Origin of the sequence: Streptomyces sp. NPDC047853 (assembly GCF_043204535.1) — a bacterium.
Classification (GTDB): domain Bacteria; phylum Actinomycetota; class Actinomycetes; order Streptomycetales; family Streptomycetaceae; genus Streptomyces.
In genome coordinates this window covers 1-54,042 of sequence record NZ_JBIDCI010000029.1, presented here as the reverse complement: position 1 = coordinate 54,042, position 54,042 = coordinate 1, and the positions used below count along the sequence as shown (strand labels likewise).

Below are 54,042 nucleotides of genomic sequence, written 5' to 3'. Positions count from 1 at the left end.
CCCAGAATGACCATCCGCGGGGTGTCTTGCGAGGCGTATCGGGCTAGGCCCGGCCGTACGTCCTCCTGGAAGATCTCGTCGATCTGCTCGTCTGACAGCCGCCGGGGCGGGCCCTTCTCAGCCGTGTCACTCATCATTGCCGCCTTCGCGCAGCGCTGCGAGCCGGGAAGGCATCTCTTGGATGATCTCTTCGATCCGTGTGCTGTCGCTGGCGGTCAGGGTGTCGCGTTCCGCCAACAGGGGGGCGCGCTCCTGGCGCAGAGCCTGAGCCGCCTGCGAAGTCGGCGCCGAGCCGATACGTCCGCTGTAGGCGGCGATCACTGCATTGAGGAGGGCATGCGCCCGCTCGTAGGCGTCCATCTCGGCTGCTGTCCACTGCGGCCGTGCACTGTTCTCCATCATCCGAAATCCTTTGAACGGCCTGCTCTCCTAGACTTCCAGGCGCAGACGTTGGTGATCGTTTCCTGATGCTTCTTCGTTCCAGGAGGAACCCTCCATGCCGCTTCCTTCCGCCGGATGGCACAAGAGCAGTTACAGCGGCGACTTCGAGGACGCTTGCGTGGAGGTCCGGGTGACGGCCGCCAGTGAGGCTTTGCTGATCCGGGACTCCAAGGACCGCTCCCTGCGTCCGGTGACCGTCTCTGCCGCTTCCTGGCGCACCTTCCTGGCCAGCCACTCCAACGCGTAGCCAGCGCCGGCCGCCGCGCAGGTTACGTTCCGCCCGTCCTGCCGTCGGCGGTCAGTCCTTCACTGCTGGTCGCCCCGGACGATCCACAGGTCGGGGCGTTGGGGAGCGAACTCACCGTCCTCAAGGGCTGCCTCGCGCCACCTGGCGATCAGTTGGACTTGCCATTCGCTGTCGTGCCGGAAGCCGGGCGGGGGCATGTCGGGAACGGTCGGCCAGAGGATCGTGGCGGCGAACCGGAGAGCGTGCATGGCGGCGGTGGCGTGGGCATCGACGGCGTTCCCTTCCAGGCGGCGCAGCGTGTCCAGACGGGTGGCCACGTCGAGCAGCTCGTTGTACGTCTTCTGGTACTCCTGTGCTCGAACGGCGCCGAGGTCATCCACGACCGGCTCCGGCAGAGGTGATGAGCCGTGGGACCAAGCGGTACAGGTCGGCCCATACGGCGCGGGCTTCGTATCCACAGAGCACAGCGGCCTCCTTGGTCAGGGGTTCTCGTGACGCCAGGCGCTGGGTACGAGGCCGGGCAGGCGATGGTTGATCTGGTGCTCGCCCTTGGTGCAGCCCTGAAATGGGCCCGTAGGTGCGCGCAGTTCTCGCAGGGCGGGGTCCAGGTGGTCGCGGTGCCACACGGAGGGGCCGGTATAGCCGCAGGTCGCGGGGTCCGTGAGTTCCTGCCAGGCCAGCCAACAGGCGTGCAGGCGGGCGACGGCGACGGGGTGCTCGAACCAGAGGTGGCACCAGCGGGCGTCGGCGCTGGGCTCGCCGAGGTAGCCGGGCACGAGAACGCCCTCGACCCACTCGATCAGGGCCCGCAGCTCGTCGTCGTACTGCGGCGAATCGAGCAACAAAATGAACGGCGGGTACTGCCACTCCTCCTCCGGGCCCTGCTCGGCGGCCTCCGCGCCGGCCAGCTCCTCCTCGTCGGCGAGGGCCCCGCCCGGTTCGCCGTCCCCGCCGCCGGTGAGCGTCTTGACCAGGGCCGTCAGGTAGGCGACCTGGGCCTTGAGGTCCTCGATGTCCTCGAACATGCCGACCGGCACGTCCAACTCCGGGACGTCGTCGGGGTCACCGGCCACTGCGTGCCGCCTTCCGCTCCTCGTACGCGGCGACCGCGCGCTTGGTGATGGCCTGCTCCTCCGCCCTCATCTGCGGGCCGATGTGCGCCATCAGCCGCTCCGCGTACCAGGGACGCAAGCTGATCTGCGCGACTGGCATGCCGGTGGCCAGCAGCAGGGCCGTGCCCTTCTTCATGGCGCGGATCTCGGCCGGGTCCAGCACCTGCTCGCGCTGCTCGGACCAGCTGCGGCTGTGGCCGTCCTTGGACTTGGAGTACGAGCCGCGCTCGACGTAGTGCGCGCCGGTCAGCGTGGACACGTCCTGGGCGAACTTGGCGTCGTCCAGGCCGACGCCGATGACCTTTTTAGTGGCCGCGCTCCACATGGAGTCCATGCCGACCTCGCCCCACGCCTTCACACCCTGCCGGTAGCTCTGGAGGATCACGAACGGGGTGATCCCGCGGGAGCCGAGGTGCGAGTACAGGTCGGGCAGGTCGGCGATCCGGCAGATGTTGGCGGCCTCGTCCAGGACGGCGCGCATCGGCTCAGGCAGGCGGCCGCCGTGGCGTTCGCCCGCCTCGGCGCCGGCGGTGAACACGGCGTCCGCCAGGGCGGCCACCACGGCGGAGGCGGGGCCGCCCTTCTTCGACAGCAGGTAGAGGGTGTCCTTACTGAGGGCGAATTCCTCGGGGTCGAACCGGGGGTGGTGCTTGTCCGGGGTGACCCACGCGAGCACCTTCTCGTCACGCAGTGCGCTGACGGCCGTGCGGGCGTTCTGATAGATCCCGCTCTGGGTCTCTTCGGCGATGTTGATGGAGCTGTCCACCTGCTCGGCGAGCACCGGCTCGTTGGCGTACAGGACGCGCAGCGGCGCTTTCTCCTTCGGGTCCGACAGCCATTTCATGACGTCCCGGACGCTGCCGCCCTCCCAGTACGCGGCCCGGAACAGGCCCACCAAGAGGTCGCCCGCCGCTTGGCTCCAGAAGGGATCGGCTTGCTCCGAGGTGATCTGGTTGACGAAGTGGGAGGCCAGACGTTCAGCGCCCTCCAGCGTCTCCGCCTGGGCGATCATGTCCCACCACATCTGGCGCTCGGCTTGGGCCACGCCCTGGGTGTCGAGAATCCAGGGGTGTCCGACCTTCGCCCGGCTCGCGAGGGTCGCCGCGTACACGTCGGCCTTGTTGCTGGTCATCAGCAGCGCGCCAGGCGCCTCTTCCGCCACTGGGATGGCCAGGGACGTGGACTTGCCTGCGCGGGGCGCCATGATGGCGACGTAGGTGTCCTCGTCGCTGCCCCGCAGCTCGATGCCCGATGGCATGTGGTCTCCGAGGAGCACGCCCCGGTCACGGGCCGGAAGCTGGGAGGGCTTGGCCTCCTTCAGTGAGGCCCGTAGGCGGGTCGCGGTGCGGGCCGCGTGCTTCGGCGTCAGCTCGCGCACCTGGTGCAGCGTCGCCAGGCTGGAGGGGTTCCTGAACCACCGGAAGGTCCAGCGCAGGCCCCACACGAGGAAGACGACGACGGCCAGGTCGGCCACGGTGGCGCCGACGATGGACGCGGTCTGCGAGTGCGGCCAGGCCGCGGACCAGTCGGTGACCATCTGGAAGGCGCCGACCAGGGAGGTGGGGAACGGGGCGGCGTCGTCGCCGGTCAGCACGGCGCCGGCGGCCGCGCCGGACCACGTCGACACCGACAGCGTCACGGCGCCTCCGAGGAGGATGCCCCCGGCGGCCCATGCGCGGTCGTTCTCCGTCATCATCAGCTTCCACCTCCCGTGGCGGTCATCCGGCGGCGGTTGTTGTCCGTGCGGTACAGACGCAGCTCTGTTGAGGTCAGCTCCAGCGCGGACGCGATCCCGGGCCGGGTGCCGATCTTGATGAGGTACTTGCCGCGGCCCGGGTGCCGGGCGCCCTCCTCCTCGACCGGGGCGGTGCCGTCGGCGTCGTCGTAGGTGGGGTCGATGTCGAGCCCGGTGCTGGTCGCCGAGGACCATGAGCCGATCATCATGCGCTCCTGCTCGGTGAGGGACCTCTTGCCGGTCACCCGCCGCAGCTCCTCCTCGGAGGAGGCGCCGATCACCCACGTGTCGCACCGGTCCATCAGGCCGCGCGCCTTGGCGCGGTCGGTCTCCGTCGGCAGGGCCTCGACGTCGAGCAGCGAGTGGGTGACGTAGATCGTCACGTCGTTCGTGGTCCGGTTCAGGCGGCTGATGGCGTCCATCGCGTCCACGAGTCCGGGGCCGGAACGCAGGGCCCGCCACATCTCGTCCATCGGCAGCACCAGGGAGCGGTCCATCAGCCCGATGCTGCGGGCGGAGTCGATCGCGGAGTAGGTGTAGGCCCAGGTGGCGATCATTCCGGCCGAAACGACGTCGTTGCCGCGCGCCCGCAGGGCGGAGATGTCCACCGAGACCGCGGGGGCGGAGATGTCCAGGGGCGTGGTCGTGGGCCCGTCGAAGAGGCCCTTGAGCGGGCCGCCGATGAGGTTGTCGAGTCCGGCGATGACGCTGCGGGTCAGGTCCTGGTAGCGCTCGCCGTCGGCGGCGAGTTTGGTCCGTAGCTCCTCGGGCGCCGCGCGCAGCACCTGCACGACGTCGGCGACGACCGGGTCGCTGCCCGACTCCTGTGCGGCGGAGGCGACCTGGACGGCCGTGTCCAGCGCGCTGCGCTCGATCTCGTTGGGGGCCCGGCCCAGTCCGTGCTTGGTGGACAGCAGGGCGACCAGCGTCTCCAGGCGCCGGCCGTTGAGGACGTCGAGCAGGGCCTCGCGCCGCTCCGCCGTCAGCGACTGCACGCGCCCCTTGAGCGGGCCGGAGTCCAGCGGGTTCAGGCGGCCGATGCCGTCGCCGATCCGGACCACGGATCCGCCGAGCTCGCGGATCATGTCGCTGTACTCGCCCTTGACGTCACCGGGCACCACGCTCATGAAGCCGTACGCCGAGTAGACCATGCACATGCGCTTGACCAGCGCGGACTTGCCCGCACCCGGCTGGGACATGACCCACACACCCGGGTTGGTCACCAACTTGCCCGTCCACCCGCTGGGGTCGATGCACACCAACTCACCGGTCAGCAGGTCCCGGCCGACCGGCACACCGCGCGGCGGCAGGCCGCTGCCGAGCAGCCACGGGTAGATGCCACCCGCCTGGCTGGTCGGACCGGTGTAGACGGTGCCGGAGTCCTCGACCGGGACACGGCCGCCGAAACGCCCGCCCCATCCCAGCCGCGGGGCGAAACGCCCCTTGAGCTTCCTCGCGGCCCGCCGCTCCTCACGGGTCGGACCCTGCTCAACCACCTTGACCACGCGCTTGGGGGTGGTCACCGGCACTGGCTTGGACTTGCGTGCCATCGTCAGTCCACCACCAGAGGGTTGTAGCCGATCGGCAGCCCGGCAGCGAACACGGCGGCCTGAGCGCCGTAGGCGCTGCGCATGCGGATACCTCGGGTGGCCTTGACCGCGCGGGCCAGTTCCTGGCGGGCGGCGGGCAGGTCGGCGGTGCTGCGGGCTGTGGCGGTCACCATGAGCGTCCAGTCGACCACTTGGGCGCCTCCGGCGACCTGGGCGGCGGCTTTCTCCGCCCGCTGGGCGTCCGCCCGCTGGCTGTACTTGGCGCGGCCTTTGACCTCGGCGGTCGCCTGCGCCCTTTGATGGGCGTGGGAGATCTCGCGCTCCAGCACCGCCTCGCCCTCCATCGGGTCGAGCACGCGGTAGGCGATGGTGATGCGCCGCTGGTAGCGGCCTGGGGCAAGCAGCGGCAGCAGCACGGAGTAGGGGATGGGGCGGCGCGGCATCTCGCGCAGCACCCAGCTGACGGACACCCCGCCGTCGTGCGCGTAGGTCTCCCAGTCGTCGTCGGCGGCCTGCGGCCCGCACTCCGACCACGACAGTTCCTCGAACTCCTTGTCGCGGGCGTTGAAGACTTCGGGGTCGTAGGCGCTGCGGACGATCCGGCGCAGGTCGACGTCGGTCGCCCTGCGCTCGATGTCCGTGCCGGTGCCGGACAGGTCCAGGGAGTCGACCACCCGAAGCGCCTCGGCGACCTGCTCGGCGAGGTCCGCCGGCGGGTTGGCGGAGGCGGCCGGGTCCACGGTGACGCTCATCCACGGCGCCACACTCGCGGTGGCGTGCGGGGTCGTGCGCACCAGCTCGTCGATGACCTGCTTCGCCAGCTGCGGCGCGTTCGGGTCCTTGCGGGCCTTCACGTCGTCCCCGAGCGCCTCCCCGGCGCCGGGCGTGATCTGGATGGTCACGCTCGCGCCCTTGACCTGCTCGTCGGTGCTCATCGCATCCAGTACGGACGACCAGGTGCGCAGGCTGCTCTGCACCGCGCCGGTGGGCGCCATGAGGCTGCCGCCCGGCGCGAGGAGCGTGGTGATGGTCATGTAGCCGGTCGCCCGGTCGTGAACGACGCCGACGGCCCGGCTGGTGGTGGGGTCGTGTGCCTTGATCAGGGTGCTGCTCGCGCCGACGCCTGGGAGGTCCAGGGCGTACGGATGCGGCAGCAGCAGCCGCCGGTAGGAGGTGGCGTCGACGCGTGCCGCCCGCTTCCAGGCGAACTTGGCCCAGTAGTACGACAGCGCGGACATGCCGTGGCGGCGGGCGGCGGCCAGTCCGAAGAAGGCGGCCGTCACCGGCAGGGTGACCAGCAGCGACAGCGGCATCTGCGTGGCGATCAGGCCGTCCGCCGTCAGCACCGCGGCCGCGATCATTGTCGCGCTCCGCGACAGCCCGCCGAAGCCGAAACTGCGGCGGGCCCTAAAGCCTTCGACCATCAGGGTCTTGGGCACTTCATGGGCTGTCACTGCTGCTCTCCCCCGCCCACTTGTCCACTCGCACCCTGGATGGCGTCGTTGACGCCGTCCAGGACCTGAATACCGACACCGACCGCGCCCGCACCGGCTGCGGCCGTGCCCGCCGTACCTGCGGCACCTGCTGCCGCCGTGCCAGTGCCCGCCGCGCTACTCGAGGCACCGGCCGCCGCCGCGTCGGCGCCTGCAACGCCCTCGGCTCCGGCCTGGCCGGGCACGCGGGCTCCGGCCTCGTTGCGGGCGGCCTGCGCCTGGGCGTCGCCGCCCGCCCCGCTGTCCTCCCCGGAGCTGCCGTCGCCACGCTGGCCCTGGCTGCCCATGCTCTGCTCAACGAATTGGGCGTGGGACACGGCGTCGGTCGGACCGCTGCCCGCGTCGCCACCGTTGTCGCCACCGCTGTCCGTGCTCTTACCGCCCAGGTAGCCCGCGGCCGCCGACAGCGCGCCACTGGCTCCGCCCGCGCCCATTCCGGCGCCGACCGCCGCCCCGAAGGGGGCGAAGATCTTGGTGAGCGGCCCCGGCGCCACTACCGCAAGAACGAGAGTTGCGAAGCCGCGCAGCCACTCGACGAGTGTCTTCGAATGCCCGAACTCCGCAAAACCGGTGCAGATGATGACGGCGACGATGGGCTTGTACGCGACGATGACCATGCCGGTGGTGAGCAGGGTCGGCGCCCACTTGCGGGTGGCTTCACCGCCGGTGCGGCCGCCGCCGGCCACGGGCAGCAGCAGGCAGATGATGGGGATGGCGGACTGCCGCAGGAAGATCATGACCATCTGGATGAACCCGATCAACAACAGCGCCGCGACCACGCACAGCACGGTGATGGGGTTGGTGATGGCGACGGGCAGCATCACGGCGACGATGCGCTCGTAGGCCTGCCCGTCGTCGGCGAACGTGGCGTTGACCAGGCCCGCGCTCAGCGCGTCCCCGAGGACGAGCAGCAGCGCGAACAGGCTCACCCCGAGGAAGGACAGGAAGAAGTTCTCCACCCATCCGGTCATCGCCCGCCCGGCATGCTTGGCCTGTCCGGTGAGCGCCATCTTGCCCAAGTTCCAGATCACCCCGGCCACGGCGATCACCAGCCCTAGCCAGGTCAGCATGCCCGCGAGGGTGGCTTTGCCGCCCCACAGTCCGGTGCCTTCCAGGTCCACGGAGGGACCGAGCAGGGCGAAGGTCAGCGTCTTCTTAATGATCCACTTGGTGACGTCCATAGCGGACCTGATGACGTCGCCGAGGACGGAGTCCCACACAGCTTTCCAGGCTTCTTTGACCTTCTCCTCTCCGACCTTGCCGATGGCGTCGCACGCGTCGGCGCCGGTCAGGCTTCCCGGGCGCCCGGGGGCCTGGCCGCCACCGGGCATGATCGTGCCGAGGATGGGCCCGGTGATGATCCGGCAGGAGGCTTCTATCCCGCCGCCGATCGGCCCGTCCGCCCGGGCGGGCTGCGGCGCGGACACCGACACCCCGAGCACCGCCACGAGCGCCAGCAGCAAGGCAGCCAGACGGCGCCTGATCACGATGCCTCCCGGATGGCTGTCCACCCGGCCGAGTTGAAGGCGGCATCTCCCGGCGCCACGATCTTCGGCTCGTCCTTCTGGGCGTCCGGCAGGGCGCGCTGGGTGGCCGTGCCGGACAGCTTCCAGTCGCCGTCTTCCCACACCACGCCGTTCAGGATGCGGGTGTAGTCGACGGACTCTTTCGCCGTCTCGCCCGCCTTCTGTGCCGCCCGGGACAGCAGCCACACGCTGACCTCGTCGTCCGACTCGCGGACGACCTTGTAGCCGACCACGCTGCTGCGCATGTAAGCCCCGGAGGGCAGCGGTTCGCCGACGGGGGCGTTCATCTGCTTGTGCAGGGACTTGTCGGTCTCGATCGCGGCCAGCTCGATCTTCTCGGCGTTCTCGTCGCTTCGGTCGGTCTTGGAGACGTACGAGTGGTAGATGCGCAGCTGCTCGTCGACGGTGTCGCGGTCGGCCTCGATGCTGACCGTGTTGGCGGCCGCCGCCATCGCTACGGCGCCCTCGGTGGTGTGCGGGAAGCCGAGCTGGCTGCCGCGCTCGTTGGTGCGCTTCCCCCGCGGAAGCGCGCTCCACCTGCTCGGCTCGGTCCAGTCGTCCGGTTGTGCGTACGTCGCCGACGGACGGGGCGAGGCGGACACGGACGCGCTCGGGGTCGATCCGCCTTTGCTCGTGTCCGTGTCCTCATCGCCGCCGTTGAGCACGGCGTAGCCCGTCAGGGCAAGCACGGCCGCGAGCGCGGCGCCCGCGAACCAGTTCCCCTTGGTGTTCCACGTTCCCCTGGTGCGTCCCATGTCCGCCGCCTCAGCCCGCGATGCCGTTGAGGATGGCGATGAGCGAGCTGGACAAGATCACTGCGGCCAGCCCGCCCCCCATCCACTTGAACGGCTCGCTGCCGCCGCCGTTGCGGGACTTGTCCGATACGGCCAGCTTGTAGACGCCGAAGCCCACGCCGCCGACTCCGGCCAGGATGAGCAGCCACAGGCCGTATCCGAAGATCTCGGCCACCGGGCCGTTCATCCCCGGGATGGGGGTCGGCTTCGCGCCCGGGATGAGCGCCGCCAGGTTCGCCATGTCAGTCATTTCCCTTCGATCTCGCGTCGCAGCCGTGCGGCCGCGGTCTGGACGTCCTTGTACTCCAGGGCCTCGTCGGGCCCTTTCACCGCTCGCAGGACAGGCAGGTACGGCAGTCGCGCCACCCCGGCCAGACGCCCTTCGAGGGCCCGGATGGTGAAGCGGGCGTCGGCCACCGGACGCGTCGGGGCGTCGGCCACCCACACCAGCCAGGGCTTCGGCAGCGGCCCCCAGCGCATGAGGGTCTCCTCCAGGCGTTGCACCCCGTACACGGTCGTGTCGGTCACCAACACCGGGACCGTGCCATAGGGCAGGACCTCCCCCGGCGCCAGGACACGCGCAGCGACGCCGCCGGAGTCGTTGTCGAGCATGGCGGCAACCGTCGCCACTGCAATGCCGTTTCCATCGACGGGCATCAGCCCGTACCGGAGCGCAACCGGTGTGCCGGCGCCCGGGGTTGTCATCACCGGTTGGGTGGTCACGCCACAACTCCCCCTGTGTGCCTGAGTTCAAAGTCGCGATATTGGGCTTCTTGGGACCACTGAGGCTAGCGTGACCCTCTGTCAGACACGGGTGGGGTTTTCGCATAGCCGGAGGTCAGGTCACAGGTGTGGCTCTACAAGAACGCGGGACAGCGCGGACTTTGCCCCCAATGGAGCAGTTTCCTAAAAGGGTCGACCGACCGGTTCCCTGTCGGCGTTCCCGCCATTTCCCGCGGCGCAATGCCAGCACTCATCAGCCACACCCCCGAGTCGCCAAGAGACCCCGCGCGGACGCCCCTCCATTCCGCTGCATGCGGCGGAATGGAAGGCTTTCCCTGCGCGAAATCCCCTCGCGCGAGGCTGTCACAGACCCTACGCGAAGCGTGATCGCGGGCATGGCCCGGCCCTACGCCAATCCAGGCGCACCCGCCGAGCAACTCGTGATCTAGTACGGCGGACAGTCACGCAACCGGAACACAACAGCGAAGAGAGAGCAAGCACACGGGGGGATAGCGCGTGAAGGTGCTCGTTACGGCTGCCGCCGCGGTGATAGGCCTCGTCCTGGTGGTGACCCTCGGGATCGTGGGGTTAGTGATCGCCGACGAGGCTGCCGAAGCCACTGAAACGACTGACGGGGGCGGCGGCCTGCAAGGTGTGCCCGCGGAGTTCCGCGAATGGATCCTCAAAGCAGACGCGGCCTGCAAACAACCGGCGATGGTCCCCTCGCTGCTCGCCGCGCAGCTCTACCAGGAGAGCAAGTTCAAGACCAGCCGCACGGAGGCCACCAGCCACGCCGGCGCCCAGGGCCCGGCACAGTTCATGCCCGGCACCTGGGCGACCTGGGGCAGGGACGACGACGGCAACGGGGAGGCCTCCCCCTGGGACATCGGCGACGCCGTCATGGCGCAGGGCCGGATGATGTGCTCCCTGCTCAAGAAGGCGGAGGGGTCGGGCTACCCCGGAGATGTGCGGGCCTTGGCCCTCGCCGGCTACAACGCTGGCTGGGGCCGCGTCGAGCAGTACGGCGGCGTGCCCCCGAAGTCCTTTGCAGGCGGAGAGACGTACAACTACGTGCAGATCATCCTCAGCACCATGAAGCGTTTCGAGGGGCCCGGACTGTTGCAGGTCTCCGGGTCCGGTACGGGCGCGAAGGCACTGCGCAAGGCGGCCACGCGTCTGGGCACGCCCTACTCCTGGGGCGGCGGCAGCGCGCACGGCCCCACGCTCGGGTTCTGCAGCGCAGGCAGCGGATACCGCAACGGCACCTGCGTCGCCGACGACACCGTCGGCTTCGACTGCTCCTCCCTCGTGCTGTACGCCTACTGGCCAGACGTGAAGCTCCCGCGCACCGCAGCCGCCCAATACGGCGCCACCAGCGACCGCGCCGTCTCCAGGCAGAACCTCAAGCCCGGCGACTTGCTGTTCTGGTCCCACGGCGGCTCCGGCGCGATCTATCACGTCGCCCTGTACGCGGGAGACGGCAACGTCCTCCATGCACCCCGCACCGGCAAGAACGTGGAAGTCGTGCCGCTGACCTCGGCCATGCCTGACCGCGACTACTACGGCGCCACCCGCCCCTGACGCTAATGCCCACCATCCCAGCGTGTGCCGCAGGCCGATATCGGCCTGCGGCACACGCGCGTGCGAGGGGCGCGGCTACTTCGACTTGCCGCGCGTCGGAGCGGGAGCGGGCTGACGGTGTGCGGCCACCCCGGCCTCCGAGGGCGCCGCGGCCTTCCCCGCCCTAGTAGGGTCCAGGCTCGTCGACGTTGCCCTCGCCGCCGTGGTGTTCACCTTCACCCGCGACTCCGCCGCCGCGTCCCCGGCAGGACCCCGCAGGGCGTCACCGGCGGCCAGCACCAGCCGTTTCCCGAGCTGTGATGCGGGCCCCTCCTGCCACGACGTGTCCTTCGCCAGACGGGCCAGGTGCTCACGCACCGGCTTGCCGTCGGTCTCCATCTGGGCCATCCGGCGGGCCACCAGGGGCCACTGGCGGGAGGACACCAACAGGTCCGCCTCCCGTTCCAGCCCGGGCATCGCCTCGCGCACCCACCGGGTGTACCGCTCGTTCTCCTGTGGCGAGATGGCCAGCTGCGCGAACGCCCGCTCGCGGTCGGACAGGTCGAGATCCCGGGGGAGGTCCAGCCCCGTCGTCAGTGGCCCGTACGACAGTTGGGCGTCCCGGCTCATCGCCGGTTCGGCGGCCGCCCCGAGTCCCTTCGCCACCGCCTGGTCGACGGCCAGGACCTCGTTGTGCGCGGAGGCCAGGACCTCGCGCACGTTGACGCCCTTCTCCTCCAGCCGGGCCATCGTCGCGGCCATCTCCGGCCAGGCCGGGGAGGTCAGGATCGCCTCGCGCACGGGTCCCGCCGGCAGTGTCTCGCGCACCACCCGGACCCACTGATCGGTGGTCTCCGAGGCCTTCGCCGCGACCTGGTCGCGCACGTTCACCGCGATCTCGCCGACGCGCGGCAAGACCTGGTCCAGGTCGACGCCTGCCTTACGCAGGGCGAGCAGCTGCTGCGCGAGCTGTGGCCAGTCCGCCTCCTTCATCAGCGCGGTGGAGACGTCCGGAGAAAGCAGTCGCTGAACGTCCTTGCCGACCTCGTTCACCGCCTCCTCGGTGGCCGGAAGGTCGTCCTCCTTTCCCTTCTGCTTGCGCTGCTGGTGGCGCCGTGCAGCGTCCGCGATGGCCATGACCAAACGCGCCGCCATGACCGCGGTCTGCACCGCCTCGGCGGCGGACTCCGCGAACGCCTCCCCCGCGCGCTCCTCTGGTGTCGGTGTTGTCATTTCGCGCTCTCCCCTCGTTAGCGGCCCGGCTTCGGGCCCTTGCGCTGCTGCTCCTCGCCGGGCGGCCGCCGTGTCGGCGAGGGTGCCCCCTGCCTGCGGGCCGGGGGGGTTCGCCCGATGCCGCCGGCGGGCGCGGTAGTCGTGCCGCTACCGGAGGCGGCGGCCGCCGAACTGCGCTGCCGCTGCCATCCGTCCAGGCGCCATACAAGCACCTCGGCGACCGAGTCCGCTGAGTTCAATTCCCTGCGGGCTGCGACCGTTGCCAGGACGTCGCCCGGATCGTCGCCCGCCTTCTCGACCTCTGCGAGCCGGGCTCTCAGGGTGGGCCACGCCGAATCGGCCAGGATCTCGCGGGCGTGCTCGGGGACGGCCTTCTGAACGGTGCCGACCATCGGCCGGGTGCCCGGCGCCGTGGCCGCACGACGCCCGGTCCTCGCCTGGGCCGCGGCGCGCTTGCTGCGAGGCTTGTACTCGCGTGCCGCGTTGACGCCGACGGTCACCTCGACTGCCTCGTGCAGCAGCCGTCCGGCCCGTCCGGCGGCCTCCGCCTGGACGCGGTGCTCCTGCGCCTGGTGCCAGCGCCGGGAGGCTTCCACGGCGGTCACCAGGGCGAGCAGGAAGCCGAGTGCGGCGACCGTGTCGTTACGGCCGACCGAGGACACGGAACGGGCGAGGACCTGGGTCGACTCCCGGTACAGCTCGCGTGCCTGACCCTCCATCTGGCGGACGGTCGGGGCCCGGGATGCCCGCTCGTACTCGTACGCGGCCTTCCGCATCTGGCTGCGCACCAGGTATGGGGAGACGACGGCGGCAGTCACGATCAGGTCCCCGAGCGCGGCCACGTCTCCGGCGCCTTGGTGCAGACCTCCAGCCCCGAGCTGGTCGGCGGCAGCGCGGACCTTCTCCGCCGCCGCACGCCACACATCCGCCGGCGCGGCCGCGGGGTTCACCGGCGTTCCACTCCAGCGTTCGCGTACGCGCGGCAGGGACAAATCCGGGGCGAGCCTTGTGCCCGGGAACCACACCGGCTTCTGTCCGCCGTCGCGGTCTCCGGGCAGGGCCACGGAGTAGCCGGTCACGTTGCCGTCCGGGGCGATCCGCCGCTTCACGCGCAGTCCGGCCACGGCGAGTCGGGCGAAGAAATCGGCGTCGCTCACGGCCGCGGCCGCCGCCTCGCGTACAGCGCGCTGGAGCGTCTCGCGGGCAGGTTCAGACAGTCCCCGGCGCGTCGCCTTCTCCGCCTCTCCGGTCTTCGACCACCTGCGTGCGGTGCCGTCGGCGTGGGTCAGACGACGCAAGCCGAACTCGACCTCGAACCCGCGCGCGGCCTCCTGCATCCGGAGCTTGCTCCAGCTCGTGTCCGGCTGGCGATCGTCCTCGCGGGCCCGGGTCGCCACGATGTGAATGTGGTCGTCGGCGTGGCGCACGGCCACCCATCGGCAACCCTGGTCGTCAGTGTGCGGCGCGATGCCGGAGGCGTGCATCATCTCGCGTGCCACCCGGGCCCACTCCTCGTCGGTGAGGGTCCTGTCCTCGGGAGGATTGCGCACCGCGACGTGGAAGACGTGCAGCGGCGGCTTCTTGCCCGTCAGGGCGCGTACGGGTGCGTCCAGCAGCATCGCGAGATCGGAGATCGAAAACTCATCCGACTTCACCGGATCGGGTACGAACGGGTCCCACGCGGCGACCATGTGCGGGTCCACGTGCTCGTCCCGCTTGCCCGGGCCGTACAGGTAGTAGAGCAGTCCGGCGGTGTCGTCGCCCGGCGCTGCCTCCTTCGGGATCACGAGCGCGGCCGCCGCTCTCTCATCACCTGCAGCGTGGCCTCGTCGACGTGCCGGACGGTCTCGTTGACCAGTGTCAGCACGGCCCTGATCTGGGCGTTGGTCACCTCACCCTCGGCGTTCAGCACGTGCGCCACCTGGTTGAGGTTGTTGCCGACCCTGCGCAACTGTGCTCGCGACCGTATGAGTTCCTGCAAGACCACCTTGGAGTCCGCCGAGACGGGCACCACGTGTTCCGTGGCGACGGCCAGCGCGGCCTGGCCGACCCATGACGCGAGTGCCTGGTTCTCTCGGTCGGCGGCCTCCTGCACGATCGCCAGTTCGGCGTCGTTGAAGGAGACCTTGAAGCGGTGCGACCGGGTCCCGCCCGGTTCGCGCCCACGTCGTCGTACCGGAGGACGCGACGCCTCCTCATCCGCCGGCGACTCGTTCACGCTGGCGCCCCCTCTCCTACCCCTCCCGGTCCATCCCTGGACCAAGATCGATGACGGCCAACCTAGTGCAGACCGGTCAGCGATATCCGGTTACTGGGCCCAGTAACCTACAACTCGCTGCCGGTGGTTACTGCCTCCCCTAAAGGCGCCGGGTAGTCGTGACGTGCGGTCAAAACCGCTGCCACCTGCGGCAGTACGGTCAGATTCCGGGCGGCCGCCGGAATGCCGGGCGCTACGATCACCGCATGCCAAGCGCTGATGAGATCTTGCAGAGGATGAGGGAACTCCAGGAACGCCGGGAGACGGCTGCCAAGCCTCTCGTGGACGTCCTGGCCAAGCGGAGCAAGCTGCTGGGGCAGCTCGCCGAACTCGACGAGCCGTACGGCAAGGCGTACGTCGACGCCGAAGCGGCGGGGTGGACGGCGGAGGACCTGGCGAAGCTGGGCGCCGACGAGCCGGTGAAGCGACCGCGGAAGCGGTCCCGTTCGGTAGGAAAGAGGACCGGCGGCCAGGCGTCTGCGACGGCCGACGCGGGCAGCTCGCCGACGGGCGGCATCCCCGCGCAGGACAGCTCCCCCACGGCCGACGAGGTGACTTCCGCCGCCTCCGTGTGACACGACCGGACACAGCGAAGGGGCCCCGCTTGGCGAGGCCCCTTCGTCGTGGTGCGTACGCCGGTCAGGCGACGGGTGACCGGTCGGTGTTCTGCGCCGGGACACGAGGGGCGAACAGCTTTCGCAGAAGCGTCCGTCCGCCCTCCTCGACCGCCGCCGGGCGGTACAGCTCCTCGACGTACGCCCGGACCTTGGCCTCCCACTGCCGGTCTCCGAGGATGCGCCCGAACAGCGCTGCCGACACCATCGGGCAGACGACATCGGCGGCCTGCTGAGCCTTGTTCCGTACCCCGCGGCCGCGGCCGACATGGCGCCACGGGTAGTCGGCTGGGAAGCCCACCAGGCGGCCGATGTCCTCCTGCGTGATCCGCTCGCCGGTCTCGGCGCAGGTCCAGCCGTAGGCCGTCGCCGTGACGCACGTCGACGGGAGGTCGGCGCTGCGGGAGCTGCCGCCCTTCGCGCGACCGGTGATCGGGTCCACGGGCCGGTTCCCGCGCGTCAGGTAGGTGCGGCCGGTGGGCCATCGGACGCACTTGGCGAACGTCGTCACGGGGAACGGCTGGGTGGGCGTCAGGTCGACGAACGGGCGCTCGCCCCGGTAGGCGGCCATCAGCCTGCGCTTGCGGTGGGAGGCGGAGCCGTAGTCGACCGCGTCCAGCGTGAACGCCTCGGTGGTGTGCCACCCGGCCTCGCTCAGCCGGTCCATCAGCGCGGCCTCGATCCGGGCGGGCAGGGCGCTCGACTGCTCGACGGCGACCCACTCCACGCTGCCGCCTCGGGCAAGCATCGCCAGGGGCCAGATGACGACCTCCGCCATCAGCCCGGCCCGCGCGTCCTCCAACTGCTCCAGCGGCTCGCGGACCTCGTCCCAGGTCATCTTCAGGCGGGGCGCGTAGCCGTCCTCGCAGCCGGGTGCCACGTCGCCGCCTTCGGGGGTGACGACCGGGTGGAACCCGGCGGCCGCGGCGGCCTCCAGCACGGTGCGCTCGATCAGCTCGATCGCGCCCGTGTAGTGCCCCTTGCGCAGGCCCGACGGGTTGTACGCCTGGCACGGCGGGGTGAGCGCGATGCCGGTGACGTGCTGGAGGCACGGGTGCTCGGGGTCCAGGTCGGTCACGTCCGCGTGGATGACGCGGTACCCGGCGGCCGTCGACGTCGCGACGGCGCCACGGTCCAGGTCGACGCCGACCACGTCGACGTTGGCCCGCAGGATGCGCAGGATGCCGTGCGTGAGGCCTCCCGGGCCAGCGAACAGGACCACGATCCGGGGGCGGAGCACGCGGCCCCGGCCGTCCTTCGCCGGCGGGAACAGCCACTCAACCGGCCACGGTCCCGCGTACCACTGCAACAGCTCGTAGGTCTCGCGGTCCAGGGCCACAAGCTGGTCGGCGGCGATGCCCTCGGACTCCAGTCGGTCCAGCGTCATCGCTGCGCGCTCACCCTTGGCCGCGCGGCCGCACTCGGCGGCCTCCACCATGTCGCCGTCCGCGATCCCGTACGCGCACTGGATGGCGCGGAGCATGGCGTCAAGTGCCCATCCGTCGGCCTCCTCGCCGGGGTTCGCCTGGGCGAAGTCAACGAGCAGATCGGCCGTGCGGCGGCACTCGATCAGGTCCGGGTGCCCGGCCGCGCGGTGCAGGACCGCCGCGTCCTCCTCCTGGTCCTCCGCCACGTCGGCGAGCCACTCGGGCAGTGCCGCCCGCTGCGCTGCTTCGGTCTCGATCATGTGCCCGTGGTCCCTGTCGTTGAGGCTTCTCGGTGGCGCCGGTCCGGGATTCCCGCCCCGTTCCGACACTGCTAATTCAATCAAGTTTTGGGGGGTAGGTCAAGGCATCTGCGCAGGTCACATGAGGTTTCCGCCCCGGCGTCGGGACGCCGTACGACCGCCCCGGTCGGGGGGCTCCCTCCTCGGTCGGGCAGGCGTCAGCCGACCGCGGGCCGTGTCGGGGTGCCGGGCTCGCCGGAGGCGACCGCCGCAGGCGGCTTGGCCTGGCGGCCCGGCGCGGGCTGTGGTCCCCTCCGGGTGCCCGTCCGGGGAGGGAGTCCCCCGGCCGCCCACCCCCCCTGCACCACCCACTCACCGCGCGGTCGGCACGCGTCCCCCCGCCCCCTCCGAGAGAGGGCCGGGGGGTGTGGGGGGCAGCGCCCCCCGCGTCACCACAAGGCGGCCTGCAGGGCGCTCTCCGCGGGTGCCCGTACCGGCGTCGCGGTCGGTGCCGGAGCGGGCGCGGACGTCGTCGTCGGCGCGGCCGGTGCGGGCTTCTTCTTCACCGCCGGACGGGCCGGAGCAGGGCCGTCCTTGGGGCACGCGCACCGGCACCACCACACGCACGGCTCGCCGCCAGGGCGCGGGATGAACCGTGCGACGTTGCGTCCCCGATGGTCGGTCACCCAGTCCTGGTTGCGGTCGACGTCCGGGCCGCCCTTCTGGCGGTGGACGCAGATGTCGCACCGCCCGGAGAGGCAGTTCCAGCAGGTGCCCCGCTCGCACATGCTCCAGCGCGCGAAGCCGTGCGGGTACTTGCGCTCGATCTGCTGGAGGTGCTCGGGCCACACGTGCTCGCGCACCCACGCGCCCGCCTCCTCCGGCATCGGCGAGGCGTTGGGGACCGGGTCGATGATGCCCATGATCAGGGCGCCCTGGAAGTTGAGCGCGGCCATGTCCCGTACCCGCTCGCGTTCCTCGTGGGTGAGCACTCGCTGGGGGCGCCGGATGACCGTGCGGAGGCCGTCCACGGGACGCTGTTCGCGGGCGGCGCGCGGGGCGAACAGGCGTCGCAGCAGGGGCTGCTCGGCGCGCACGGCGGCGGCCGCCGACGGGGCCGTCTCGGCGGGCGCGGGGGCAGCGGGGGGCGCCTCCGGGGCCGCGTCGTCGGCGGGCCGCCCCTCGCCCGTGAAGTAGCGCCCCTCGGACAGCAGCGGGTAGCCGCCGCTGCGCTTGGGGAGCGGGGTGAGCTTGGCGTCCTTCGCGGCGGGCTCGGCGACGCCCTGGCGCTTCGCGCGCCACAGCAGACGGGCCACCCGGTGCCCCGTCGGCGACTTCACGAGACGGCGGCGACCGGAGCCGTCCAGGTGCACGTTCAGCAGTCCGGCCGCCCACAGTCCGGTCACGCGCGCCCGGGCGATCCTCTTGTTGACGTCCCACCGGTCCGGGACGCAGTCCAGGGCCCAGAACCCGTCCTCGAACTCCGCCACTTCGGCGTACTCGGCCCAGCTCAGCACCTGGCGCTGCGCGTCCGACAGCGGCCAGCGCTTCACCTCGGCGATCTCCTGCTCGGTGAGCAGGTCGTCGGCCGGGCGGTGGGCCTGGTCGTAGTGCGCGTAGGCGGCGATCCGGGCGTCGCCCTTGTCATCCCACTTGCCGGGCAGCGGGGCACTGACGCCGGGCACACACCGGCCGCACTCCAGCCCCCACCAGTCCCGGAAGCGGGTGGACATCAGCGACACCAGGCGCACCCCGGGAGGCCAGGGAAGCTCGTCCGCAGCCGGTGCCGGGGCGGGCTCGGCGACCGTCGCCGGCGCGTCCTCGGTACGGGGTTCGGCGGCCGGGCGGGGCGTCTTGGCGCCGGGCCGCAGTCCACTGCCGGGGCAGTCCTCGACCGCGGCGCGGGTGGCCTTGTGGTGGGCGAGGACACCGGCCACGGCGACCTTGTGCAGTCCGCAGCAGGGGCAGCGGACGGTGTCCTCGACGGCGGCCGCGGGGGTCGGGACGCCGGGGCAGTAGCCGCCCTCGCCCTCCCACTGCTCGACGGCCTCGCGCGCGGCGCGGGCCTCCTGCTCGGCGAGCGTCACCGGCCGCTGGTACCGGCGCACCGTGCCGCTGTCCATGACCGGGAGGCGGCGGGCAGCGGCCTTCTTGTCGTCCATGCGCTTGTACCGCTTCGCGACCCGGGCGTAGCGGGCCTCGTACGCCGCCTTGTCGCTCTCGTACAGGCCCGCCGGGTGCAGCCGCGCGAGTTCCAGGGCAACCTGACCGCTCGGGGTGAGCACGAGCACGCTGGCGCCGTCGGCCGCGTCGACGGCGGCGAGGTACCCGGCGGCGCGCAGGTCCTGCGTCCGCTCCCGACTGACCTTGCGGCCGCCGCTCCACACGCCGCACTCAGTGGCCTGCCGAACCTGCCCGTCGCGCTGGTACAGGCGGCCGGTCTGCGCGGCCTCCAGCACCCGCACGTGCCCGGCGGTCCAGCCGAGTGCGGGCACGACGCTCTCGGCGAGATAGGCGTTCATCCTGGCCAGGTGGCGGTTGTCGCTGTCCATGCCGGTCGCGGCCCGCTCGGCGGCCTCCTGCTCGGCCTCGGCGCGGCGCCGCTCACTCTCCCGCTCGGCGCGCTCCTCGGGGGTGAGCCTGCGCTCCAGCTCGGTGCGCAGCGCGGCGGCCGTCGCCTCGACCCCGGCGGCCTCCTGGGCGCGGACGGCGTAGTCGACGGCGCCGCTGGCGCAGTAGCGCAGCGCGCTGTCCGGCATGCTCGGGTCGGCCGCCCACTGCTCCGCACGGGCGGCGTGCCCCTCGGCCTCGACGGCCTCCCGGTGCACGGCGTGCATGACCTCCTCCCGGTGGGCCTCGGTGCGGGAGCTGCTGCGGCACGCGGCGCTGAGCGCCATGTCGTCAGCAGCGGCGGCGAGTGCGGCGGCCTCGCGGGCCACCCGGAGGCAGGTCTCGGGGGTGGGCTCCCCCGCCTCGATCTCGGTCATGGGCCGTCCTGTTCGTTGAGGTTCTCGGTGGTGCTGGTCCGGGATTCCCGCCCCGTCCAACACTGCTAATTCAATCAAGTTATAGGCCGTGGGTCAAGGTGAAAACGCAGCTCAGGGCCGCTTTTCTGACCTTTTCCCGGGCGTTCCGGCGGCCCGCGTCCGCCCGGTCGGGGGCGATGCCGACCGTACGCGTCGCGGCCGCCGGTCAGCCCTGCCTGCGGGCCTCGGTGACGGCCGTCCTCCACGTGGTCCAGTGCCCGCCGTGCTGCTCGGCGAGGGCCTTGGCGGCCTCTCCCGCCTTCATGCCGGGCGTGGCGGCCAGCAGCTCCACGGCCAGGGCAACCCGGGGGTTCGGGCCCTTCGCCGGCGTCCGGCCGGCCGCTCCGGCCCGGGGCCCGGCGTCGGCGTAGGCCCAGAGCTGGCGCCGGGTGCGGTACTCGCGCATGCGGCCGCTCTCCAGCTCCTCCTCGCGCACGGGAGCGGGCCACCCGGGCGGCGGGTTGTCGCGGTAGTGGCTGATCGCGCTGACGCTGACCCCGAGGACCCTGGCCTGGTCCGCCGGGGGCAGTTCCTCGTCGGGGCTGCCGCTGTAGTCGACGCCGTTGCCCTGGCGCCGGTACTCGGTGTGCCACCGCTCCCAGACCTCCACGTCCCAGTACAGAGCGCGGTCGATCCGGAGGGCGGGCGGGTGCCCATTGCTCTCGCGCTCCGCCCACAGTGCGCGGAGGGTGGCGTCGCCCTTGTACCCGGCGCGGGCGGACAGCTCGGCGCGGGTGGCGTACTGCCGCCCGTCGATGGTCTTCATGGGGTGCTGCTCCTCGGTGTGTGTGGGACGCGTCTACCATGTTGGCGTGCTCGGTTGACGGCCTGTTGAGGGCCTTCGGTGGCCGGGCGTTGCGGCCGACGGGATTCCCACGCTTTTGCGCCCCGTCGGCCGCCTGGCGTCTCCGGCCGGCTGGCCGGACGGCGGCCGCCGGGCCCGGATGAGTCGGGCCCGGCGGCCTGGTGCTGCTACGCGCTCACTCCTGCGCCTCGTCCGCGTAGAGGTAGAGCAGCTGAGCACGGAGACGGAGACCGGTCGGCGACAGGAGGTAGCCGTCGTCGAAGTCGGCCTCATCCAGGACGTGGGTGTAGCTGGCGGTCTCCAGCAGCTCCCGGAACTGCCGCCCGCGCGGCCCCGCCGTGTTCTCGATGCCGAGCGAGACCAGCGCCCCCAGCACCCCGCCCGGGCGCAGGAAGCGGTAGGCGTGCAGGACGTGTTCAACGGCCAGGTTCCGGCGGTGGGGCGGGTACATGACCACAGCGTCGTACTCCGGCCGGGCCTCGACGGTCAGGAAGTCTGCGGAGCGGACGTGCCGGGCGATCCCGGCGCGCGTAATGTCCGCCGCCCGGTCGCCGTCGATCTCGTAGCAGTCCATGACGCACCCGCGGGCCGCGCCTTCCGCCGCGAGGACTCCGTGCCCGGCTGAGGGCTCCAGCACCTGCATGCCCTCCCCGTACGGGATCTCGCACCAGAGGAGTTCGGCGATCGACTGCGGGCAGGAGACCACTCCGCGGTCGGGCCGGTTCACCGCGCACTGGCGGGCGACGATCCGCTCGACCAGCTCCGCCGCCCGGCCGAAGGGGTACAGGTCGGCGAACACGTAGCCCTGGTGGCGGACGCTCCAGCAGGCGCCGGAACGTGTGAGGACCTTGTGGGCCCCGTCCGCGGCGGCCGGGTCGGCCTCCTTTCGCAGGCGGACGACGGGCCCGTCGCAGACGGCGAGTTCGAGCTCCTGGCGCACGGCCTTGGAGATCTGCATGGCGGTGTTCTCCTGATGGGTTGAGGTTGTCGGTGTCGCTTCGATCCGGGGGAGCGGGATTCCCACCCCTCTCCCCCGGGTGGTCGCTGGGCCCGGACCGGTGTCCGGGCCCGGCGGTCGTACGGGCGGGCTACTGCTGGTAGGCGGCGATCAGTTCGCGGACCTTCTCGTCGCCGACGCATCCGGCGGGCGCCCCGAACTCGGCGGACGCCGGGTGCCGGTGGGTGCTGGGCTGGTCGCCGTTGCGGCCGCGCTGGTGGGACCAGTAGCGCGGTCCCTGCCAGCCGCACAGCTCGCACTCCTGCCACCACGGGTTGTCGCTGCCGGGGAAGCCGGTGTACGGCTTCCAGCGGTGCAGTGCCAGCGCGGTCATGACCTGCTGCGCGGTCTCGACGTTGCGACGGGTCTCCGGCATCCGCGGGTGCAGCAGCGGCACGTCGCCGTCCAGTACGGGCACGGCGGCCGTCACGTCCGCGAGGGACATGGCCGTGATGCGACCGGCCGCGTACTCGGCGGCCACCTGCGCGGCCGCCGCCTGCGCAGCCGCCTGGGGGACGCCGCGGCGACCCTTCTCCGGACGGCCAAGGTTGTGCTCCCCCGCGCTGGTCAGGGTGAGCCAGTCGCGGTGCCAGCGGAACACCGCACCGATCACGGTGTTCCCGCCGATCAGGACGGGGTAGCGGCGCTCCCAGTCCGGCGTGCCGAGTCGGAACGCCAGGGTCGTGGTCGTCGTGGTCATGCTCGTGCCTTTCGTTGAGGTTGATCGGTGTCGGGCGGCCGGGCCGGTGGCGCGGGCGGGGATTCCCGCCCCCGCCCGCGCCACCGGTGGGGGCCGCAGGTCAGAGGAAGGCGTCGAAGTCGTAGACCAGGCCACGGCAACGGCGCTCGAAGTCGGCGATGAGCTTCAGGTGCTCCTCGCACATGCGGACCGACCACGGGCACAGCGGCGAGACAGGGACATAGGTCCACCGCTCGGGCTGCTCCTGTGCGGCCTGGGCGACGAAAGCGTCGGCGTACAGCTCGCCGTCGCTCCCGCCGTCCGCGATGCGGATCGCGATCCATCCGCGATCGCCGCGCTCCAGGTGATCGTCGATCGCCTCGGCCATGCGGGCGGCGGCACTGGACATGGCGTACTCGCGGCGGGCGCGGTAGACGGCGTGTCCGTGACTGACTGCGTTGTAGGTCAGCAGACTCAGCGACTCCCCTTCGGCGTCCAGGCAAGAGCCCACCAGTTCATCCCACTGGGCCTCCCGCTCCTCCGGGTGGCTGGCCTGACGCTCGACGTGCGCCACGCGCCGCTGGGGAATCCGGTCTTCGCGGTAGAAGTCGGCGACGCTGGTGAACGGATCGCGGTCGTCAACGACGACGAGGTACCTGGCGAAGCGCTTGCCGAGATCGACGCGGTATGCGGGGTCGTGGCCGGTGGTGGTCATGACGCGGTCCTTCCGCTCGTTGAGGTTTTCGGTGGGTGCCGGTCGGGGATTCCCGCCCCCTTTCGACACTGCTAATTCAATCAATTTTCGGGCCCGAGGTCAAGTCGGAATCGCAGCTCAGGCGGCCTTTTTCAGGGCTCCGCCCGGCGTCCGCACGCCACACGACCGCCCCGGTCGGGGTGCTCCCTCCGCGGTTGGGCAGGCGTCAGCCGACCGCGGGCCGTGCCGGGGTGCCAGGCTCGCGCTTGCGCGACCGCCGCAGGCGGCTCGGCCTGGCGGCCCGGTGCGGGCTGTGGTCCCCTCGGGTGCCCGACCACGGAGGGAGCACCCCGGCCGCCCACCCCCGACCCCACCCACTCACCTCAAGATCATTTCCGGCCCCCCGTCCCCTCTGTGGGGGGCCGGGGGGTGCGGGGGGCGGAGCCCCCTGCATCTCCACCGACGAACGGGAGCCCGGCCGGAACGGCGCACCCCCGCCCTGTTGTGCCGGGACAACGGGACGGGGGTGCGGGGAGAGGCTTTGTTGGGTCGACACAACGGGGCGGGTCAGTCGCCGTGGTCCTCGCGCCACTCCCTCATCGCCTTGGACACCGTGGCGGGCGCGACGCCGACCCGCTCGGCGAACTTCGCCTGGGAGGGCGGCGGCTGCTCGGTCTCCTTGGCCCGGAGGAAGTCCTCCGCCAGGCGCCGGCGCCCGGCCCGGTCCTCGGTGTAGCGCTCGGCGGGGTGTTCGCGCTCCTCCCCCGCCACGGCGCCGGCGGCGACTTCGCGGTATCCGTTCGCACCGTTCACGGTCGGCCCGGCCGCGTACGCGGAGGTGTTCGCGGTGAGCGCCACGGCGTTCGCGCCCACCAGTTCGCGGTCGCCGTCCGGGACAGGTCCGGCCGGGCTGTAGGGGGCGGGCACGGTGCTCCTGACGACCGAGCGCGTGGGGGCGGCCGCGGGGACCGTTGCGCGTTCGCGGTGCGATTCGCGCAGGTCGGCACCCATCTGGGGTGCCTGTTCGGCGGCCGCGAACGCCGGGTGTTCGCTCGCCGGTCCCCCGGGCGTTCGCACTGTCTCCATGTCGACGAGGTGACTGTTCGCGGCGGCCGCTGCCACCGGCACGTCGTTCGCGGTCGGTACCCCGAGACCGTACGCACCGGCGTTCGCGGCGTTCGCGCCATCGTCGGCGGCAGCGGGCCGTGCGGGGTCGGCCGGGGCGGCGTTCGCGGTGTTCGCGCGGTCGGCGTTCGCGGGGGGCAGCGCGGCGTTCGCGATCAGCTGGGCGGGGATCGGCAGGCCGCGGCCGGCGTCGCGCATGGCGCGCAGCTCGATGGGGCGGGCCTTCTCCTTCCACTTCCTGCCGTACTTCTCACGCAGCTCGTCGCGGAGGGTGAGCCGGTCGCGCTCCAGGTCGAGCGCCTCGGCGCGGGTGTAGACGTCCCACAACCTCATGCGCCGCCATACGCCGAAGGTCGGCAGGGGCGCGAGGACCCAGCGGGCGATGCCCAGCGGCTCGAACTGGCGGCCGTCGGCGATGCGGGCCCGGCGGGCGATGGCCCGGCGCAGGGCCTCGGTGATGACCACGACCAGTCCGGGCATCGTGGCGTGGGCGGCGGCCTCGACGTAGTCCATCCACCCGGCGGAGCCGTCCGGCGGCCACCCGCTGGAGGCGTTGAAGACGATGGTGGCCACGGTCAGCACCCAGGCGAACCAGCGCAGGATCGGGGCCGGGGTGCGGATCGCGCACAGGAACAGGTCGGCGGCGATCAGTCCGATGATCCCGACGTCGATGCCGACGGGGAAGACGTAGGAGAACCAGCCCCACCCCCAGTCGAGCGCCAGGTCGCGCACGGAGCGGTAGGACCCGGTGAAGCCGATAACCGCGAGGGCGAGGGCGTTGACCGCGACGACGATGGCGGAGGCCAGCAGGCCTCCGCGGATGGGGACCAGGGCGTCGCCGTCGGCGGCGGTGCTGCTGGCGGGTATCGGCGGTCGTCGCTCAACGCCGGTCACCGCGTGCGTGGTCACGGCGGGACACTCTCCTCGTTCTCGTGGGCAAGGGTGATCAGCACCGTACGCCGAAGTGCGTGACCGGTGATGCCGCCGGAGCTGACGAGAACGAAGAAACCCCCGCCGGCGGACCGGCGGAGGCCTCGTGCGCGGGGCGGCGGGCGTCTACCCCGCCCAGACGATGTCCAGCACGTACAGGTACTCGCGCGGCTGGTTGATGAAGTAGACGACGGTGAGCGGGCCGACGTCGGCACGGCGCAGGTCTGGCCCCTCCAAGTCGGTCGGGTCCCACTGCGGCCAGCCCCACGGCTGGCGGGAGGCGATGTCGAGCACGTCGCGCACCATCTCCTGCACCTCCGGCTGGAGCTGGGCGAGCACGGCGGAGGCGTTCGGGGACAGCCGGGCGGGCCAGGCCGGGGTCACCCGCGGGACCCGATGACGTCCTCCAGGGGGACGCCGTCGGAGGTGTCCATGCCGCCCGCGAGGAACGCGGCGACCGCCGGGGCGGTGTCCAGGCGGCCGCTCCACTCCCGGATCGTCTCGTGCAGCGGGGTCAGGTCGAACGTCTGGCGGGCCGTCTCCAGGGCGTGCCCCCAGTCCCGCTCGAAGGCGGGCAGCCACTGCGCGGCGCGCTGGTGTCGGCTGATGCGCTCGCGCAGCTGCGCGGCGGCCGCGGGGGACGGCGGCGGTGCGGGCTGGTGGACGGGCTGAGCGGTCATCACTCGGGTCCTTCCGGTGTCTGGGTTCGAGTGTGGCGGGCGGCGGCGAGGGAGTCGAGAACGGCCGCGCAGGCCTCGGCGAACAGGGTGGTGAACGGCTCGCCCTCACCGTCGGCCTGCTGGCACTCCCACAGGGCCGTCGCCGCCAGGTCCTCCAGTTCCTGGGCGGCCGCCGCGTCCAGGTGCAGGGTGCCGCCGGGGCCGGTGCCGCACCGGGGCTGTGCCCGGGTGAGCCAGGCGGGCAGCGGCTGGGGGTGGCAGCAGGCGAGGGCGGCGTGCAGAACGCCGGGCGCCACCACGGCGACGGTCGCCGGGCGGCGGGTGGTGGTGGTCTCGCGCATGTGCTTTCCTCCCTGGCGGGCGCCGGGGCCGATGCCCGCGGCCCCGGCGCCCGCCTCGGTCGGGTCGGCCTACGACGCCCCGAGCAGGTCGGCGACCTGCGGGCCGACGTACTCGTTGATGAGCCGGGCGGCGGTCTCCACGGCGAGCTGCGCGTCGTCCACCAGCTGCTCGGCTCGGTCGGAGGGGACGAACAGATCCCAGTCCTTGGCGGGCATGAGCAGCGTGGCGGACGCCAGGACGGTCGGGCGCTTGACGTACGCGGGCCCCCACAGCTTGGGGTACCTCTCGCCGCGCCCGTACGGGGCCTCCCAGTCACCCACCTCGTAGCCGGGGCGGTACTCGCGGGCCAGGGCCCGGTGGGGCAGCGGCACGACGACCTTCACAACCGGGTCGCCGTCCTCGTCGCGGTCGAACGTGACCGACAGGTCGGGACGGATCTCGACGTAGCCGGGCGACATCACCGGCGGGGTGGCGATGCTCCACGCCCACGCGGTGAACTCGGCGCGGTCGGTGCGGTCGTCCTCGTCGAGCTGGCTCTCGCGGGCGCTGACGTACGAGCCAAAGCGGCTGCCGCCCGCCCCGGAGTTGCTGCGGTCGTAGTCGCGGTCGACGCGGACCAGGGTGGTCGGGGTCCAGTCGGACATGGGGTGCGCTCCTTGGTGGTGAGGGTCAGCTACGGAAGGGGTTGCCGAGTTCGCCGCAGGCGACGGACCGCACGAGGGCGGCGACCTCGGCGGCACCGGCCTTGGTGGCGGGGGCGGCGATGGAGACGACGGTGGCGCCGTCGGCGTTCATGCTGATGTCCCAGCCGCCGTTGGAGTAGATGCCGACGACCAGATCGGCGTCACCGTGGAAGCCGCCGCGGGGCGTCTGGGGAAGGCGCTCGACGACCACCATGTTCAGCCGCGGCCCGTTCTGCACGCTCAGGCCGATCTCGGCGGAGGTCAGGGCCTCGACCAGGTCGCGGCGCAGGGCGGCGACCTGGTCGCCGGTGCGCTCGGGGTCGGGGGCGTGGGTGTAGCGGCTGGCGATGACCTCCAGCGCGCCGGAGGGCAGGTTCACCGCCCAGTCCCACTCCTTGCGCTCGACGCCGTGCCGTCCGCCGGCCGCCCACAGGTCGGTCAGCAGGGCGGCGGCCTGTTCGAGCACGCTCGGCGCGTACAGGGACCGGAGGGACTTGGAGGCCTTCTCGACGGCGGCGTACGCCTCGGCCGTGTAGGCGGGCCCCTCGGCGGCATTGGTGGCGGGCATGGCGCCCTCGCTTCCTGTCGGCTCGGTCGCGGAAGCACTGTCCGGCTCCCGGTGCGCACGGAGCGCGGACGCCTGCCGGTCCACTGCTGCGTGGATGGCCGTGCTGAGGTCGGGCGTCTCCGGCCGGTTGGCGCGGACGATCTCGCGGAGTTCGTCCACCCTGTCGTTGCTCATGTACGTCCCTTCGTGGCGGAGCCCGGGGCCGTCGGCCCCGGGATCATGCTGTCGTGCGGCAGTGACAGTGCGGGCCCGTCCTGAAGAATCAGAACCAGCTCGACTTCTTCTTGGGCACGATGTACGGGCAGCCGTTGCGCATGTGGTCCACGCACTGCGGGCAGTCCTGGCTCTGGTCCTGACTGCGATGGATGCTCTTGTCGTAGGCGTGCTGCCAGCACTGCGGGCACTGGCCGGGAGGTGTCTTCATGCCGGTCTCCTTGTCAGTTGTCGTTGCCGGGTCGCCCGGCGGCGGTCCAGGCGGCGTACTCCTGGCGGACGTAAGGGCGGTGGCTGGGGTCGAACTCGATCGAGTAGGGCCCGTGCGGTCCGGCGGTCATCGCCGGGTGCTGGTGGTCGAACTGGGCGAGTTCGAACGCGGTCCGTACGGCGGCGCCGCGGGCCCCGGGCCCGGGGTCGTCGACGGCCATGCGGTCCATCAGGGCGGCCCGGCGCAGGAGGTAGACGCGTTCGGCGGCCGCGGCGTCGGGCGGGGGCGGTCCGGTGACCACCCCGGCGCGGCGGCCGTCGCGGATGGCACCCAGCTCCATGACCTCGTGCATCTCGCGGCGCAGGTCCGGGGCGTCGGCGTAGGCCTCGGACGGGGTGGGGGCGTCGAACCCGTCGCCGGTGTCGGGGTTGACCACGGTGCTCACACCGCCTCCCGGGCGGCGGCGCCGGCGGTGCAGCGGTCGCACCGGACGACGTCCTCGGGGAAATCGTCGTCGTAGACGGCGAGCAGGTCCATCGGGCTGCGCACCGGCACCCAGGCCGGGCCGGAGCAGCCACCCAAGCACGGCACTTGCGCCTCGAACCCCCAGTCCATCGGGTCGGGGAACCATGTGCGGTACGCGAGGGTGATCTCGTCGCCGCCGACCGCGAGGGCGCCGACGGGGTCGTGGTTGGGGCGCAGGTGCGTCCAGTGGAAGGCCTCCGCCAGGTCCTCGCCGAAGAACCGGCGGGCCAGCACCCGGCGGGCGCGCTCGCTGTGGTCGCCGTCGACCTGGTGGTCGGCGTGGATGCGGTCGACGGAGCGCTGGAGCAGGGCCCGCAGCCGCATCAGCCGGTCGTCGGTGACCACGTGGTCGAAGCCCTCGGCGCGCAGGCCCGGGCGGGCGGCGGCGATCTGCTGGAACTGGTGGCGCACCACAGCGTCGGGCACGCGCCGGTTGGCCGGACGGCGGGCGTTGCGGGCCAGACACTGCTCCAGCGGCGTGGTCATCACGACCGCGGCCGCGGGCAGCTGGTGGGCGTGGGCGGCCTCGATCAGCCGCTTCCTGACGTCGAACCGCGTGTTCGTAGCGTCTACGACACACGTCAATCCGCGGGCGGTGCGCCGTTCCAGGACGGCGTCCAGCAGGAACACCGCGTCGGCGGTGGCCTCTTGATCGCCCGCGTCACCTGAGACGGCCCACCTGTAGGAGTCGAGTTCGAGCCGGTAGTCGGCGGGCCACGTGCGGGTGAGGGTGGACTTGCCGGAGCCGCTCGCGCCGATCATCACGATGACGGACGGTTCGGGGATCGGGTTCATGTCGGGGGTCTCTCCTCGGTCTGGGTTCGGAGGGCCCCGGGGGCGGCCGGCGGGTTCCTGGCCGGGATGGCGGCCGCGCCCCGGGGGTCGTGCGGTGGTGTGCCGGGTTGGTCAGCTGACGGCGGCCAGCTGCGGTGCGCGCTGGCTCTGCCGCCAGGCGTCCAGGACTTTCTTCGGCGTGGGCGGCCGGACCGCGTCCGGCCGCACTCGTGCACGGTGTGAGGGGCTGCACGAGGCACGGCGCGGAGCGTCGTTCCTCGAGCAGCACCGACCGGACGGCGGCCGAAGCGCGGCGATGGTCATGCCGCGAGGCGCATGCGCTGCGGGAGGGAGCGCAGGGCGGCGAACGCCGGGGCCAGCAGCAGGCGGCGGCCGCGGCGGGTACGGCCCTTGACCCGGTACATGGCCTGGTCGGCTGCCGTGAGCGCGGCCGACAGGGTCGGCTCGGGGAGGGCGGCGAGCCGGGCGGCGCCGATGGAGGCGCCTACGGTCAGCGTCACGCCCTGGTGCTCGACGGGCTGGCGCAGCAGCTCGGCGAGGTCGGCGAGCCGGTCGTCCAGGCGGGCGTCGTCGTCGACGACTGCTACGAACTCGTCGCCTCCGAGCCGCCCGGCTACACCGTGGGAGCCGCACCAGGCGGTCAGCCGCTCGCCCGCGGCCGCCAGGACGGCGTCACCGGCCGCGTGGCCGTGCACGTCGTTGACCTGCTTGAAGCCGTCCAGGTCCGCAAGGAGGACCGCGGCCCGGGGGCGGCGGGCGATGACCCGCTCCGCCCGGCGGGTCCAGCCGTCGCGGGTCCACAGCTCGGTCAGCGGGTCGTGGCGGGAGTGGTCCAGGCGCCGGTAGAGGCGGCTGGCGTGCAGCGCCCACCCGCCGGCCAGGGCGAGGACGGTGAGGACCTGGGTGATGTCCGTCGGGTTCGTCATGCCGCCCGCCTCATCGCGTTGCGGCGCACGGCGTTGCGCTCGGTGCGGGTCGTGCCGCCCCAGACGCCCTCACCGGCCAGGTGCGGGTTGGCCAGGGCCCACGACAGGCAGTCGGCCATGATGGGGCAGGTGCGGCAGAAGGCCATGGCCGGACCGGCGTTCACGCCCTGCTCGGGGAACCAGAAGTCCGGGTCCTGGAGACACGGCTCGTCGCCGGTGATCTCCGGGTACGGCACCGACGGGTCGGCCATCGGGATCGCGATGACCGGAGTCGGGTCTCCGTTCGTCTTCTGAGCCATGATGGGCAGTGCCCTTTCCTCTGTAGGGGGTTCGGGTGGCCCGGGGCGGGCGCATTGCTTGGTCGTGGTGCCGCCCGCCCCGGGGCGGATCTACATCAGGACGTCGTCGTGCCAGATGACCTTTATGGCGTCGACGTCGGCGACGGCGCCGCTACGGTGACGGACCGCGGTCTCGGTGTCGACGTCCTCGCGGACCTTCTCGACCACGTCACCGCGGGCGGGGAAGTGCGACGCCGGGTACGTGAACCACTGGACGCCGGTCCGGGGCTTCTCGCCGGACGTGCGGGTCGGGATCTGGACCACCCAATGCGCCATGAGGTTCACCTCCTTCTTGTTCTCTGCCGGATACCGGGGCTGTCCCGGCTCCCCTTGCCGCCCCGCTCCCCCGGGCCGGGCGGCGCGGGCAGCCGTCAGCGCGAGACGTCGGGGCCCTCGGGCCGCAGTTCGATCAGTCGGCGACTCCGCGCCATCCGCTTCTCGGCTTCAAGACGGACAGCCGCCGCCTCGCACACCTCGGCCATGCCGAAGGAGTAGGCACGGACCCTCGGGTCGGAGTAGCCGGATGCCTGGTCGCGGTACCAGGCGGCTTCCGCCCGGCACCTCTCCGGGCTGCGGGGTTCGGTGCCCGCGATGTACTCGGCGTACCGGCCGTTCCAGCTGGCGACGTGCTCGTCGTCCGGCCGGGTCATCAGTCGGCCTCGATGGCGGTCTGGCCCAGTGACGGCATCCACGACCTCCCACACCCGGGCCCCGGCAGCGGTGCCGTACTCGGGGGCGGCGAGGGTGACCCGTACGGAGCGGAAGACGTCGTCCAGGGCGCCGGAGCCGATGCCCGGCCACATGCCGCGAAGCTGGGCGCTGTTGAGGTAGCCGCCGAAGCCGGTGTGGGGCTCGCCGCCGCGCAGGGTGACGACGATGCCCCGCTCGCCGGTGTCGAGCGTGTCGGCGACCTCGACGTCAAGGCCCGCCTCGTAGGCGGCGTCGACCAGGTCGCGCAGCAGGTTCCGGTCGCGGACGAAGCCCTCGACGGCGGCCTTCTGCTGCCAGATCAGCCCGTCGAACCCGATCACGGGGTCGACGCCGGGCTGGGAGGCGACGGTGACGTACCCGGCGCGGTTGGCGGCCGCGAGGGTCGGGATCAGCTCGCGGGTCTCCTCGTCGGGCCCGTAGCCCGGCGCGTACCCGGGCCAGGTGGCGATCTCGCCCTCCAGCCACAGGGCCATGAGGTCACCGAGGTCGGTGAGGGTGGCGGCGGTCTTCCACCGGCGGTCTAAGCGGCGCTCCAGCAGGCGCTCCAGGAAGGGAAGTCGGATCACGGGGTTCTCCAAACGACCGGAGGGGCGGGGTGGGCGGTGGTGCTGGCCAGATCTCCAAGGGCCGCGTGCGGGACGCGGACCAAGGGCTACCGGTCAGCTGGCGGGCGCGGTCTCGACCTCGGCGGCCTCGGCGGACGCGGCCGCCTCCGCTTCGGCGTCCGGCTCGGGCTCGTCGACGCCGGCGGGGCGCTGGAGGCGCTCTCCCCGGTCGACCAGGGCGGCGTCCAGGTAGCGGGCCGCCTCCTCCTCGGTGACCTCCAGCTGGTACCGGCCGAAGGCCAGCGCCACGAGGTCGGCGGGGACGGCGGGCTGCTCGAAGGGGCTGACCAGGATGGACGCCAGGGTCATGAGGCGCTGGTGCCGCACTCGCTGGCGGTAGTTCTTTCCGAACATGGGCGGGGTCTCCTTCGCGGAAGCGTCAGGTCAGGCGGTGCGGCGCTCGTCGTCGGTGTCCTTGACGACGTGCAGGGGCGGGAGCTGGCCAGAGGCGCGGAGCATGGCGATCGGGTCCAGCGGGCCGTCGGCGAGGGCGGCGCGGTGCGCGCGGGCCTCCTCGATGGCGGCGGCGGCCGCGGACTGCTCGCGGGCGACCTCGATCCTGGACTTCGCCTCGATGTTGGCGATGGTGATGTCCGCGCTGCGGTCCACCTGGAGCGCGGCCATCTCGTTGGCGTGCGCGGTGGCCACCCGGCGGTCGTCGCGGCGGGAGCGGGCGATCAGGACACAGGAAGCGATGACGGCGACGATCCAGATGATCAGCGCCGGGGCGATCGGGTCGGCGTAGACGCCGACGGACAGGGCGCCGAAGGTCAGCGCCATCGACGAGAAGACGGCGCTGGCCGTCTCCTCGTCGTTCTTGGCGGCGAAGTAGCCGGAGGCGGCACCGAAGGCGAGCATGAGCCCGGCGGCGCTGGGCGAGTGCTCAGCGCCCTGGGCGTTCCAGATCCGGGCCAGGGCCAGCAACGTGCCGGCGGCCGCGGTGGTGCCCACGTAGGCGCGGTGCTCGCTCAGGAAGTCGATCGGGGTCTTCGGAGCGGGCATCTGGCCGGGGGCCGGGGTCTGCTCGGGCATCGGGGACTCCTCGCGGGGTGGGTCAGTCGGTGGTCTCGGAGGGGGCGGCAGCGGCCCGGGCCTCGGCCTGGGCCCGGTGCTCGATCAGCTGGCGGCGGACGTACTCGCGCTTGTAGCCGATGGCCTCGCAGGCCTCGGCCTGCTTGACCTCGCCGCTGTCGATCGCGGCGGCGACGTCCGCCCAGAAGTCGAATTCGGCGTCGGCCTTGCGCTGGTCGCGGGTGGTCTTCGCGGCCGCCAGGCGCTGCTGGACCTGCTGTACGCGCTGGGCTTCGGCGGCCTTCTCGGCGTCGGACTTGGGCATTTCTCGGCTCCTTCGGGATGGGGGAGGATGGGTTCTCCTCCTGCTCCGGTCTGGAGCGGGTTCGGAGCCCGGGGCGGCCGGAGTTCCTTGGCCGGGATGGCGGCCGCCCCGGGGCGAAGTCACTCGCTGAGGTCGCGGTGACCCATCGACTCGGCGGCGGCGCGGACCAGGGCGACGGTGTCGCTGAGCGCGGCCGCCTCCTCCATCTCGCCGTCCTGGGCGTACGCGCCGCGCAGGTGCACGGTCAGCTCGTGCAGTGCGGGCAGGACCTGGCTGGCCTGGAGGGCGAGCCGGATGTCGTCGTAGTTCGCGCCGTTGGTGATGTCCTCGACGGTGTCCCGGAGGGCCGTGGTGGCCTCCCACAGGTCGTCGCCGTCGCGGCTGTCGGGGTCGATGCGGTCGGCGATGTCGTACGCGAAGCCCTTGACCAGCAGGGCGGCGCCCCACGTGGCCAGGATCAGCAGGATCGCCATGTTGGCGGTGATGGTCAGGACCGGGGTGAACTCGGTGACGTCGTTGACCATCCAGGCGAGGACACCGGCGCCGACGACGCCGACGGCGACAGTCGAGACGTGGTCGCCCACCAGGCGCAGGACGTGGGTGGTGCGGCGCAGGGCCAGCAGGGCGTGGCCGTGGCCGTTGGCGGAGTTGAGGTGCATCGCGGTCATGAGCGGGGTTCCTTCCCCTCGGTGTGCGGCCCCTGGTCGGGTGCCGCACTCTTAGAATGCCTACTTTTTGTGGGCCTGTCTAGCGTGTGCCTACTTTTCATAGGCATCTTCTTGTTTCCGCTGGTCAGCCGATCCGGGAGACCGGGACGGCGGGGGCGGGGATCGTGGCGTGGGCGGCGGCCGTGAGGCGGGCGACCAGTTCGTGCGCGGTCTCGCCCGCCTCCCGCAGCGTCTTGACCAGGTCGGCGTCGCCCAGCGCCGTGGCGGTGGTGGTCAGGGCATCCAGGTAGACGGCCGCGTCGTAGATGTCGCCGCGCAGGGCGATCAGGCCGGGCTGGTAGGCGGGGACGCTGGTCAGGCTCGCCGCGCCGGCCAGGTGCTCCGGCATGTTCGCGTCGCGCACCTGCTCGACCTGCTGGTCGAGCGCCGCGGCGAGTTCCTCGGTGCTCTCGTGCGCCCAGGTCTTCCCCATAAGGCGGGCGGCCAGGGCGGTGAGCTTGGAGGAGACGTTCACGGTGACTCCTTAGTCGTCAGGGAATCCGGCCGGATCGACCGGGCGTTCCCGCCGAATCCCGCACTCCGGAACTGCCGGATTTACAGAGTTCGGGAATCAGCGCGAGCGGGGGCGGGTCATTTGGTGTTGCTGGTGCGGCGTTCGTCTTTGCCCTGGCGGGCGCGCTCGGCGCGGCGCTCGGCGGCCGCCAGGGCGGCCGCGGCCGGTCCGTCGCACTCGACGCAGGGGACGGAGATCCCGGGGGCGGTGATCCGGCCGGTGTCGTCGCAGACCAGGCACTTCGGTCCCTTCGCGGGGGCTTGGGCGCCGTAGGCCTTGCGGTAGGCGGAGACCGGCGGGGTCTTCGGGGGCTTCGGCTCTGCCGGGCGCCGGCGGGAGGCTTTGACCGGCTCGACGCCCCCGGCCTGCATGGTCCAGGCCGTCCGCAGCAGGGCGGCGACCGGGCGCATGGCCTCGTTGCGCACCCGCTTGCCGACCTTCTTCTTGACCGAGCGGATCTCGCGGCGGACCTTCGCCTTCGCCTTGCGCTTGCCGTACTTGGCGATCTCGACCGCTCCCTTGCGGAACTCCTCGGCGTAGTCGATCGGCGGGGGCGGCTCCTCGCCGAACCCGGCCTCGATCAGCCATTGCCACTCGAACTCCTGGCGACCGGCCCGGAACCGGCAGTACGCCGTCCACTGCAGGAGGTCGACGCGGGGCTCGACCCACACGTGCCCGACCGGGCAGGCGGCCTCCACCACGGCGTCCATGCCGCTCTGGTAGGCCAGCCGCAGGCCGGTGTCCGCCCCGCAGAGCGGGCAGGCGATCACGGTCGGAATCCACACGCGGCGCCATGTGTGCTCGGGGTCCTCGACGACGACACGGAAGCGGCGCTCGAACGAGAGGTAGTGGGCGCCTGAGTCGGGATCAAGGGCCCGCCACGGCTTGATCGGCATCAGATTTCCTCCGGGGAACATTCGTGATCTTTCGGACGTAACAGCGGCGGAACTGGGGGAAACGTGCAGGTCAGGGCCGTGGAACAGGTCCGGAACGGGGCCCGGGAGGGGGGAACATGTTCCGGCCCGGGGCGGGGGTTCCGGCCCTGTTCCGGGCCGGTTCCCCCTCGCTGACCTGCGTGTTTCCGGGTGTTCCGGAAGCGGGTCAGCTCCCGTCGGCCTCGCCGATGAGCCTCTTGAGGTCGAGCAGGCGGTAGCCCTTGACCGTCTTGGAGGCGCCCTTGGGCCGGTACGACTCCTTGGTCCACTTCTGGCCGCGCGGGGCCAGGACCTTGTCGAGCACCAGGGCCAGGACCGCGCCCTTGGTCATCGGCTCGCCCCCCTCGGGGACGAAGCGGTCCAGGTCCCACGACGTCGGGTCGAACCCGTGGAGCTGGTCGAACAGCTCGTCCTCCGTCAGGCCGCTCGGGTCACTGAGGTCCCGGTAGATCGTGCGGATCGTGCGCAGAAGGACCGGGAGCGGCTCCTCCTCGCCCTCGTCGTCGTCCCACGGGTCGCCGCCGCCGGGGTTCGGCAGCTCGACGCCGGAGACGAAGGCCTGGGTCCCGGCGTCGAGTTCACACAGGCCTGCGTCGACGCGCTCCTCAGCCCGCCGGTCGGCCTCCTCGTCGCTGGTGATGCAGGCGCGGTAGGGGATCGGCTCGCAGTAGGCGGCGCCGGCCAGCGGGTACACCACGGAAGCGTCGTTGACGGCATCGCCCATCGCCGGGAGCAGCCGGTCCGCCCGCCAGCCCTCCGCCATAGCCCCCTTACCGACGATCTGAACGATGTCGTCCCTGTCGCAGGCGCCCATCACCTGGACCGGCACCTCCGCGAGCCACGTGTTCTCGCCGATCTTTTCCTTGGTGACGCTGTGGGAGGCAATCACCAGCACGTCGTCGGACTTCGCCGACGTGAGATGAATCTGCCGGACCAGTTCGTCCAGCTTCATCGGCTTTTCCTCGCCCTCCTCACCCTTGGGGAAGGTCTCAGCCTTAGCGGCCGTCACCAGGGCCGGGAATTCGTCGATCACCACGGTGATACCGGGGAATTCGGGGCTGGCCTCCCAGTTCCCGCCGGTCATACCCGCCCGCTGGAACAGCTTGGGCCGGTTCATTCCGATGGTCAGAGCCCATTCCAGAACGGTGCGCGCCTCGGACGGCGTGCGTGCGACGGCGGCCATGCACTTGGCGTACGGGCCGAATCCCGCACCGTACGAGCCAAGGTCGATGCCCACGATGATGCGGTCGCGGGTCGCGGTCAGCGCGTCCAGGTAGGCCCGCAGCACCGTCGACTTTCCCGAACGGGGCTTGCCGATGATGCTGACGCTGGTCCGCTTGCCCGGCAGCGCCAGGACCCGGCCGGACATGTCGGCACCCATCTGAGCCTTGTGCAGGTCATGCGTGCTGATCGACTTCGGCGCCCGGTAAGGCAGCTCCGGCACCGCCTTCCACGGGTCGTCGCCCGGGATGCGCAGCACGCATTCGTTGCGGGCCTGCTTGGACTGCTGCAAGAGCGCCGAGTTCGTGCGCACGCCCGGCAGGCAGGCCTCCAGCAGACCCAGGTTCTCCGAGAGCTTCTCCGGAGTCTGGTTCTTGAGCACCAGCTCGACCTCGAAACCCCACTCCCGCGGCAGGACCCGCAGGGAGTGGACCGCGACCTTGACCTCCTGGACCAGGGCCTCGTGCAGCATCGCCTCGAACGCCCGCGGCGTCATGCCCATCTCGAACCGGTCCGGCAGACCGGCCTCGGTGCGCTCCAGCTCCTCCAGCTCCTCCGGCGACATGTCCGGCTGGCGGCCGACCCGGGCCAGGACCGCGATGTTGACCAGCACGCCCGCGCCCAGACCAATCAGGCCGTCCATGAACACGAACCCGGCGACGTCGATGCCAGCCATCGAGCCGTACGCGCCGGCGGCGCGCCAGAAGAACTTGCTGCGGGCCGTGGCGGCCGCCGCGGTGGCCTGTACCAGCGCCATCGACGACTCCTGCTGCGCGACGTCGGCGGCCTTCTTCTTCGCGTCCCGCTGGAGCAGCGCGAACTGGGCCCGGCGGGCCGCCCGCTCCGCCTCCCGCGCAAGCATCTCGGCACGGACCTTGGCGGCGTCGGCGTTTCGGCCCTCGACCCCGCGCACCCAGCGCTGGATGCGCACACCGCCGCGGACCGTGGTGGGCACGATGCCGCGCGGCGTCCACTGCCGCGCCGCCCACCGGCGGACCCGGCGCCGGGCCTGGCGCTGGTGGTACATACGGCGGGCCGTGCGGCCCTCCGGGGTGCGAAGTGCCGGGCTGATCCACGGCGCGTCGCCCTCCGGGTCCTCCCCCAGCTCCCACTCCCGGGCGGTGAACACCGTCCCCTCGACCGGCGCGGGCGCGGGCGGCTCGGGCTTGGTCATGTCGACGCGGGCCGCCGGCGCGGACTCGGGAGCCTCCGGCGCCGGGGTGTCGGAGACCTCGGGCGTGGTGTCGGCGAAGGGCAGTCGGATCACCTTCGCGACCGCCTCGCCGCGGCCGTTCTGCGCCGTCCGCTCGTCGGTCTCGTTCATGCTGGTCTCGCCTCCTCATCTGGGGTGGTGGCGAGACGGGGACGGCCATCGTCTTGGTCGGTGAGGGACCGGCCCCGTCTCGCTCTGTTCAGTTGGTTCCGGGACTCTGTGAGCCCGGGAGTCACAGACTTACAGACTCCGGCATTCGCCGCGCGTGTCAGCTGGTCGCGGCGAGGTGCAGGACCGGGTCGCCGTTGTGCTCGCGCTCGGCTTCCTTGATCCGCTGACGGCACCAGGTCTCCCCGCGCACCATCCGCATGTGCTGCTCCGGCACCTCCTTCTCGAAGTACCGCTGCACGTCCTTCCAGCCCGTCTCCTTGTCCGCGCGCAGCCGCGCGAGGACCCACTCGCGGGCCGCCTTCTTCTCGGCCTCGGCCTGCTCCGGGGTGGCCGCGCGAGCGGTCTCCGCCGCGAGGGTGCGGGCCGCGCGGGACTGCTTCGAGCCGCCCTCGTCAGAGCCCTTCTGACGGCCCCGCACGGAGGGGGGGTTGTTGGGCTTGACCTGCTCGTTCGCGGCGCGCGTGCGGGCCGCGCGCGGGCCGCGCGCGGGCCCCTGAGCGGGGACCTCGGCGCCATTTTTGATCTTCGCGTCGGATGCCTTCGTGCGGTCCGCGCGCAGAGCGTTCGCGGGGTCCGCGAGGATCTTCCCGATGGCCTCCGGGTCGATCATCCAGCCCTCGCCGGCGGGCACCTCGCGCACCGGCTCGACGGGCGCGTCGAACATCGCGAGCGACGCCGTGGGCCTCAGTTGGTCGTGCTGCTCGACGAGCCCGGCGACCTTGCCAGCGCGCCGCCCGAACCGCTTGAGGATGCCCTTGGTGACGCCCGGCTCGGCACCGTGCACCTGCCTCCACGCCCGGTCCCAGGCGTCCGCCTCCGACAGGGGCGGGATCGTCGCCGTGCGCAGCCACGCGGCCCGACGCATCACGCGCCAGTGCTTGATCCGCCGCAGCAGCGCGATCCGGATCTCCTCCGCGGTGCGGCCACCGGCCGCGTGGCTCTGGGAGTGCATGTAGATCTCCCAGACCGCCACGCCGAACAGCGAGGAGGCGGCGAACACGACGGCGAGCTGCGGCTTGTCCGCGTGGTGCCAGGCGTTCAGCCCGGCCGCGACCGAGGCGAACAGCCAGGTCATCACCGTGTAGAGGCCCGCGGGCTTGTTGTTGGCGACCGCCCACTTACGAAGCCATGCCATCGCCCACGTCGCGCCCTCGATGAAGACGGGCACCATCAGCGCCAGCACCCAGATCACACCGAGGCCGACCACCGCCGAGAACTGCCCGGGGAAGGCGAACGCGATGCTGGTGACGACCACGGTCATCACCCACGGCAGCGGCTGACCGATCGCAGCGGCGAGCCGCTCGTTGCGGGCCTTGCGGGCCGCGGCCCGCTTCTCCCGGCGCTTGGCCTTCTCCTCCAGCTTCTTCGTCTTCGCCGCCTGCTTGCGCAGCCGCCTCTGCTCTGCGGCCTTCTCACGAGCCGCGTTGATCTCGATGTCCGCCAGGGCGTTGGTCTTACGGCCCTCCGCCTCGGCGTGGACGGCCGCCGCGCGGGCCGTGACCTTGTCCATTTGACGGCGGCCCTCGTAGGTCGTCGTCTCCATCAGCGAGTCCTTTCCTGGCCGTGCCCCTGGCGGGCGCGGGTGACGCGGGTGATCGGGTCGGAGACGTTGAGGGAGGTCAGGACCTCCCAGGGGTTGAAGTCAGCACCGGTCCTCACGCCGCCTCCTTGTCCCGAAAGCCGCCCGCCACCGTGCGGAAGGCGGGGGAGGCGAGGACGCCCGGCGGGGTGAGGACGGCGTCCAGGGCGATGACCACGAGCGCGATCAGCACCATGCCGACGCGGGCCATGACGTCCAGCTCGATCCCGAACAGCCAGGCGCCGCCGGCCAGCGCGGCGAACAGCCGCACCCGGCCCAGCATCACGGGCAGCAGGGAGAACAGGACGGTCAGGCGGGGGTTGGAGGTCGTGAAGTTCATGCGGCCCGACCACCCTTCGCGGTGCTCAGGGCGGCGGTGCCGGGCCGCGGCAGCGGCACCACGTTCGCCGGTCGGCGGATGCCCAGCACGCGGCGCAGGTGCTCGATGTTCTCGCGGTCGATGGCGCTGGTCGGGTCGCTGGTGTCCTCCAGGAACTCCACGAAGTCGGCCCGCAGCTCGGGGGAGGCGGCGCGGAGGGCGGCGAAGTCGATACCGAAACCCATCGCGGCCTCGATGTACTCGCTCTCGCTGCCGACGATGCGGCCTGCGACGATGGTCCTCATAGGGTCGTGCCTCTCTACTCGGTCGGCCCTTGCGCGGGCTCTCCGGCTTGGCTTCCAGGCGGCCGGAGGGCCCGTTTTTGGCATGGCTGTGCCCTTGGAAGAGGGCTTTGGGACTTTCGCCGGTTGAGTTGAAACCTAGGTTTCTTCCGGCTGATCTGATGACACACTACCCAATGAGCGATGTCAAGAACCTAGATCCAAACGGCTTCACCGACACGCTAGACAAGCGATCGAATCGACGTTAAACCTAGATCTGTCTTAGGGTGATCGCCCAGGACATCTACGACGGGGAGATACGCACTCCAATGACCGGCCTAAAGACGCCGAAGTGGCGACAGCTCGCCGACGAAGTTCGGCGCCAGATCGAAGACGGCACGTACCCACCGGGTGCAGCGCTGCCCCAGCTCAAGCCTGCTGCTGAAGCAGCAGGGGTCTCCTACGAGACGATGCGCGCCGCCTACAAGGCTCTGGAGTCAGAAGGGCTGGTGAGGAGCGTCAAGCGCACTGGGTTCGTGGTGCTTCAAGCGCCGGGTCGTCGACGCGTGACCCGGGGGACGACCGTCGCCCGGGACCCTGCACGCGGCTACGTGTTCCCAGCAGCCTCCCGCCCTGACGAACCTTGGGAGGTCCACGGACGGCCCTTCCGTGCGTTCGTCCCGGCCCCCGCCGAGGTAGCCGAGCACTTCGGCATCTCGTCGGGCACCGAGACCCTGCGCCGCCGGCGCGTGACTTCGCCCGCTGGCGAGCCGCCGTTCCAGCTGGTCGACACCTGGATCAGCCCCGACGCGGTGGCCGATGCTCCCCAGGTCGCCGAGCCGTCGACGGGGCCGGGCGGCTACCTGGACCGGTTGGAGGAAACCGGGCACGGTCCCATCTCATGGTCCGAGACCGTCCGGGTCCGCATGCCCGATCGGGAAGAGGCCCAGCTGCTCACCATCTCGATGGCCATGCCCATCTTGGAGACCACGATCATCGGTGTCTCCGCGAGGACTGAGCGCCCTATCGAGGTCACTGTCCGCGTGATTCCTGGCGATCGGGTGGAGCTGGTCAGCGAGCTACAGAGGGCCCGATCCGCCCGGTGGCCGGTCACTCCGGTCAAGCCGAAGAAGTAGATCACCGTCGGTGGCCACGACCGACGTTCACCCGCTGGAGACGGCACCAGCCAGCAACAAAAGGTGTGTCCCACCCGTTGGGCAGCAAGGTAGGAAGAGGAAGATGAGGACCGTGAAGCGCCAGCAGCCCCCGTAGACAGCCCCCACAAACGCCGCGACGGCCGCCCCTTTGCCACGAGGGAACGGCCGTCTGAAGTCGACTCGCCGCCTAGCAGCACCCGAGTCGTACGTCGGCGGTAACGCCGGGCACCAGACCACAGGGGCCCGGGTACCGATATCAGAATAGCCAGACCCGGCCGCACCAAACAGCCACACGTGCGCCGCGTCACCTATCTGGTGATGAACCCACCGTCGTACGGCTCCCCGATACCAGGGGAGACCCCAGCACGATGAGCACCACCGCTCGACCGCCCGGCACGGACACCGCGCCGGGGATGACCTCCGCCACCCCGAGAGGGGGTGCGCGTTGAGGAAGCGTTCAGGACGGCCGCCACGGTTCGCCGCCGTCCCCAATGAGACCGTCGACGACTCGGACAGCCTTGACCTGGAGGCCTTGGGCCTGCTGACCGTGGTCCTGCGCCACAGGGACGGCTACGAGATCACCCTGCACGAGATCGCGGAGAAGTACGGCTATGGCCGGGATGGCCTGGCCGGTGCCTGGGGCTTGCTCCAGGTCGCCCGGTACATCGTCAAGGTGAAGATCCAGTGGGCCGGGGACAACCAGTGGTCGACCGAGGTTGTGGTGTACGACACGCCCGCCACGGACGACGAGGTCAAGGAGCTGCTGGACAGCATCGCGCGCGAGCCGAACGTGCGGACCGTGAAGGTGGAGCCGCCGACGAAGTCGGCACGGGAGCGGGCGGCGAAGCACCTCGCGAAGGTGGAGGCCAAGCAGAAGAAGAAGCGGGAGCGCCGCAAGCTCGGCTTCGAGGTGCCGGGGCAGGCGGCGGAGAGCGGCCGGGGCCGGGGCGCCCGTAGGGGAGAGGAGGGGAGCGGGGCCGCCGGCGCGGCGGCCGCAGCTCCGGCCCAGCCGCCCCGGAAGTCGGCGGCGCCGAAGAAGGCGACGAAGAAGAAGGCGGAGCCGGGCAGGCGGCTGACGCAGGCGGAGGCGGCCGCGGTGAAGCGGGTGGAGGCGGCGTTCCCCGAGCAGCTGCGTGCCCTGCTGCCGTCGTACCGGCCGCCGGTGCTGCGGGACGCGATCCTGGACGCTCTGGACTCGCGCACGGCGGACGTCCTGGTCGAGCGGGTGAAGCGTCGGTGGTGGATGCACGGCTACGAGGAAGCGGCCATGCCGGGCGGCAAGGGCATCGGCTCGGCGATCGGCGTCGCGGTGGCGCTGGTGCGTCCGTCGACGGACTGCCCGGAGCCGATGTGCGAGGACGGCGTGATCCTCGACTCCGGGGCGGCGTGCCGGACGTGCGAGCAGCGCAAGGAGGACCGGAAGCGCCCGGTACCCGCGCAGCGCGGCGAGCCCGGCGAGGACCAGGGCGGCGACGCCCCGGCCCCGCGCCGGTGGAAGTGCCGCACCTGCCACACGCCGGGCAAGACCGGCGTGGAGGCTCCCGAGGACGGCCTGTGCGGCCCGTGCCGCAAGGAGGAGCAAGAGGCGCACGAGGCGGCGGCCCGGCTGCAAGGGAACCTGCGGCGGGCGGACGCTGAGCGCGAGCGGCTGGCGCGCGAGCGGTGGAACGAGCTGCTGGAGGACGCCTACCGCGAGCACGCCGAACGCGAGCGGGAGGCCGCTGAGGAGCGCGAGCGCCGGGAGGCGGCGGAACAGAAGCGGCTGGCGGACGCAGAGGAGCGGCGGCGTCTGCAGGAGCAGATCGCCCGGGAGAACCCGGAGCTGCTGGCCTACTCGCAGACCGCCTGACGCAGGTCAGGGACGGCCGCACCCCACCGACGGGGTGCGGCCCCTCGGCATGTCCGCAGTCCGTGACTCTGTGAGTGCGGAACTGCCGGACTGCGGGAATCCGGCTCCCTGGCCGTGCGCATTGCGCACACCGTGCACGGCGTGAAGGGCTGCACGAGGCGCGGCGCGGAGCGTCGTTCCTCGAGCAGCGCCGACCGGACGGCGGCCGTGGGGCGTCGACGTTGCCGTCGGGCACCGCGCGCACGGCCGGGACTGGCGGGCGGGGGAGTGTGCACCTCGTCGCCGGGTGAGCGGGTCAGCTGGGGTGGTCCGGCCCGGAACCGAGCGGACGTCGTCCGGCGCGCGGCACCAGCTGGTGGTCGACGGCGGTGGGGAGCAGCTGCTCGGCGGCCCGTTCGGCGGCCGTGCCGGGCCTGGGCGCGGCGGCGTCCGGCGCCCAGGGGGCGGCGGGTGGTGCTCACGGCCTCATCCTGGCAGGCCCGCGCCGACCGGCGGTCTACTCGGCGGCCGTGGCGGGCGACGTACTGAGCGAGTCGCGGTCGAGGGCCTCGCCGCACCGATGGCCAGTCGTGGGCTCAGCGAGCGCCGTGAAGGCCGTCAGCGGCCGCTGAATCCACTCCGTGCGGGCAGCGCGGGCGTGCGCCTCGCAGGCGTAGACCTCGGTGCGGATGGGGCCATAGGCGAGGCCGCCGTCGATGGTGGCGCGGCCCTCGATCAGGACGGCCGCGTCACGGGTGCATGTGCCGATCCGCCGGGCGGTCGCGGTGGTGGGGTGCTGCTTCATGTCGCTCATCCTGTCAGCCTCTCCTCAGCGTCCAGGACGGCGGTAGACGGTGCGCGGGATGGCGGGCCAGGGAACCCCCTGCCGCAATGCCCTGTCGGCCGTGCGCATTGCGCACACCCCGAGGGTCCGCCGCCCGTCCGCCGGCGCCGCCGACCCCGTCTCGCCGCCCTTCCGAGCACCCCCACCACGGCCCGCGGCGGCGTCTCCCTGTGGCACGTCCCGACTCTCTGAACCGGCCCCTGGACCCCTCTATCGAAGCGTTTTCCCAGGTCAGACCCGACACCCGGTTTTTCGGTTGTCGGGTCTGACCTGCGTAAATGGTTCGTTTCCGCAGGTGGGACCCGACAACAGGGTTTCCCGGGACCCGGGGAAGGCCGGTGTCCCTTTAGAAGACTGGGGTTGTTAGAAGACGAGAGAGAACACAAAAGCGCCTTGCGGCGCGTGCGCCGCTGGTGACGCCCGGAGGGCTAAGTACCGGTAGTAGCGCGCGAGCGCGTGCGAGGCGGCTCCGCCGCGACCGATGGCGCCACGGCGCCAGACCAGTTCCCCTCCCCCGAAGAGATCCATCCGACCGGCCGGTGGCCCACCAGCTCGCCCCTCACCAGGCAGGCCTCGGTGGGCGGCTTCACCCTCCGGTGCTCCCTAACAGGCCCTCGCGCCCGCCGTTCACGGTGTCCTTCTCCCTTGGTACAGGGGCTCATGCCACCCTCACCGCCGTGGCCGGAGGCGACCCCCCGACGCTGAAAGCCCAGGTCGGAGTCGCAACCACGACGTGAGCCGCAGGCTCATGACAAGCGAAGCGACCGGCCACCGCCGATCAAGGGCGCAAGGGCCTGTTAGGGGTTAGAGGAGAGGGGCGCGGGCCCGTCACCCGTTGGGGTGAAGGCCGGTGCCGGGGTGACGGCATCGCCGTGGCTGAGGTGATGACGGGCCCGCGCCGTGGGTGGCTGGCCTAAGTGCGTACGTGCAGGTCAACCCATAAATAGGACGCCCCTCCGGGGCGACTCAACGCAACCCAATCGGCTCCGTCGGGGGCGCCACAGGCGCCCCCGACTCCACCGATGGGACAGCGGACGCCCTACGGGCGGCAACCAGGGGAGGGAGTCGGCGCGTCCCTGAGCGGTCCTGTGCGGCTCTCAGGGCTTGATCGGCACTCCCGGGCCTCCATGCCGGGAACGGCGCTCCTGGCCCCCGTCAGGCGCGTCCTCGGGGGTCTTCTGTGGCGGGTGTGGCGAGGGGTTCCGCCGGGCCGTTGCGGCGCCGCCCTCCCCGCTGGTCCGCCGACCCTGTCCCGCCGGCGGACCCGTGCACCGGGCCAGTCACAGACTCCGGTACGCCGGAATACGTGACTCCCGTACTCACGGACTCTGTAATTTCGCGCATATATATGCAGCTCAGAGGGCATGTGCGGTGGCTGGTTCAAAGAATCTTCCGGTGCTCTCTTGTGAGGGTGTACGGAAGTCCGTACAGTCTCAGGTGTACGAAGTTCCGTACAGCAACCGAAGGAGAACCCGATGATCGTCGCTCTCGCCACCTCGGTGATCGCCGTGATCAGCACCCTGCTCGGCTCGATCGTGACCGGTCGCCTCCAGGAGCGCGTCACCAACCGCAGCGAGGCCGAGAGCCGTCGGCGGGAGCTGCGCAAGGAGCACCTGGACGCCGTCAAGGACCTCGCGGTCGCCGTGTCCGCCCACCGCTCGATGATGTGGCGCCGCGGCGACGCGAAGTTCAAGGGCGACCTGGAGCGCTACGAGGAACTGCGCACCCGCAGCCACGAGACCCGCGCCGCGGTGACCGCTCCCCTGGTCGCCCTGCGGATCCTCGTCACCGACGCCACCGTGCGCGCCGCGGCGAACCGGATGGTCGACGCGACGTTCGGGATGCGTCACCAGGACACCTCCACCGAGGTCCTCAACGACGCCCGGGTCGCGGCCCTCACCGCTCACGACCAGTTCGTGGACGCCGCCGCCGAGTACGTCCGCGGCCTCTGACCCGCCCGACACCGACCGCCGAACAGGAAGGAGAACAGCCGCCATGGAGCAGCCGTCGAAGGAGATCGCCCGCGTCACCGCTGTTGAGACGGCCGCCGAACGCCACGGCGTCGGCGCCGACGAGGCCCTGGCGGCTCTCGCCCCGGCCGCGGCCGCCGCGCTGCGGCTGCTCGCCGACGCCATCCGGCGCGGCACCGACCACGACGACGTCGTCCAGGCCCTGAAGGAGGCCGGGGTGCACGACGCGTTCGCCGACGTCCTCGACGCCGCCTCCGACACCGCCACCAGCGAGCTGGAGGACCCGTTCGAGTTCGACGGCCGCCTGCACGCCGACAACCTCAGCGCCGCCGCCGGCCAGGTCCGCGACGCGTTCCGCTGGCTGTAGCCACCACCACGCAGTACCGAGAAGGGGAAACCGCCTGATGATCGCCATCGTCCGTACGACCACGCTGAACGCCCTCCGGGCCGACAGCGCCGCCCTGGAGACCATCCGCGAGGACCTCACCCGGGCGCAGACCGAGGCCGCCACCGCGACGGACTCCGCCACCCGCGCCGAGACCCTCGCCGAGCAGCAGTTACGGCAGCTCGCTCAGGCGCACGCCGACCGCTTCCAGGCCGAACGCGACCGGGATGCCGCCCGCAAAGAGCGGGACCAGGCCCTGGAGACGGCCCGGCAGGAGGCACAGCAGCAGCTCGCCGAGATCCGCGCCGAGGTGGACCAGATCCGCCGCGACGCCGCCGACACCGAGACCGGCGAGACCATGCGCGCGGCCCTCGCGTACCGCATGTTCCAGCGCCTCTACGCGGACGCCCGTGCCCAGGGCCTGGTGGCCAAGCCGCCGGTCGACCTGGTCGCCGTGATCCTCGGTCTGGACGGCGCCGAGCCGGGCTCGGACAGCGGGCTCGACCGCACGCCTGCCTGACGGGCCTGCGCGAGGTGCCCCAGACCGACGTTCGGTGTGGGGCACCTCGCTCTGTTCGCTCCCTCAGCCGCCCGGCCCGGGCCGCCGCCGGCGGGGCACACACGGCCGGAGTGCCGGAGTACAGGACCACCAGACTCCGGCACTCCGGCACTCCCGGACTCTGTAATTTCAGGCGCTCCACCGCTGGTCAGCGTCCTTCGACGCGCGGCCGCGAAGAAACTTCGCTGCACCCCCTTGCAGGGGTGTACGGAACTCCGTACAGTCGTCATGGGTGTACGGAAGTTCGTACACAGGCCGCAAGGCCCCCGCCGACAGAGGGGAAGCCGATGTTCACCGGAACCCCCGAGGAACTCCGCCAGCGTGAGGCCCAGGCTCGCGAACTCGCCGAACAGGCCGCCGCACTCCTCGCCGAGATCGACGCTCTCGGACTGGGTGAGGGCATGGGCCAGCTGCACACCCCCGGCGGAATGACCCGCAAGCGGCCCGGCCAGGGCTGGGTCGTCGCCGACCGCTAGCCAGCCCACGACGTCCGCAGGTGGACGCGAACCGCACGACAACCCGAGGAGAACCCACCGCATGAACGACAAGGACCCGATCAGCTTCGTCCCGGCCGCCGAGTCCCGGCTCGGCGGCGGTGACTTCGTCATCAGCCTGACCCCCGAGCAGAAGAAGGCGCTCGGGGTGGACGCCCGCGACCTGGTCGACTGGCTGCACACCGCCCTGTCGGCCATGGCCCTGCTGCGCACCATCAACCCGGCCGCCGACCGCGACGTCGCCGGACCGGACACCTGGTACACCGCGGTCAACGACCTCGACCGGTGCCTCCTGCCCCGCTTGCAGGGCGTCAGGGACGCGGTGATCAAGGCCCACAACAGCAGCGGCGGCAGCCTTGCTCAGCTGGGCCGTGCCATGGACGTCTCGCGCAGTACGGCGCAGGACCGCCTCAAGGCGATCAGCAGTCCGGGCCCCCGCCGGGCTCAGTCCGCGCAGTGGGAGCAATGGGCCTTCGGCGCCCCCGCGCCCCGCGGCGAGGCCTCGCAGGACGACAGCGACAGCCAGTAGCAGCCCCACACCCGGGAGGGCGGGCCGGTCCGCCGGCCAGCAAGAGCGGTCCGCCCCCCGGGCTCAACCCCCATCCAGCCAGGACAGGAGATCTCACCATCATGAACGAGACTGCCGCCGCCGTGTTCGCCGCCGTCTTCGCCGCGCTGTACGTGGCCCACTCCGTCGGGGACCACTGGGTCCAAAGCTCGTGCCAGGCCGCCGACAAGGGCCTGCCCGGCTGGAAGGGCCGCCTGGCCTGCACCCGCCACGTCGTGGGCCTGACCCTGACCAAGGGCATCCTCCTCGCCCTGGTCGTCGTCGCCCTCCAGCTGCCCGTCACCGCGCTGGGCTTGGTGCTGGGACTCGGCATCGACGCAGGAACCCACTGGTGGGCGGACCGCCGGACGACTCTCCGTCGCTTGGCCCACAAGTGCAACAAGACCGAGTTCTACATCCTCGGCACCGGCGACCACCCCGCCGCCCCGGTGGCGCACAGCGGCAAGCCCGCCGCGCACCTGGGCACGGGCGCTTACGCCCTTGACCAGGCATTTCACCACTTCTGGCTCCTGATCGGCGCGCTCCTCATCGCGGCCGTCTGACGGCCCCCTGTGCCGCTCCGCCCGCACCTTGGGCGGAGCGGCGCGGAGGACCGTCGGGCAGACCGGCGGCCAACCCGAGAAGGAGACAGCGTGCGCGAGCAGGACTACAGCACCAGCGAAGCCCCCTGGATCCACATCGAGACGTTCGACTTCGACCGCGGCGTCCCCCAGACCGTGGTCGGCGCGCTCCTGGTCGACTTACGCGGCGTGGACTTCGACGACGCGACCGAGCAGGAGCACCTCAAGGGCCGTGACGGCAAGGACCCGGAGGTCGTGGCGCACGTCCTGGCCTCCCGCATGGCGTTCACCAAGCTGCATCGGACCGCGGGGCAGGCGAAGGCGCTGCTCGACTTCAACGCGGCCTCGAACTTCACGCTGCGGATCCTCATCGGCGACGACGGCGGCCGCCCCCGCGCCGTGGTGGTGGGCGACACCCTGACGGAGATCCTCAACGGGCGCGGGATTCCGACCGAAGTGGAGCACCACCACCTCGACCCGCGGGAGGATCGGCCCGTGGCGCAGAGCGGCACGGAGGACCAGGCCCCCGGCATGGACGGCGCGACCCGTGCGGCGGTCCGCGCCTTTTACCGGCTCCACCAGGCCACGGCCGCCGCGGCCGCCGACCCGTTCCACTCCGGGGCCCAGGAGGCGCTGTCGAACGCCGCGCACGAGGCGAACGCCGCCATGAAGGCGGCCGGGCTCCTGGCCCGCCCGCCGCACGAGGTGATCGCACTGGTCCGCCAGGAGTTCCCCAACTACGACCCCACCGGCGGCCTCGGCTGCCAGAAGGGCGACGACCGATGATCCGTGACGCCGCGACCTGCGACACCTCCGGCTGCCTGGCCATCTACCTCGAACCCGACGACCTCCCCGAAGAACGGCCGATCGAGACCGCGTTGGAGGCGGCGGGCTGGGTCCTCGACGACGCCGCCGGCCACGCGTGCCCCGGCTGCGTGCGCGGCACGGGGCCGGTGCTGGAGCGGGGGGAGTGCCCCCGCTGCTGCGGTTCCACCGTCGACCGTACGGACGGGGCGGTCTGCCACTACTGCGGGCACGTCAGCCCGCACCCGCCCGAGGACGACTACGACCTCGACTGACGCCAGGTCGGTACGGAAGGCGGAAGTCCCGGAGTCTGTGACTCCGGGACTTCGGCATGTCGGCACTCCGGCACTCGCAGACTCAGGGCGGTTCCGGGCTGGTCAGGTCGGTAGGGCGTCGATCGCGGCCTGCCACGGGTAGGCGTCCAGGTTGCCGTGCTTGGGCTTGTGGGGGGTGAACCCGCCCTCGCCCAGCAGGACGGTCACGCCCGCCTCGCGCAGGAAGTCGACGTGCCTCTGGACGGCTGGGTGGGCGGCCTGGGCGTCGTTGAAGTGGGGCAGGGCGACGATCGGTACGAGCGCGATGCCCTCGGTGATCAGCCCGAGGGCGAGGGTGTCGGAGACGGCGGTCGCCCACTTCGCCAGGGTGTTGTTGGTGAGCGGGGCGACGAGCATCGCATCCGGCGGCGGCAGCACGTCGGGCTGGCTGGGCAGCTTGTACTGGTGGCGCACGGGGTGGCCGGTGAGCTGTTCCAGGGCCTCGATTTCGCCCTCGGCGTCCTCGGTGAGCCACCGGTGGGCGGACGGCGTGAGGATCAGGCAGACGTCCCATCCGGCCCGCTGGGCTGCCTTGATCGGCACGGACAGGCGCCGGGCGGGCGGCGCGGCGCAGGCGATGACGTACAGGGTGCGGTTCGTGGTCACCGGGGCAGTCCACAGCGCTCGGCGAGGCTGCGCAAGCGCCCCTCGGCGCTGCCCGCGCCCAGCAGCCGCAGGTCCTCGACGAGGGCCTTGGTGCGGGGGCGGCACACGACCTCCTCGGGGGCGAGTGCCTCGGCCTCCAGCAGGGTGTCGACGGCGTCCTCGCGCATCCCGGCCTGCGTCTCGGCACGGGCCCGGTCGGTCAGCAGGTGTGCGCGCCGCTCGCGGGGCAGGTCCTGGAGCCCGGCGGCCGGGATCTCCTTGGCGACGGCCACGGCATCCGCGCCGGCGCAGAGCTGGACGTGGGCGGCGACCCGGTACAGCCCGCAGTTCGTCGCGCCGAACGAGGTCCACAGCTCGTTGCCGTCGCCCCCGAGCTGGGCGGCGTACTCGTCGGCCTCGTCCAGGAACACGGGCACGACCCGGGCCGCCGCTTCGGGGCTGTGGTCGTCGGCCTCGGCGACGGCGGCCTGTGCGAGGGCCGCCTTGAGGAACAGCATCCCGAGCACGCTCAGCCCCAGCGATCCGCGGCGCAGCAGCTCCGGGCGCAGGCGTTCGGCGGCCGCGGTGGCGAACGCCACGGCGGCCTTGGCCTGGCCGTGGCTGGTCATCGCGTCCGCGAGGTGCCGGGCGGCGCTGGCCATGATGACGGGGTCCTCGGAGCGTTCGGCGGCCGCGACCGCGCGGTGCCCGGCCACGACGGCCAGTTCGGTGTCGCCCCACTTGATGGCGGCCGCCTCGGTCAGTTCCAGGGACAGCGACAGCAGCCGGAACGCCTCCTGCTGGTCCTCGCCCTGGTGGCGTTCGGCGGCCCGGGTCGCGTCGACCAGGAGGGCGGGGATCTGCTTGCCGAGCCGGGCAAAGTGACCGGCCTGGAACCCGGTGCGGGCGTAGACCAGGGAGCGGCGCAGGGTGGCGACGGGGGCCGGTTCGGCGTCATCGGCGTCGGTGCGGCCGGTGATGATGTCGTGGCGCTGCAGGACGGCGCGCACGGCCTCGATCTCGGTGTCGGCCGGGCACAGGACGACCGGGTCGTACAGCAGCCGGTCCACCGTGACGCTCAGCCGGGCGGCGATCTCGGTGACCACCGACAGGTTGGGGTCGGCCTGGCGGCGGCCGCCCTCCAGGTCCTCGACCCAGCGCAGGGAGCGCTGCATCAGGGAGGCGAACTCCTGCTGGGACAGGCGGCGGCGTCCTCGCCAATGGGCGACGCGGCGGCCGAACTGGATGCGGTCCATGAGCGCTCCGAGACGGAGTCGACAACCCACGCACTTCGCGTGGGTTACGTCGTGTATACCGCCCGTACGGTCGGGATATGGCCCAGTCCGCCAAGACCTCAACCCCGACGTGGCACCGGCTCGCACAGCCTTCCGACCGGCTCCGCGCGCACTGGGTGCGCGGCGACGACCGCACCCAGTGGGTGGCGTGCGGCCGGACCTGGGACGCGGTGGCCATCTCCCCGATATCGCGCGGCCTGGACGCGCTGGTCGCCATGCGGGTGGGCCCGCGCCGCGGCTACCCGGTGCTAGCCGACCACCTGCGCGACCAGCTGTACGTCCTGGTGCCGCCGGGCACCGGTCAGACGGCCGCAGGCCTTCCCGGTGTGCGCATCCTCAGCAATGGGTTCCAGCTGCTGATGCCCGCCGGCCAGCACGGCAGCCCGGTGGCGCACTGGGTCAGCCCGCCGCGCGAGAACACTCCGCCGCTGATCCGCCCCGACCGACTCACCCACCATCTGCGAGCCCTGGCCCGCGACCACCAGAAGGCGGCCACCTCATGACCAGCACCCACCACGTCCTGTACGACCCGGAGGGCCGTCTCACGGCGGAACTCCCGCCCGACCGCGCGGTGCACGAGCAGGCGGTGCGCATGGCGCTGGCGTGGTCCTCCCCGCTGGACGTGCCGGCCGACGACGTCGCGGCGATCGGCCACCTGCTCGCCGGGGCGGCGCGGGTGGTCGCCGACGCGGTGCGCGCCTGCGCGACCCGACTGCCCGAGGACGACGGCCGCCGCCTGTTCGCTGAGCTGATCCTGCAAGAGGCCGACGGGCGCCTGTCGCAGCCGTGCACGAGCCTGCACCGGGTGCACAATCGGGCCCGGTTGATCCGCGCGCTGTACGAGCGCCTGGACCGCCTCCAGTCCGCGGCCGCTCCGGTCGACGACGCGGCGGCCGCCGCGTCCCCCTGAGCCGTCTCCCGGCGCCTCCCCCCGTGGGCCCGGGCGACGACGAAGCCCTCGGCGGCCGCTCCTGCACCGAGCACCGCCGGGGGCTTCACCATGTCGCGCGGGGTTCGGCCGGGGATCAGGCGGCGACCGGGACCCGCGCGTCGTACTGGGCGACGGTCCAGGCGATGACCTGGCAGGTGTAGATGAACCAGTAGTCGTACTCGGCGAAATCCCACCCGGTGGTGTCGAAGCGGAAGCCGTCGAACTCGAACGCGGCGAGAGCGGCCTTGGCGCCCGCCTCGGTCGGCCTCGCCCTCCTCGGCGGCCTGCCGGATGTAGGCCCGCACCCGGTCCTCGGCGTATGCCTGGACGTCCTTGTCGCCGTGGGGCTGGACCTTCTCCGCCCAGTAGCGGGTGTCCACCTCCCAGGTAGTGCCGCTGCTCATGCACTGGCGGAAGAAGGCGAGCATGTCGTCGTCGCGGCGGAAGACGTGGCTGCCGGTGTGCCCGGTGATCGCGAGGGCGCCGGGCCAGGTCATCACCTCGCACCAGTACGCGGAGGACTTCGGCATGTTGACCTCCAGGTGCCGGTAGAGGCCGTCGTCGCGCCGCACGGTCACCGTGGCGTCCGCCGATTCGGCGGCGAACCGCTGCTTGATCTCCGCGATCCGCGCCTTCAGCTCGGCGTCCGGGTCGATGGGGGGCATGCTCGTTCCTCTCGCCTCGCGCCGGGCGAGGTCACCCGGCCTGCGCGGGGTACAACGAACGGCCCAGCGGGTCGGGTGCGGGCCGGGCCTTCCCGGAAGGGCCGGAATGCGTGAGTCCCGGAGTCTGGGACTCCGGGACTCGTGTGGTGCGGGCGCAGGTCAGACGGCTTTGGCCTTGGAGGGGCGCCCCCACCCGGCGGCCCGCTCGATCGCGTCGAGCAGGGCGGGCTCCCACCCGGCGGCGGTCAGGTCGGCGGTGTCGGTCAGGCCCGCCTCGACGAGCGCGGACAGCTGCATCGCGTGCTCGATCCCCTCGGCCCACGCCGCCCGCAGGGCCTTGCGGCAGGACAACCGCGCTTCGAGTTCTTCGGTGGTGTCCGGCTCGCCGGAGCGGCGCACCGCGGCGAGGGCGCGGCCGCTCTCGGCGACGTCGTCCAGGAGCACGACCGCTTGTTCGGCGTCGGGCTGCCGGGGCGCCGGGGAGGTCTTCGGGCTGACGCCGCGGCGGAGCTGTTCCATGCGGGTGGGCAGGGGGACCCACGAGGGTTCGCCGGCCATCTGGGCATTGGTCTGCTCGACGGCCCGGGTCCAGGCGCGGTAGAGGCCGCGCGGCTCCAGGGGAGTCCCGGGCGGGACGGGATGCTCGCCGCGGTGGTTGGGGTGCAGGGAGACCCACAGCGCCGTGGTGGTGCCCTGCACGCGCTCCATGAGCGCGTACCGCTCGGTGAGCCAGCGGCGCAGGGCGGCCCGGGACAGGCTGGACAGGCTGGCCAGCTCGACGTAGGCCTCCGCCTCGCTCCAGCCCTGGGGCCTGCGTACGGTCCGGACCTCTTCGAGCGAGGGCGCCAGGTCGTCGAGCCTCCACGCGCACGCCTCGCCGGAGCGGGCCCCACTGTCGGCGACCATCGCGCCGATGGCGAGCATCCGGATCTGCCCGGGCAGAGCGGCCTGGTCGGCGGCCTCCTCCAGGGAGGACCGCAGCAGGGAGCGGGCCCGCTTGGGT

General features: G+C 72.0%; 62 protein-coding genes and 1 pseudogene (1 of these 63 only partly in view). 16 read left to right on the top strand and 47 right to left on the bottom strand.

Annotation, left to right across the window (positions count from 1 at the left end):
- Together ACGF5T_RS33665 and ACGF5T_RS33660 are read right to left on the bottom strand one after the other, a co-directional pair.
- On the bottom strand, positions 1–137 hold the beginning of the coding sequence (locus ACGF5T_RS33665; protein WP_366768216.1) for a zeta toxin family protein. The gene continues 904 nt to the left of window position 1, outside the view; the window shows 137 of its 1,041 coding nt (coding positions 1–137); the start codon lies at positions 135–137; its stop codon lies beyond the left edge, outside the window.
- On the bottom strand, positions 127–402 hold the full coding sequence (locus ACGF5T_RS33660) for a hypothetical protein (RefSeq protein ID WP_366768215.1): 276 nt from the start codon (positions 400–402) through the stop codon (positions 127–129). The genes ACGF5T_RS33665 and ACGF5T_RS33660 overlap by 11 nt, the downstream gene beginning before the upstream one ends.
- A gap of 94 nt (positions 403–496) precedes the next feature.
- On the opposite strand from ACGF5T_RS33660, the gene ACGF5T_RS33655 reads away from it, so the two are divergent.
- Positions 497–688 (top strand): DUF397 domain-containing protein, encoded by a 192-nt coding sequence (locus ACGF5T_RS33655; protein WP_366768214.1) that lies wholly within the window; start codon positions 497–499, stop codon positions 686–688.
- Positions 689–747: 59 nt separating this feature from the next.
- On the opposite strand, the gene ACGF5T_RS33650 is transcribed toward ACGF5T_RS33655, so the two are convergent.
- The 9 genes from ACGF5T_RS33650 to ACGF5T_RS33610 all read right to left on the bottom strand — a co-directional run bounded on the left by ACGF5T_RS33650 (position 748) and on the right by ACGF5T_RS33610 (position 9,621).
- A complete protein-coding gene (locus ACGF5T_RS33650; protein WP_366768213.1) occupies positions 748–1,068 on the bottom strand; it encodes a hypothetical protein in 321 nt (106 codons plus the stop codon).
- Positions 1,069–1,167: 99 nt separating this feature from the next.
- The gene (locus ACGF5T_RS33645) at positions 1,168–1,761 is read right to left on the bottom strand and encodes a DUF4913 domain-containing protein (RefSeq protein ID WP_366768212.1); all 594 of its coding nucleotides are present in this window, start codon (positions 1,759–1,761) and stop codon (positions 1,168–1,170) included.
- A complete protein-coding gene (locus ACGF5T_RS33640; protein WP_366768211.1) occupies positions 1,751–3,496 on the bottom strand; it encodes a TraM recognition domain-containing protein in 1,746 nt (581 codons plus the stop codon). Before ACGF5T_RS33640 ends, ACGF5T_RS33645 begins: the two co-directional genes overlap by 11 nt.
- The gene (locus ACGF5T_RS33635; protein ID WP_366768210.1) at positions 3,496–5,085 is read right to left on the bottom strand and encodes an ATP-binding protein; all 1,590 of its coding nucleotides are present in this window, start codon (positions 5,083–5,085) and stop codon (positions 3,496–3,498) included. Before ACGF5T_RS33635 ends, ACGF5T_RS33640 begins: the two co-directional genes overlap by 1 nt.
- Before the next feature lie 2 nt (positions 5,086–5,087).
- Positions 5,088–6,539 carry an SCO6880 family protein gene (locus tag ACGF5T_RS33630; RefSeq protein ID WP_366768209.1) on the bottom strand — a complete coding sequence of 484 codons (1,452 nt, stop codon included), beginning with the start codon at positions 6,537–6,539 and terminating at the stop codon, positions 5,088–5,090.
- Positions 6,536–8,089, bottom strand: a complete 1,554-nt coding sequence (locus ACGF5T_RS33625; RefSeq protein WP_366768208.1) for a hypothetical protein — start codon at positions 8,087–8,089, stop codon at positions 6,536–6,538. The genes ACGF5T_RS33630 and ACGF5T_RS33625 overlap by 4 nt, the downstream gene beginning before the upstream one ends.
- Entirely contained in the window at positions 8,062–8,859 is a 798-nt protein-coding gene (locus tag ACGF5T_RS33620) for a hypothetical protein (RefSeq protein WP_366768207.1), read from the bottom strand. Before ACGF5T_RS33620 ends, ACGF5T_RS33625 begins: the two co-directional genes overlap by 28 nt.
- A 10-nt stretch (positions 8,860–8,869) precedes the next feature.
- The gene (locus tag ACGF5T_RS33615; RefSeq protein ID WP_102910685.1) at positions 8,870–9,148 is read right to left on the bottom strand and encodes a hypothetical protein; all 279 of its coding nucleotides are present in this window, start codon (positions 9,146–9,148) and stop codon (positions 8,870–8,872) included.
- On the bottom strand, positions 9,145–9,621 hold the full coding sequence (locus ACGF5T_RS33610) for a hypothetical protein (protein WP_366768205.1): 477 nt from the start codon (positions 9,619–9,621) through the stop codon (positions 9,145–9,147). Before ACGF5T_RS33610 ends, ACGF5T_RS33615 begins: the two co-directional genes overlap by 4 nt.
- A gap of 516 nt (positions 9,622–10,137) precedes the next feature.
- Between ACGF5T_RS33610 and ACGF5T_RS33605 the strand changes: the two genes are divergently transcribed.
- Positions 10,138–11,202: an NlpC/P60 family protein gene (locus tag ACGF5T_RS33605; protein ID WP_366768204.1), complete on the top strand. Its 1,065-nt coding sequence runs from the start codon at positions 10,138–10,140 to the stop codon at positions 11,200–11,202.
- Positions 11,203–11,277: 75 nt separating this feature from the next.
- On the opposite strand, the gene ACGF5T_RS33600 is transcribed toward ACGF5T_RS33605, so the two are convergent.
- The 3 genes from ACGF5T_RS33600 to mobC are packed head-to-tail and all read right to left on the bottom strand — an operon-like array spanning position 11,278 to position 14,632.
- Positions 11,278–12,414: a hypothetical protein gene (locus ACGF5T_RS33600; RefSeq protein WP_366768203.1), complete on the bottom strand. Its 1,137-nt coding sequence runs from the start codon at positions 12,412–12,414 to the stop codon at positions 11,278–11,280.
- Between the two features lie 17 nt (positions 12,415–12,431).
- On the bottom strand, positions 12,432–14,201 hold the full coding sequence (locus ACGF5T_RS33595) for a relaxase/mobilization nuclease domain-containing protein (protein ID WP_366768202.1): 1,770 nt from the start codon (positions 14,199–14,201) through the stop codon (positions 12,432–12,434).
- Complete coding sequence (mobC, locus tag ACGF5T_RS33590) at positions 14,198–14,632, bottom strand: plasmid mobilization relaxosome protein MobC (protein ID WP_366768200.1); 435 nt, start codon at positions 14,630–14,632, stop codon at positions 14,198–14,200. Before mobC ends, ACGF5T_RS33595 begins: the two co-directional genes overlap by 4 nt.
- 245 nt (positions 14,633–14,877) lie before the next feature.
- On the opposite strand from mobC, the gene ACGF5T_RS33585 reads away from it, so the two are divergent.
- Positions 14,878–15,246: a hypothetical protein gene (locus tag ACGF5T_RS33585; RefSeq protein WP_366768199.1), complete on the top strand. Its 369-nt coding sequence runs from the start codon at positions 14,878–14,880 to the stop codon at positions 15,244–15,246.
- 64 nt (positions 15,247–15,310) lie between these two features.
- Here the strand turns inward: ACGF5T_RS33585 and ACGF5T_RS33580 are convergent, their stop codons facing one another.
- From ACGF5T_RS33580 to ACGF5T_RS33440, 29 genes are all read right to left on the bottom strand, one after another.
- Entirely contained in the window at positions 15,311–16,972 is a 1,662-nt protein-coding gene (locus ACGF5T_RS33580) for a hypothetical protein (RefSeq protein ID WP_366768198.1), read from the bottom strand.
- A gap of 428 nt (positions 16,973–17,400) precedes the next feature.
- Positions 17,401–19,938, bottom strand: a complete 2,538-nt coding sequence (locus ACGF5T_RS33575; RefSeq protein ID WP_366768197.1) for a DUF6248 family natural product biosynthesis protein — start codon at positions 19,936–19,938, stop codon at positions 17,401–17,403.
- A gap of 205 nt (positions 19,939–20,143) precedes the next feature.
- Entirely contained in the window at positions 20,144–20,743 is a 600-nt protein-coding gene (locus tag ACGF5T_RS33570; RefSeq protein WP_366768196.1) for a hypothetical protein, read from the bottom strand.
- Positions 20,744–20,957: 214 nt separating this feature from the next.
- Positions 20,958–21,740 carry an SAM-dependent methyltransferase gene (locus tag ACGF5T_RS33565; protein WP_366768195.1) on the bottom strand — a complete coding sequence of 261 codons (783 nt, stop codon included), beginning with the start codon at positions 21,738–21,740 and terminating at the stop codon, positions 20,958–20,960.
- Positions 21,741–21,870: 130 nt separating this feature from the next.
- Positions 21,871–22,479, bottom strand: a complete 609-nt coding sequence (locus tag ACGF5T_RS33560) for a hypothetical protein (RefSeq protein WP_366768194.1) — start codon at positions 22,477–22,479, stop codon at positions 21,871–21,873.
- Positions 22,480–22,579: 100 nt separating this feature from the next.
- A complete protein-coding gene (locus tag ACGF5T_RS33555; protein ID WP_366768193.1) occupies positions 22,580–23,173 on the bottom strand; it encodes a hypothetical protein in 594 nt (197 codons plus the stop codon).
- 546 nt (positions 23,174–23,719) lie between these two features.
- Positions 23,720–25,186, bottom strand: a complete 1,467-nt coding sequence (locus tag ACGF5T_RS33550) for a DUF2637 domain-containing protein (protein WP_366768192.1) — start codon at positions 25,184–25,186, stop codon at positions 23,720–23,722.
- Positions 25,187–25,333: 147 nt separating this feature from the next.
- Positions 25,334–25,591 carry a hypothetical protein gene (locus tag ACGF5T_RS33545; RefSeq protein WP_366768191.1) on the bottom strand — a complete coding sequence of 86 codons (258 nt, stop codon included), beginning with the start codon at positions 25,589–25,591 and terminating at the stop codon, positions 25,334–25,336.
- Entirely contained in the window at positions 25,588–25,887 is a 300-nt protein-coding gene (locus tag ACGF5T_RS33540) for a DUF6247 family protein (RefSeq protein WP_186779910.1), read from the bottom strand. The genes ACGF5T_RS33545 and ACGF5T_RS33540 overlap by 4 nt, the downstream gene beginning before the upstream one ends.
- Entirely contained in the window at positions 25,887–26,228 is a 342-nt protein-coding gene (locus ACGF5T_RS33535) for a hypothetical protein (RefSeq protein ID WP_366768190.1), read from the bottom strand. Before ACGF5T_RS33535 ends, ACGF5T_RS33540 begins: the two co-directional genes overlap by 1 nt.
- A 69-nt stretch (positions 26,229–26,297) precedes the next feature.
- Positions 26,298–26,873, bottom strand: coding sequence for a hypothetical protein (locus tag ACGF5T_RS33530; protein WP_366768189.1), 576 nt, complete (start codon positions 26,871–26,873; stop codon positions 26,298–26,300).
- A 25-nt stretch (positions 26,874–26,898) separates the two neighbouring features.
- Complete coding sequence (locus ACGF5T_RS33525) at positions 26,899–27,654, bottom strand: hypothetical protein (protein ID WP_366768188.1); 756 nt, start codon at positions 27,652–27,654, stop codon at positions 26,899–26,901.
- Positions 27,655–27,742: 88 nt separating this feature from the next.
- A complete protein-coding gene (locus ACGF5T_RS33520) occupies positions 27,743–27,904 on the bottom strand; it encodes a pRL2-8 (protein WP_366768187.1) in 162 nt (53 codons plus the stop codon).
- A 13-nt stretch (positions 27,905–27,917) separates the two neighbouring features.
- Positions 27,918–28,349, bottom strand: coding sequence for a hypothetical protein (locus ACGF5T_RS33515; RefSeq protein ID WP_366768186.1), 432 nt, complete (start codon positions 28,347–28,349; stop codon positions 27,918–27,920).
- Complete coding sequence (locus ACGF5T_RS33510; RefSeq protein WP_366768184.1) at positions 28,346–29,224, bottom strand: ATP-binding protein; 879 nt, start codon at positions 29,222–29,224, stop codon at positions 28,346–28,348. The genes ACGF5T_RS33515 and ACGF5T_RS33510 overlap by 4 nt, the downstream gene beginning before the upstream one ends.
- Before the next feature lie 299 nt (positions 29,225–29,523).
- Positions 29,524–30,150 carry a GGDEF domain-containing protein gene (locus ACGF5T_RS33505; protein WP_366768183.1) on the bottom strand — a complete coding sequence of 209 codons (627 nt, stop codon included), beginning with the start codon at positions 30,148–30,150 and terminating at the stop codon, positions 29,524–29,526.
- A complete protein-coding gene (locus tag ACGF5T_RS33500) occupies positions 30,147–30,449 on the bottom strand; it encodes a WhiB family transcriptional regulator (protein ID WP_366768182.1) in 303 nt (100 codons plus the stop codon). The genes ACGF5T_RS33505 and ACGF5T_RS33500 overlap by 4 nt, the downstream gene beginning before the upstream one ends.
- Positions 30,450–30,539: 90 nt before the next feature.
- Positions 30,540–30,764, bottom strand: coding sequence for a hypothetical protein (locus tag ACGF5T_RS33495; RefSeq protein WP_366768181.1), 225 nt, complete (start codon positions 30,762–30,764; stop codon positions 30,540–30,542).
- A gap of 95 nt (positions 30,765–30,859) precedes the next feature.
- Positions 30,860–31,765, bottom strand: a complete 906-nt coding sequence (locus tag ACGF5T_RS33490) for a DUF6919 domain-containing protein (RefSeq protein WP_366768180.1) — start codon at positions 31,763–31,765, stop codon at positions 30,860–30,862.
- 93 nt (positions 31,766–31,858) lie between these two features.
- Complete coding sequence (locus ACGF5T_RS33485; protein WP_366768179.1) at positions 31,859–32,158, bottom strand: hypothetical protein; 300 nt, start codon at positions 32,156–32,158, stop codon at positions 31,859–31,861.
- Positions 32,159–32,188: 30 nt separating this feature from the next.
- Positions 32,189–32,836, bottom strand: a complete 648-nt coding sequence (locus ACGF5T_RS33480; protein ID WP_366768178.1) for a hypothetical protein — start codon at positions 32,834–32,836, stop codon at positions 32,189–32,191.
- A gap of 22 nt (positions 32,837–32,858) precedes the next feature.
- A complete protein-coding gene (locus ACGF5T_RS33475) occupies positions 32,859–33,140 on the bottom strand; it encodes a hypothetical protein (RefSeq protein ID WP_366768177.1) in 282 nt (93 codons plus the stop codon).
- A gap of 119 nt (positions 33,141–33,259) precedes the next feature.
- Entirely contained in the window at positions 33,260–33,808 is a 549-nt protein-coding gene (locus ACGF5T_RS33470; RefSeq protein ID WP_366768176.1) for a hypothetical protein, read from the bottom strand.
- 124 nt (positions 33,809–33,932) lie between these two features.
- On the bottom strand, positions 33,933–34,322 hold the full coding sequence (locus ACGF5T_RS33465) for a hypothetical protein (protein WP_366768175.1): 390 nt from the start codon (positions 34,320–34,322) through the stop codon (positions 33,933–33,935).
- A 116-nt stretch (positions 34,323–34,438) separates the two neighbouring features.
- Complete coding sequence (locus ACGF5T_RS33460; RefSeq protein WP_366768174.1) at positions 34,439–35,257, bottom strand: hypothetical protein; 819 nt, start codon at positions 35,255–35,257, stop codon at positions 34,439–34,441.
- Positions 35,258–35,462: 205 nt separating this feature from the next.
- Positions 35,463–37,841 (bottom strand): hypothetical protein, encoded by a 2,379-nt coding sequence (locus ACGF5T_RS33455; protein WP_366768173.1) that lies wholly within the window; start codon positions 37,839–37,841, stop codon positions 35,463–35,465.
- A gap of 157 nt (positions 37,842–37,998) precedes the next feature.
- Entirely contained in the window at positions 37,999–39,444 is a 1,446-nt protein-coding gene (locus ACGF5T_RS33450; protein ID WP_366768172.1) for a hypothetical protein, read from the bottom strand.
- Positions 39,445–39,556: 112 nt separating this feature from the next.
- Positions 39,557–39,820: a hypothetical protein gene (locus tag ACGF5T_RS33445; RefSeq protein ID WP_366768171.1), complete on the bottom strand. Its 264-nt coding sequence runs from the start codon at positions 39,818–39,820 to the stop codon at positions 39,557–39,559.
- Positions 39,817–40,104, bottom strand: a complete 288-nt coding sequence (locus ACGF5T_RS33440) for a hypothetical protein (protein ID WP_366768170.1) — start codon at positions 40,102–40,104, stop codon at positions 39,817–39,819. The genes ACGF5T_RS33445 and ACGF5T_RS33440 overlap by 4 nt, the downstream gene beginning before the upstream one ends.
- A gap of 263 nt (positions 40,105–40,367) precedes the next feature.
- Here ACGF5T_RS33440 and ACGF5T_RS33435 point away from each other — a divergent pair, with 263 nt between their 5' ends.
- Together ACGF5T_RS33435 and ACGF5T_RS33430 are read left to right on the top strand one after the other, a co-directional pair.
- Entirely contained in the window at positions 40,368–41,216 is an 849-nt protein-coding gene (locus tag ACGF5T_RS33435) for a GntR family transcriptional regulator (protein WP_366768168.1), read from the top strand.
- A gap of 466 nt (positions 41,217–41,682) precedes the next feature.
- Positions 41,683–43,086 carry a hypothetical protein gene (locus ACGF5T_RS33430; protein ID WP_366768166.1) on the top strand — a complete coding sequence of 468 codons (1,404 nt, stop codon included), beginning with the start codon at positions 41,683–41,685 and terminating at the stop codon, positions 43,084–43,086.
- Positions 43,087–43,582: 496 nt separating this feature from the next.
- Here ACGF5T_RS33430 and ACGF5T_RS33425 read toward each other — a convergent pair whose 3' ends face one another.
- A complete protein-coding gene (locus ACGF5T_RS33425; protein ID WP_366768164.1) occupies positions 43,583–43,879 on the bottom strand; it encodes a hypothetical protein in 297 nt (98 codons plus the stop codon).
- A 1,505-nt stretch (positions 43,880–45,384) separates the two neighbouring features.
- On the opposite strand from ACGF5T_RS33425, the gene ACGF5T_RS33420 reads away from it, so the two are divergent.
- The 8 genes from ACGF5T_RS33420 (at position 45,385) to ACGF5T_RS33385 (ending at position 49,524) form a co-directional block, all read left to right on the top strand.
- Positions 45,385–45,861, top strand: coding sequence for a hypothetical protein (locus tag ACGF5T_RS33420; RefSeq protein ID WP_366768236.1), 477 nt, complete (start codon positions 45,385–45,387; stop codon positions 45,859–45,861).
- 43 nt (positions 45,862–45,904) lie between these two features.
- Complete coding sequence (locus ACGF5T_RS33415; protein ID WP_319132709.1) at positions 45,905–46,246, top strand: hypothetical protein; 342 nt, start codon at positions 45,905–45,907, stop codon at positions 46,244–46,246.
- A 37-nt stretch (positions 46,247–46,283) separates the two neighbouring features.
- The gene (locus ACGF5T_RS33410; protein ID WP_366768235.1) at positions 46,284–46,784 is read left to right on the top strand and encodes a hypothetical protein; all 501 of its coding nucleotides are present in this window, start codon (positions 46,284–46,286) and stop codon (positions 46,782–46,784) included.
- A gap of 326 nt (positions 46,785–47,110) precedes the next feature.
- Complete coding sequence (locus tag ACGF5T_RS33405) at positions 47,111–47,299, top strand: hypothetical protein (RefSeq protein ID WP_366768234.1); 189 nt, start codon at positions 47,111–47,113, stop codon at positions 47,297–47,299.
- Between the two features lie 61 nt (positions 47,300–47,360).
- Positions 47,361–47,846 carry a hypothetical protein gene (locus tag ACGF5T_RS33400; protein ID WP_366768233.1) on the top strand — a complete coding sequence of 162 codons (486 nt, stop codon included), beginning with the start codon at positions 47,361–47,363 and terminating at the stop codon, positions 47,844–47,846.
- Between the two features lie 101 nt (positions 47,847–47,947).
- Positions 47,948–48,427, top strand: a complete 480-nt coding sequence (locus tag ACGF5T_RS33395) for a transcriptional regulator (protein ID WP_366768232.1) — start codon at positions 47,948–47,950, stop codon at positions 48,425–48,427.
- Between the two features lie 90 nt (positions 48,428–48,517).
- Positions 48,518–49,231, top strand: coding sequence for a hypothetical protein (locus tag ACGF5T_RS33390; RefSeq protein ID WP_366768231.1), 714 nt, complete (start codon positions 48,518–48,520; stop codon positions 49,229–49,231).
- Complete coding sequence (locus ACGF5T_RS33385; RefSeq protein ID WP_366768230.1) at positions 49,228–49,524, top strand: hypothetical protein; 297 nt, start codon at positions 49,228–49,230, stop codon at positions 49,522–49,524. Before ACGF5T_RS33390 ends, ACGF5T_RS33385 begins: the two co-directional genes overlap by 4 nt.
- Before the next feature lie 102 nt (positions 49,525–49,626).
- Here the strand turns inward: ACGF5T_RS33385 and ACGF5T_RS33380 are convergent, their stop codons facing one another.
- Together ACGF5T_RS33380 and ACGF5T_RS33375 are read right to left on the bottom strand one after the other, a co-directional pair.
- Positions 49,627–50,169, bottom strand: coding sequence for a flavoprotein (locus tag ACGF5T_RS33380; RefSeq protein WP_366768229.1), 543 nt, complete (start codon positions 50,167–50,169; stop codon positions 49,627–49,629).
- Positions 50,166–51,404, bottom strand: a complete 1,239-nt coding sequence (locus ACGF5T_RS33375) for a helix-turn-helix transcriptional regulator (protein WP_366768228.1) — start codon at positions 51,402–51,404, stop codon at positions 50,166–50,168. Before ACGF5T_RS33375 ends, ACGF5T_RS33380 begins: the two co-directional genes overlap by 4 nt.
- A gap of 77 nt (positions 51,405–51,481) precedes the next feature.
- Between ACGF5T_RS33375 and ACGF5T_RS33370 the strand changes: the two genes are divergently transcribed.
- From ACGF5T_RS33370 to ACGF5T_RS33360, 3 genes are all read left to right on the top strand, one after another.
- Complete coding sequence (locus ACGF5T_RS33370; protein ID WP_366768227.1) at positions 51,482–51,946, top strand: hypothetical protein; 465 nt, start codon at positions 51,482–51,484, stop codon at positions 51,944–51,946.
- The gene (locus ACGF5T_RS33365) at positions 51,943–52,353 is read left to right on the top strand and encodes a restriction endonuclease (protein ID WP_366768226.1); all 411 of its coding nucleotides are present in this window, start codon (positions 51,943–51,945) and stop codon (positions 52,351–52,353) included. The genes ACGF5T_RS33370 and ACGF5T_RS33365 overlap by 4 nt, the downstream gene beginning before the upstream one ends.
- 447 nt (positions 52,354–52,800) lie before the next feature.
- Positions 52,801–52,926 (top strand): hypothetical protein, encoded by a 126-nt coding sequence (locus ACGF5T_RS33360; protein WP_392890178.1) that lies wholly within the window; start codon positions 52,801–52,803, stop codon positions 52,924–52,926.
- Between the two features lie 272 nt (positions 52,927–53,198).
- Here ACGF5T_RS33360 and ACGF5T_RS33355 read toward each other — a convergent pair.
- A pseudogene (locus ACGF5T_RS33355) lies at positions 53,199–54,042 on the bottom strand (hypothetical protein); the annotation flags it as partial.

Bases quoted from the DNA above. Each gene is read 5' to 3' on its own strand.
- ACGF5T_RS33660 (WP_366768215.1), bottom strand. From the start codon at position 402: ATGATGGAGAACAGTGCACGGCCGCAGTGGACAGCAGCCGAGATGGAC.
- ACGF5T_RS33655 (WP_366768214.1), top strand. From the start codon at position 497: ATGCCGCTTCCTTCCGCCGGATGGCACAAGAGCAGTTACAGCGGCGAC.
- ACGF5T_RS33640 (WP_366768211.1), bottom strand. From the start codon at position 3,496: ATGATGACGGAGAACGACCGCGCATGGGCCGCCGGGGGCATCCTCCTC.
- ACGF5T_RS33635 (WP_366768210.1), bottom strand. From the start codon at position 5,085: ATGGCACGCAAGTCCAAGCCAGTGCCGGTGACCACCCCCAAGCGCGTG.
- ACGF5T_RS33620 (WP_366768207.1), bottom strand. From the start codon at position 8,859: ATGGGACGCACCAGGGGAACGTGGAACACCAAGGGGAACTGGTTCGCG.
- ACGF5T_RS33615 (WP_102910685.1), bottom strand. From the start codon at position 9,148: ATGACTGACATGGCGAACCTGGCGGCGCTCATCCCGGGCGCGAAGCCG.
- ACGF5T_RS33600 (WP_366768203.1), bottom strand. From the start codon at position 12,414: ATGACAACACCGACACCAGAGGAGCGCGCGGGGGAGGCGTTCGCGGAG.
- ACGF5T_RS33585 (WP_366768199.1), top strand. From the start codon at position 14,878: ATGCCAAGCGCTGATGAGATCTTGCAGAGGATGAGGGAACTCCAGGAA.
- ACGF5T_RS33580 (WP_366768198.1), bottom strand. From the start codon at position 16,972: ATGATCGAGACCGAAGCAGCGCAGCGGGCGGCACTGCCCGAGTGGCTC.
- ACGF5T_RS33575 (WP_366768197.1), bottom strand. From the start codon at position 19,938: ATGACCGAGATCGAGGCGGGGGAGCCCACCCCCGAGACCTGCCTCCGG.
- ACGF5T_RS33570 (WP_366768196.1), bottom strand. From the start codon at position 20,743: ATGAAGACCATCGACGGGCGGCAGTACGCCACCCGCGCCGAGCTGTCC.
- ACGF5T_RS33565 (WP_366768195.1), bottom strand. From the start codon at position 21,740: ATGCAGATCTCCAAGGCCGTGCGCCAGGAGCTCGAACTCGCCGTCTGC.
- ACGF5T_RS33560 (WP_366768194.1), bottom strand. From the start codon at position 22,479: ATGACCACGACGACCACGACCCTGGCGTTCCGACTCGGCACGCCGGAC.
- ACGF5T_RS33555 (WP_366768193.1), bottom strand. From the start codon at position 23,173: ATGACCACCACCGGCCACGACCCCGCATACCGCGTCGATCTCGGCAAG.
- ACGF5T_RS33540 (WP_186779910.1), bottom strand. From the start codon at position 25,887: ATGACCGCTCAGCCCGTCCACCAGCCCGCACCGCCGCCGTCCCCCGCG.
- ACGF5T_RS33535 (WP_366768190.1), bottom strand. From the start codon at position 26,228: ATGCGCGAGACCACCACCACCCGCCGCCCGGCGACCGTCGCCGTGGTG.
- ACGF5T_RS33530 (WP_366768189.1), bottom strand. From the start codon at position 26,873: ATGTCCGACTGGACCCCGACCACCCTGGTCCGCGTCGACCGCGACTAC.
- ACGF5T_RS33525 (WP_366768188.1), bottom strand. From the start codon at position 27,654: ATGAGCAACGACAGGGTGGACGAACTCCGCGAGATCGTCCGCGCCAAC.
- ACGF5T_RS33520 (WP_366768187.1), bottom strand. From the start codon at position 27,904: ATGAAGACACCTCCCGGCCAGTGCCCGCAGTGCTGGCAGCACGCCTAC.
- ACGF5T_RS33510 (WP_366768184.1), bottom strand. From the start codon at position 29,224: ATGAACCCGATCCCCGAACCGTCCGTCATCGTGATGATCGGCGCGAGC.
- ACGF5T_RS33505 (WP_366768183.1), bottom strand. From the start codon at position 30,150: ATGACGAACCCGACGGACATCACCCAGGTCCTCACCGTCCTCGCCCTG.
- ACGF5T_RS33500 (WP_366768182.1), bottom strand. From the start codon at position 30,449: ATGGCTCAGAAGACGAACGGAGACCCGACTCCGGTCATCGCGATCCCG.
- ACGF5T_RS33495 (WP_366768181.1), bottom strand. From the start codon at position 30,764: ATGGCGCATTGGGTGGTCCAGATCCCGACCCGCACGTCCGGCGAGAAG.
- ACGF5T_RS33485 (WP_366768179.1), bottom strand. From the start codon at position 32,158: ATGTTCGGAAAGAACTACCGCCAGCGAGTGCGGCACCAGCGCCTCATG.
- ACGF5T_RS33480 (WP_366768178.1), bottom strand. From the start codon at position 32,836: ATGCCCGAGCAGACCCCGGCCCCCGGCCAGATGCCCGCTCCGAAGACC.
- ACGF5T_RS33475 (WP_366768177.1), bottom strand. From the start codon at position 33,140: ATGCCCAAGTCCGACGCCGAGAAGGCCGCCGAAGCCCAGCGCGTACAG.
- ACGF5T_RS33470 (WP_366768176.1), bottom strand. From the start codon at position 33,808: ATGACCGCGATGCACCTCAACTCCGCCAACGGCCACGGCCACGCCCTG.
- ACGF5T_RS33460 (WP_366768174.1), bottom strand. From the start codon at position 35,257: ATGCCGATCAAGCCGTGGCGGGCCCTTGATCCCGACTCAGGCGCCCAC.
- ACGF5T_RS33455 (WP_366768173.1), bottom strand. From the start codon at position 37,841: ATGAACGAGACCGACGAGCGGACGGCGCAGAACGGCCGCGGCGAGGCG.
- ACGF5T_RS33450 (WP_366768172.1), bottom strand. From the start codon at position 39,444: ATGGAGACGACGACCTACGAGGGCCGCCGTCAAATGGACAAGGTCACG.
- ACGF5T_RS33445 (WP_366768171.1), bottom strand. From the start codon at position 39,820: ATGAACTTCACGACCTCCAACCCCCGCCTGACCGTCCTGTTCTCCCTG.
- ACGF5T_RS33440 (WP_366768170.1), bottom strand. From the start codon at position 40,104: ATGAGGACCATCGTCGCAGGCCGCATCGTCGGCAGCGAGAGCGAGTAC.
- ACGF5T_RS33425 (WP_366768164.1), bottom strand. From the start codon at position 43,879: ATGAGCGACATGAAGCAGCACCCCACCACCGCGACCGCCCGGCGGATC.
- ACGF5T_RS33420 (WP_366768236.1), top strand. From the start codon at position 45,385: ATGATCGTCGCTCTCGCCACCTCGGTGATCGCCGTGATCAGCACCCTG.
- ACGF5T_RS33415 (WP_319132709.1), top strand. From the start codon at position 45,905: ATGGAGCAGCCGTCGAAGGAGATCGCCCGCGTCACCGCTGTTGAGACG.
- ACGF5T_RS33410 (WP_366768235.1), top strand. From the start codon at position 46,284: ATGATCGCCATCGTCCGTACGACCACGCTGAACGCCCTCCGGGCCGAC.
- ACGF5T_RS33405 (WP_366768234.1), top strand. From the start codon at position 47,111: ATGTTCACCGGAACCCCCGAGGAACTCCGCCAGCGTGAGGCCCAGGCT.
- ACGF5T_RS33400 (WP_366768233.1), top strand. From the start codon at position 47,361: ATGAACGACAAGGACCCGATCAGCTTCGTCCCGGCCGCCGAGTCCCGG.
- ACGF5T_RS33395 (WP_366768232.1), top strand. From the start codon at position 47,948: ATGAACGAGACTGCCGCCGCCGTGTTCGCCGCCGTCTTCGCCGCGCTG.
- ACGF5T_RS33385 (WP_366768230.1), top strand. From the start codon at position 49,228: ATGATCCGTGACGCCGCGACCTGCGACACCTCCGGCTGCCTGGCCATC.
- ACGF5T_RS33375 (WP_366768228.1), bottom strand. From the start codon at position 51,404: ATGGACCGCATCCAGTTCGGCCGCCGCGTCGCCCATTGGCGAGGACGC.
- ACGF5T_RS33370 (WP_366768227.1), top strand. From the start codon at position 51,482: ATGGCCCAGTCCGCCAAGACCTCAACCCCGACGTGGCACCGGCTCGCA.
- ACGF5T_RS33365 (WP_366768226.1), top strand. From the start codon at position 51,943: ATGACCAGCACCCACCACGTCCTGTACGACCCGGAGGGCCGTCTCACG.
- ACGF5T_RS33360 (WP_392890178.1), top strand. From the start codon at position 52,801: ATGTCGTCGTCGCGGCGGAAGACGTGGCTGCCGGTGTGCCCGGTGATC.